This window comes from Pseudomonas sp. IT-P4 (assembly GCF_949767755.1).
Lineage (GTDB): Bacteria > Pseudomonadota > Gammaproteobacteria > Pseudomonadales > Pseudomonadaceae > Aquipseudomonas > Aquipseudomonas monachiensis.
On the sequence record NZ_CATKPX010000025.1, the window covers coordinates 57,672 to 108,890 of the forward strand.

Genomic DNA, 51,219 nt, shown 5'->3' on the forward strand with positions numbered 1-51,219 from the left:
CGATTCTGACAAGGCGGCCAAGCAAAGTCAGATTGACCGAGGGGCCAAGGCTAATACTGCAAGTCTCTCTGGTATTGGTACCTTGAAATCCTTGATGGCCGCCTTTGCAAAGTCCATGACTGACTTGGGAAGCACCACCAGTCCACAGTTTCCGGGTTTTGCTGCCACTTCCTCGGATGTGAAAATCGTCACGGCTACCGCGAGTAATACCGCTGTGGGTGGTAGTTACGCCATTGATGTCCAGAATATGGCGACTTCCTCGAAAGTCACCAGTGCGGCTTTTAAGAATGGCGTGACCAGTTCGATAACGGCTGGCCCTCTCACCATCCAGCAAGGCACCTCGACGTATAACCTCACCATCGATAGTGGGGCTACATTGCAATCGGTGCGGGACTCGATCAACGCCGATGCGTCGCTCAAGGCAGCAGGTATCAGTGCCAACATCGTGACCGACTCTTTCGGTTCGCGCCTGGTGCTGGGGTCGACCACTACCGGCTCAGGTTCTGATATCAGGGTCGGCGGCATTCCGGAGTTGACGATCGGCAGTGAAGTTGTGGGTACCACCGACGCACCGATGACCAAGGATTCCGCTGGTATTATTGGCGCTGCCGCTGTTGATGCCAATTTCACGGTCGACGGCATGGCGTTGACCAGCAAGACTAATACGGTCGATAAAGCCATCTCAGGTTTGACGTTGAATCTGGTCGCGAAAGGTGCCACCAGTGTAACGGTGGCCGCTAACAATGATGGTCTGAAGGCATCAATTCAAAAATTCGTCGATTCCTATAATGCCCTCGCCAACGGTATCTCGAAGTTGACTACACCTTCGGTCGGTGCTGATGGTAATCCGGTTTCCGCGGCATTGACTGGTGACGCGTTGCCTCGTTCAATTCTGTCCACAGTTCGCGGCCCATTAGCGGAAACAGGTGCCGGAAATCAGCTCACGGTGCTCGCTCAGTTGGGGATTACCACCAATCAGAAGACCGGCGCACTGGATTTCGATAGCACCAAATTCACCATCGCGATGAATGACAAAAAGCTGGGCGGTGAAGTCCAGGAGTTGTTCACGGGTAGTAACGGACTGCTGGAGCGGATGACCAAGGCGATTACTCCGTTCACGGAAACCGGTGGCATTCTTGATCAGCGCAGCACCAGCTTGAGCAAGACTTCGGCCAAACTGGCTGCCGATCAGGCGGCCCTTGATCGTCGTATTGAAACGCTGACGGCGGTACTGACCAAAAAGTACAACGACATGGATACTTTGGTAGGTAAGCTCAAAGCAACCGCCAGTAACATCACTTCAATGTTTGACGCGATGGCCGCGCAGCGGAAGAACAGCTGATAGCCCATGAACGCCAAAAGCCCGGCAGCGTCGATCAACGCCCCGGGCTTTTGCGTGTCGTGGTTAAAGTTTTTTGACGCATCGTCGATACACTGGTTATACGATCCACAGATTTCTGATGAGGTACAACATGAATCCAATGTTAGCCCTTCGCCAATACCAGAAGATTGGCGCCCAGGCGCAAACTTCCGAAGCCAGTCCTCATCGCCTCGTACAGATGCTGATGGAAGGCGGACTTGACCGGATCGCTCAAGCCAGGGGCGCGATGGAGCGCAAGGATATTCCCAATCGGGGCATTTTCATCAGCAAGGCTATCGGCATCATCGGTGGCTTGCGTGAAGGGCTGGATTTGGAAAACGCCCTCGACACCGTAGGTGAGCTGGACAATCTGTACACCTACATGATGAAGCGTCTGACCGAAGCCAATGTGAAGGGCGATCCAAAGACTCTCGACGAAGTCGCCGATCTGCTTCGCACCGTCAAGGACGGCTGGGACGGTATTGCCGCGCCGGCTCCTCAGTTTTAAGGAGATCACCATGAGTCTTGTATTGCAGCGAATCGAACAAACCCGAGAAGGTCTGGTAGGCGCTCTGGCCGAGCGTAACTGGGAAGCCATCGGTGAGTTGGACCAGTCTTGCCGTTCCTGCATGGAAGACGTCTTGAGTGAACCTTCGGTGGACGAGGCGGCGTTGCGCGATAACCTTGAAGAGTTGCTGGGTGTCTACAAGCAGCTGCTTGAGGCGGCAACGGGAGAGCGCCAGGCAATAGTCGATGAGATGTCGCAGATCCACCAAGCACAAAACGCAGCAAAGGTTTACCATCTGTTCGGTTAATTAACCCCAAGTTAATCCAGACATGTGCGCCATAAATTTGACTGTGCACGGTTTTTTGACTTAACTAGTGGCTGTTCCAGATTTCAGTCGTCTTCAGGCATATTTGTGCCTGCAAGCGTTTAGCTTGCCCCAGCATTTTGGGCATCGAGTTGACTAGGGAAGTTGCTATTGCATGTGGCGTGAAACCAAAATTCTGCTGATTGATGACGATAGCGTCCGCCGCCGCGACCTGGCGGTGATTTTAAATTTTCTTGGCGAAGAAAATTTACCCTGCGGTAGCCATGACTGGCAGCAGGCTGTCGGCTCTTTGTCGTCAAGTCGTGAAGTGATCTGTGTCCTCATCGGGACGGTCAATGCTCCTGGTGCACTTCTGGGCTTGCTTAAGACACTGTCGACATGGGATGAGTTCCTTCCGGTTTTGTTAATGGGCGATAATTCTTCCATTGACCTGCCGGAAGACCAGCGTCGGCGGGTGCTTTCGACCCTTGAAATGCCGCCCAGCTACAGCAAGTTGCTCGATTCGCTGCACCGTGCCCAGGTCTATCGCGAGATGTACGACCAGGCCCGCGAGCGCGGTCGTCATCGCGAACCCAATCTTTTCCGCAGTCTTGTCGGCACCAGCCGGGCGATTCAACACGTGCGCCAGATGATGCAGCAAGTCGCTGACACCGATGCCAGCGTGCTGATCCTCGGTGAGTCCGGCACCGGCAAGGAAGTGGTTGCGCGCAACCTGCATTACCATTCCAAGCGCCGCGAAGCGCCGTTTGTGCCGGTCAACTGCGGGGCGATCCCTGCCGAGTTGCTGGAAAGCGAATTGTTCGGCCACGAGAAGGGCGCCTTCACCGGGGCGATCACCAGCCGCGCCGGTCGATTCGAACTGGCCAACGGCGGCACCCTGTTCCTCGATGAAATCGGCGACATGCCGCTGCCGATGCAGGTCAAGTTGCTGCGCGTGTTGCAGGAGCGCACCTTCGAGCGCGTGGGCAGCAACAAGACCCAGAGCGTCGACGTGCGCATCATTGCCGCGACCCACAAGAATCTCGAAAGCATGATCGAGATCGGTACCTTCCGCGAAGACCTGTACTACCGCCTGAACGTGTTCCCGATCGAAATGGCGCCGCTGCGTGAGCGCGTCGAAGACATTCCGCTGCTGATGAACGAGCTGATCTCGCGCATGGAGCACGAGAAGCGCGGTTCGATCCGTTTCAACTCGGCGGCGATCATGTCGCTGTGCCGCCATGGCTGGCCGGGCAACGTCCGCGAACTGGCCAACCTGGTGGAGCGCATGGCGATCATGCATCCATACGGCGTGATCGGCGTAGTCGAGTTGCCGAAGAAATTCCGCTACGTCGACGATGAAGATGAGCAAATGGTCGACAGCCTGCGCAGCGATCTGGAGGAGCGCGTGGCCATCAACGGCCATACCCAGGACTTCACCGCCAATGCCATGCTGCCGCCGGAAGGCCTGGACCTGAAGGACTACCTCGGTGGCCTGGAGCAGGGGCTGATCCAGCAAGCGCTGGATGATGCCAACGGTATTGTGGCCCGCGCAGCCGAGCGCCTGCGCATTCGTCGTACCACGCTGGTGGAAAAGATGCGCAAGTACGGCATGAGCCGTCGTGATGGAGACGAACAGGCGGATGATTGACGCCTGTTTTTCAACTCATTCATTTATAAGCAGTTTTTTTTAGGCACGGGTATTGCTACGTCCCTCGCAACGTTCCGTTTCACTGACGGTCAGCCAAGCGAGAGAGCACGATGCCCCAAGCCGCCCAGATGTCTCCTGTCCCTGATGCTTCGCGGCAACCGTCCTCCGCGGAGCAGGCGAGCCGGCTTGGCCTTGAGCAGGCATTCGCGCTGTTCAATCAGATGTCCAGTCAGTTGACCGATTCCTACAGCATGCTTGAAGCCCGGGTCACCGAGCTCAAGGGTGAATTGGCGGTGGTCAGCGCCCAGCGCATGCAGGAGCTCGCAGAAAAAGAACGCCTGGCCAACCGTCTGCAAAACCTCCTCGATCTGTTACCCGGCGGTGTCATCGTCATTGACGCCCAGGGCATCGTGCGCGAAGCCAATCCGGCGGCGTGCGAGTTGCTGGGGCTGCCGCTGGAGGGTGAATTGTGGCGCCACGTCATTGCCCGCTGTTTTGCGCCGCGCGAAGACGATGGTCATGAAGTCTCCCTCAAGGATGGTCGGCGCCTGTCGATCGCCACGCGCTCGCTGGACGCCGAGCCTGGCCAGTTGGTGTTGCTCAACGACCTGACCGAAACCCGCCACCTGCAGGATCAACTGGCCCGTCATGAGCGGCTGTCGTCGCTGGGGCGCATGGTCGCTTCGTTGGCGCATCAGATACGCACGCCGTTGTCCGCCGCGTTGCTGTATGCCAGTCACTTGACCGAGCAGGAGCTACCGGTCGCTACCCAGCAACGCTTTGCCGGGCGTCTCAAGGAGCGCCTGCACGAACTGGAGCACCAGGTGCGCGACATGCTGGTCTTCGCCCGGGGCGAGTTGCCGCTGACCGACCGCGTGACGCCAGGCCAATTGATGCAATCGTTGCAAGCGGCGGCGTTGACCCACGTACAGGATCTGCCGATCCGCTGGCAGTGCGACAGTCATTCGGGGGAGTTGCTGTGCAATCGCGATACCCTGGTCGGCGCGATCCTCAATCTGATCGAGAACGCCATTCAGGCCAGTGCCGGTCAAGTGCGCCTCAAGATTCACCTCTACACCCGCGGCAACAACCTGCGTCTGTGCGTCAGTGACAGTGGCTCCGGTATCGATGTCGCCGTCCTGGCGCGATTGGGCGAGCCCTTTTTTACCACCAAGGCCACCGGCACGGGTCTTGGCCTGACCGTGGTCAAGGCAGTGGCGCGTGCTCATCAGGGACAATTGCAGTTGCGCTCGCGGCTCGGTCGCGGCACCTGCGCGCAGGTGATCCTGCCGTTGTTCAGCAGCGCTCAAGGAGCGGAGTGACACAGATGGGTATCAAGGTTCTGTTGGTCGAAGATGATCGCGCATTGCGCGAGGCGCTGGCCGATACGCTGTTGCTCGCGGGCCACGATTACAAGGCGGTGGGCTCGGCAGAGGAGGCGTTGCTTGCCGTCGGTGGCGAAGCCTTCAGCCTGGTGATCAGCGACGTCAACATGCCGGGCATGGACGGCCACCAGTTGCTGGGCCTGCTGCGAGCGCGGCAGCCGCAGTTGCCGGTGTTGCTGATGACGGCTCACGGTGCGGTCGAGCGTGCGGTCGACGCGATGCGCCAAGGGGCGGCGGACTATCTGGTCAAGCCATTCGAGCCCAAGGCGTTGCTCGATCTGGTGGGGCGTCATGCCCTGGGCAGTCTCGGCCTGGTCGAGGGTGAAGGGCCGATAGCATTCGAGCCGGCGAGCGCGCAGTTGCTCGAATTGGCAGCGCGGGTCGCACGCAGCGATTCCACGGTGTTGATCTCGGGTGAGTCGGGCACGGGCAAGGAAGTGCTGGCGCGCTACATCCATCAGCATTCTCATCGCGCCCGTCAGCCGTTCATTGCGATCAACTGCGCAGCGATCCCGGACAACATGCTCGAAGCGACCTTGTTCGGGCACGAGAAGGGTTCCTTCACCGGCGCCATTGCCGCGCAAGCCGGCAAGTTCGAGCAGGCCGACGGCGGCACCATTCTGCTCGACGAAATTTCCGAAATGCCCCTGGGGCTCCAGGCCAAGCTGCTGCGCGTGCTGCAAGAGCGCGAGGTCGAAAGGGTGGGGGCGCGCAAGCCGATCACCCTGGACATTCGTGTGGTCGCCACCACCAATCGCGACCTGGCGGGTGAAGTGGCAGCAGGGCGTTTTCGCGAAGATCTTTACTATCGCCTGTCGGTGTTTCCCCTGGCCTGGCGCCCATTGCGCGAGCGCACCGCCGACATCCTGCCGCTGGCCGAGCGTCTGCTGGCCCGGCACATCAATAAAATGAAGCATTCGGCTGCCAGGTTGTCCCCCGAAGCCCAGGCGTGCCTGATCGGTTATCCGTGGCCGGGTAACGTGCGTGAGCTGGACAACGCGATTCAGCGTGCGCTGATCTTGCAGCAGGGCGGCTTGATCCAGCCGCAGGATTTCTGCCTGGCCGGGCCGGTGGCTTGTGCGCCACTGCCTGCGTTGGCGCAGGCGCCGGTGTGTTCTGTGGAAGTCGGATCCGAGTCGGCCGGTGCGCTGGGCGATGACCTGCGTCGCCGTGAATTCCAGATGATCATCGATACCCTGCGCGCCGAGCGCGGTCGTCGCAAAGAGGCGGCCGAGCGCCTGGGTATCAGCCCGCGAACCCTGCGCTACAAGCTGGCGCAGATGCGCGATGCCGGCATGGATGTGGAAGCCTTTTTGTTCGCGACCTGAATGTGGGTTTGGTAGTCAGGAGGGCTTTTGTTCAGAGTGGCCATGGAGCTGGCACCCTTGTTGCTAACACCTCACTACCCGCCGAGTGAGTGTCAAAAAATTGCGGGTCGTCAAAGAGAGAAACCATGAGCCAAGGTATTGAATTCAATCGGTTGATGCTGGATATGCGCGCCATGCAAATGGATGCCATGTCTGCGCCGAAATCGACTGCCGTCCCTGAAATGACGGGCAGCAGCTTTTCCGACATGTTCGGTCAGGCTATCAATAAAGTGAACGACACCCAGCAGGCTTCCACGCAGTTGGCCAGTGCGTTCGAAATCGGCAAAAGCGGCGTCGATCTCACGGACGTAATGATTTCCTCGCAGAAGGCCAGTGTGTCGTTCCAGGCGTTGACCCAGGTGCGCAACAAAGTGGTCCAGGCCTACCAAGACATCATGCAGATGCCGGTTTAAAGGACGAGATTGAGTCATGGCAGAAGCAGTCGCCGATAACGTTCCGGCCAAGGCCGCTCCAATAGACGGCAAACCGCCGCTGTTCGGGTTGTCCTTCCTGGAAAACCTCTCCGAGATGACCATGTTGCGTCAGGTGGGCCTGTTGGTCGGCCTGGCGGCAAGCGTGGCGATTGGTTTTGCCGTGGTGTTGTGGTCCCAGCAACCGGACTATCGGCCTCTGTACGGCAGCCTTGCCGGCATGGATGCCAAGCAGGTCATGGATACCCTGGCCTCCGCCGATATCCCGTACACCGTCGAACCCAATTCCGGAGCCTTGCTGGTCAAGGCCGATGACCTGTCCCGTGCGCGGCTCAAGCTCGCGGCCGCTGGTGTCACTCCCAGCGATGGCAACATCGGTTTTGAAATCCTCGACAAGGAACAGGGACTGGGCACCAGCCAGTTCATGGAAGCGACCCGCTACCGTCGCGGCCTCGAAGGCGAACTGGCCCGCACCATCTCCAGCCTGAACAACGTCAAGGGTGCCCGCGTGCACCTGGCGATCCCGAAAAGTTCGGTGTTCGTGCGCGACGAGCGCAAGCCGAGCGCATCGGTTCTGGTTGAACTCTATTCCGGTCGCTCCCTGGAACCCGGCCAGGTCGTAGCCATCATCAACCTGGTGGCAACCAGTGTTCCCGAACTCAGCAAGTCGCAGATCACCGTGGTCGACCAGAAGGGCAACCTGCTTTCCGATCAGGCGGAAAACTCCGAGCTGACCATGGCCGGCAAGCAGTTCGACTACAGCCGTCGCATGGAAAGCATGCTCACCCAGCGCGTGCACAACATCCTGCAGCCGGTGCTGGGCAACGACCGTTACAAGGCCGAAGTCTCGGCTGACGTGGATTTCAGTGCGGTCGAATCGACTTCCGAGCAATTCAACCCGGATCAACCGGCATTGCGCAGCGAACAGTCGGTCAACGAACAGCGTACCGCCAGCAATGGCCCGCAAGGCGTGCCGGGTGCCCTGAGCAACCAGCCGCCAGCGCCGGCCTCCGCGCCGCAGACCACCGGCGGCACTCCGGGGGCAGCAGGCATGGTGCAACCGGGCCAGCCACTGGTTGATGCCAACGGCCAGCAAATCATGGACCCGGCCACCGGTCAGCCGATGCTCGCGCCGTACCCGGCGGACAAGCGTCAACAATCGACCAGGAACTTCGAACTCGATCGCTCCATCAGCCACACCAAGCAGCAGCAGGGCCGGTTGAATCGCCTGTCGGTGTCGGTAGTCGTTGATGATCAGGTCAAGATCAACCCGGCCAACGGCGAAACCACCCGTGCGCCGTGGACCGCCGATGAATTGGCGCGCTTCACTCGCCTGGTGCAGGACGCGGTCGGCTTCGATGCCAGCCGTGGCGACAGTGTCAGCGTGATCAACATGCCGTTCTCCGCCGAGCGCGGTGAGGTGATTGCCGAAATTCCGTTCTACTCCCAGCCGTGGTTCTGGGACATCGTCAAGCAAGTGCTGGGCGTGCTGTTCATTCTGGTGCTGGTGTTCGGTGTGCTGCGTCCGGTGCTCAACAACATCACCGGTGGCGGCAAGGGCAAGCAGCTTGTTGGTTTGGGTAGCGACGTCGAGTTGGGCGGCATGGGCGGCCTGGACGGCGAACTGGCCAACGACCGTGTCAGCCTCGGTGGCCCGACCAGCATCCTGCTGCCGAGTCCGAGCGAAGGCTATGACGCTCAGTTGAACGCAATCAAGAGTCTGGTGGCAGAAGATCCGGGTCGTGTGGCCCAGGTCGTGAAAGAGTGGATTAACGCAGATGAGTGATAACCGAGCCGTTGCCGCCAAACTGTCCAAGGTCGACAAAGCCGCAATCCTGTTGCTGTCCCTGGGCTCCACCGACGCCGCCCAGGTGCTGCGTCACATGGGCCCCAAAGAAGTCCAGCGCGTGGGCGTGGCGATGGCCCAGATGGGGAATGTGCACCGCGAGCAGGTCGAACAGGTGATGAGCGAGTTCGTCGATATCGTCGGCGACCAGACCAGCCTGGGCGTCGGCTCCGACGACTATGTGCGCAAGATGCTCACCCAGGCCCTGGGCGAAGACAAGGCCAACGGCCTGATCGACCGCATCCTGCTCGGTGGCAACACCAGCGGCCTCGACAGCCTGAAATGGATGGAGCCGCGCGCCGTCGCCGACGTGATCCGTTATGAGCACCCGCAGATCCAGGCGATCGTGGTGGCGTATCTCGATCCGGACCAGGCCGGTGAAGTGCTCGGCAACTTCGACCACAAGGTGCGGCTGGACATCATTTTGCGGGTGTCCTCGCTGAACACCGTACAGCCAGCGGCCCTGAAAGAGCTCAACCAGATTCTCGAGAAGCAGTTCTCCGGCAACTCGAATGCCTCGCGCACCACCCTGGGTGGCATCAAGCGCGCGGCGGACATCATGAACTTCCTCGACAGCTCGATCGAAGGCCAGCTCATGGACTCGATCCGCGAAGTCGACGAAGACCTGTCCGGCCAGATCGAAGACCTCATGTTCGTATTCAACAACCTGGCCGACGTCGACGACCGAGGTATCCAGGCACTGTTGCGCGAAGTGTCCTCCGACGTGCTGGTACTGGCCCTCAAAGGGTCGGACGAAGGCGTCAAGGAAAAGATCTTCAAGAACATGTCCAAGCGTGCGGCCGAACTGTTGCGCGACGACCTGGAAGCCAAGGGCCCGGTGCGCGTCAGCGACGTGGAAACCGCGCAGAAGGAAATCCTCACCATTGCCCGCCGTATGGCCGAAGCCGGGGAAATCGTTCTCGGCGGCAAAGGCGGCGAGGAAATGATCTAACACCATGGTCAAGAATGATGATGCACCCACTGACCTGATCCGGGCCAGGGATGTCAGTGGCTTCGAGTCCTGGGCGCTGCCCAGTTTCGACCCGCCGGAACCCGAGCCAGAACCTGCGCCTGAACCCGAACCGCCGGAAATGGAAGAGGTGCCGCTGGAGGAGGTCCAGCCACTGACCCTGGAAGAACTCGAAAGCATTCGCCAGGAGGCCTACAACGAAGGTTTCGCGGTGGGTGAGAAGGAGGGCTTCCACAGCACCACGCTCAAGGTCCGCCAGGAAGCCGAACAGGCGCTGGCACCGAAGCTTGCCGGGCTGGAACAGTTGATGGCGCACTTGTTCGAGCCCATCGCCGGGCAGGACACCCAGATTGAAAAGTCCCTGGTCGAGCTCGTGCAGCACATCACCAGGCAAGTGATCCAGCGCGAACTGGCCATCGACTCGACGCAGATCGAACACGTCATGCGCGAAGCACTCAAGCTCTTGCCGTTGGGCGTGGGCAATGTGCGGCTGTACATCAATCCCCAGGACTTCGCACAGGTCAAAGCCCTGCGCGAGCGTCATGAGGAAACCTGGCGCATCGTCGAGGACGAATCGCTGTTGCCCGGCGGTTGCCGGGTCGAGACCGAACACAGCCGCATCGACGCCACGGTCGAAACCCGTGTCGTGCAGGTGATGGACAAACTGTTCGATCAATTGCACGAGCAGGCCTTGCACCCGGCCGCGCCGGACCTGAGCCTGGAACTGCCGATCGACAGCAAGCCTGCGGCCGCGCCAGAAGCGGATGCACCTGATGCGCCTTGAACGCACCAGCTTCGCCAAGCGCCTGGGCAGTTACGCCGAGGCGACTGAATTGGCCGGCGCGCCGATCCTTGAGGGCCGCTTGTTGCGCATGGTCGGCCTGACCCTCGAAGCCGAAGGTCTGCGCGCCGCCATGGGTAGCCGCTGCATGGTGATCAACGACGACAGCTATCACCCGGTGCAGGTCGAAGCCGAAGTCATGGGCTTCTCCGGCAGCAAAATCTTTCTGATGCCGGTCGGCAGCGTTGCTGGTATTGCACCCGGCGCCCGCGTTGTTCCCCTGTCCGATACCGGTCGCCTGCCCATGGGCATGAGCATGCTCGGGCGGGTGCTCGATGGCGCCGGTCGGGCGCTGGACGGCAAGGGCGGGATGAAGGCCGAGGACTGGGTGCCGATGGATGGCCCGACCATCAACCCGCTCAAGCGCGAACCGATCAGCGAGCCGCTGGACGTGGGCATCCGATGCATCAACGGCATGTTGACGGTGGGGCGCGGCCAGCGTCTCGGGCTGTTCGCCGGTACCGGTGTCGGTAAATCCGTGCTGTTGGGCATGATGACCCGCTTCACCGAGGCCGACATCATCGTCGTCGGGCTGATCGGTGAGCGGGGGCGTGAAGTTAAAGAGTTCATCGAGCACATCCTCGGTGAAGAAGGGCTCAAGCGTTCAGTGGTGGTAGCGTCTCCGGCGGACGATGCGCCGCTGATGCGTCTGCGCGCGGCCATGTACTGCACGCGCATCGCCGAATATTTCCGCGACAAGGGCAAGAACGTCCTGTTGCTCATGGATTCGCTGACCCGTTTCGCCCAGGCCCAGCGGGAAATCGCCCTGGCCATCGGTGAGCCGCCAGCGACCAAGGGCTATCCGCCGTCGGTATTCGCCAAGCTGCCGAAACTGGTGGAACGGGCCGGCAACGCGGAGAAAGGTGGTGGTTCGATCACTGCGTTCTACACCGTGCTGTCCGAAGGCGATGACCAGCAGGACCCGATTGCCGACTCGGCGCGGGGCGTGCTCGACGGGCACATCGTGCTGTCGCGGCGCCTGGCCGAGGAAGGGCATTACCCGGCCATCGATATCGAGGCCTCCATCAGCCGGGTCATGCCGGCGGTGGTGTCGCCGGAGCACATGATGCGCGCGCAGTACTTCAAGCAATTGTGGTCGCGCTATCAGCAGAGTCGCGACCTGATCAGCGTTGGCGCCTACGTCGCCGGTGGTGATCGCGAGACCGACCTGGCGATTTCCCTGCAACCGCAACTGGTCAAATACCTGCGTCAGGGCCTCAACGACAGCATCAGCCTGGGCGAAAGCGAAGCGTATCTGGCCTCGATCTTCGCGCCCGCGGCAGGTGGTTAAGCGGTCATGGCCCTGAGTCGGGCGGGACGGCTGGCGCCGGTGGTGGAAATGGCCGAAAAGACCGAGAAAACCGCGGTCCAGCGCCTGGGGCACTTTCAAGGGCAGGTTCGCCTGGCACAAAGCAAGCTCGCCGACCTCGAAGCCTTCCGTCTCGACTATCAGGAACAATGGATCGTGCGCGGCAGCGGCGGCGTCTCGGGCCAATGGTTACTGGGTTATCAGGGCTTTCTCGCGCAACTGGGCACGGCCATCGACCAGCAGCGGCAAAGCCTGGCCTGGCATCAGAACAACCTGAACAAGGCGCGGGAGACCTGGCAGCAGGCGTTTGCCCGGGTCGAAGGCTTGCGCAAATTGGTCGAACGCTATGCCGATGAGGCGCGACGGCTGGAGGACAAGCGCGAGCAGAAGCTGCTGGATGAGTTGTCCCAGCGCTTGCCGCGTCAGGATCCGTATTAGAAGATCGCAGCCTGCGGCAGCTCCTACAGGGGATTGCATTCTCATGTAGGAGCTGCCGCAGGCTGCGATCTTTTGATCTTGCTCCTATTCCCACCAAGTGCTAAACCTTCTACACGTACGTTCTCCAAAGACAAGGAAGCCATTGAATGCCAGTCGTTGCCGAAGTGTCCCCTGATGGGCAAAAGTTGACGATATCAGTCAAAGGACGATTCGATTTCGCCAAGCATCAGGAATTTCGTCAGTCCTACGAAGATAAACAGCTATCGGCGGTCGTGGTCGACCTGAAGGATGCCACCTACCTCGACAGCTCGGCCCTGGGCATGCTGCTTTTGCTGCGCGATCACGCCGGTGGCGACGACTCCGATGTGCGCGTCGTCAACAGCAGTACCGACGTGCGCAAAATCCTCGCCATCTCCAACTTCGACAAACTGTTCGACATCAGTTGATTGCCATGCAGCCACTGGAACCGCTGACAATCCTGATTGCCGAGGACAGCGCCGCCGATCGCCTGCTGCTGTCGAGCATCCTGCGCCGCCAGGGGCACGACGTGCTGACGGCGGCCAACGGCGCCGAAGCGGTCGAGGTGTTTGGCCAACAACAACCGCACATGGTGTTGATGGATGCAATGATGCCGGTCCTGGACGGCTTCGAGGCGGCCCGGCAGATCAAGGCCCTGGCCGGGGAAACCCTGGTGCCGATCATCTTCCTCACGTCGTTGTCCGAAAGCGAAGCCCTGGCCCGTTGCCTGGAAGTCGGCGGTGACGACTTTCTGGCCAAGCCCTACAACCAGGTGATTCTCGCTGCCAAGATCAAGGCGATGGATCGCTTGCGGCGCTTGCAGGACACCGTGCTGCAACAGCGTGACCAGATCGCCCGGCACCACGACTACCTGCTCAACGAACAGCGCGTGGCCAAGGCCGTTTTCGACAAGGTGGCGCACTCCGGCTGCCTGAATGCAGCGCCGAATATCCGTTATCTGCAATCGCCCTATGCGCTGTTCAACGGCGACCTGTTGCTGGCCGCGTTCACCCCGGCCGGAGACATGCACGTGCTGCTGGGCGACTTCACCGGCCACGGTCTGCCGGCGGCGGTGGGCGCCATGCCCCTGGCCGAAGTTTTCTACGGGATGACCGCCAAGGGCTACGGCCTGGCGGAAACCCTGCGCGAGATGAATGCCAAGCTCAAGCGCATCCTGCCGGTGGACATGTTCTGCTGTGCCACCTTGCTGTGCCTGAGTTTTCAGCGCCGTTCGGTGGAAGTCTGGAACGGCGGCATGCCCGACGGTTACCTGCATCGCGTTGCCAGTGGCGAGCGAACGCCTCTGCCGGCGCGGCACCTGCCTTTGGGGGTGCTGAGCCCGGACTCCTTCGACGAGCGAACCGACGTGTATCCCATGGCCATCGGGGACCGGGTATTTCTCCTGTCCGATGGCGTGATCGATACCTGCGACGCCAATGATCAGTTGTTTGGCGTGCAGCGATTGCAGTGGGTGTTTGCCGCCAATCGCCAGCCGGATGCACTGTTCGAAGAGATCGAGCAGGCGCTGCGTCATTTCGGCGGAGAAGCACGCGATGATGTCAGCATGGTAGAAATCAGCCTGCTGGAGAAGGCGCAGATCACGCCGCCGGCGTTGGTCTACTCCGACAGCGGCCAGTCCTGCCCGCTGGACTGGTCGGTGAGTTTCGAGTTTCGCGCCGCCACGCTCAAGCGTTTCAATCCGTTGCCCTATCTGTTGCAACTGTTGCTTGAGGTGCATGGTCTTCGGGCTCAGAGCGGTGCGCTCTACAGTGTGCTGGCGGAGCTCTATTCCAATGCGCTGGAGCATGGCGTGCTGGGGCTGGATTCGAGCCTCAAGCGCGATGCCTCGGGATTTGCGCGGTATTATCAAGAGCGTAATACCCGGCTGGACGAACTGCAGGATGGCTATGTACGGTTACATTTGCAGGTGACGCCAACGGACGACGGCGGTTGCCTGGCCATTCACATCGAAGACAGCGGCAAGGGTTTCGATGTCGAGCGGGTGATGGCAAGACCTTTGGAAGACGTCCGCCTGTCGGGGCGAGGGGTCAGTCTGATCCGCCAGTTGGGGCGTAATGCCCGCTGGAGCGACAATGGTCGAAGTGCACGCGTGGAGTTTATCTGGGAGGCTCTGGCATAATCCGCGCATTCTTGATCAAGGAGTGAGCAAGTGGACGACACACATGTGGATCGCGACGTGCTGAGTGCATTGCAGGAAGTGATGGAAGGGGGCTATCCGGATCTGCTGGATATCTTTCTTGCGGACTCCGAAGAGCGCCTGAAAGTCTTGAGAACAGCTGACAGTGCCGCACGGCTCGTAGAAACCGCCCATAGCTTCAAGGGCAGCAGCAGCAATATGGGCGCCTTCCGGCTGACAGAGCTCTGCCATCAACTTGAACAGCGGGCTAAAGATTTGCCATGGGCCGCCGTTCAGGAACTGGTCGGCGAAATCGACCGCGAATTCGCCGGTATCCGGCCGCTGTACGAAGCTGAACGACAGCGTTGCCCGGCGAAAATCTGAGCATCCGCTGCATTGGGTCTTCTTCAAGTGAAACTGGCTCGACCTTTGCAGTCAACTCATCCAACTGTACTTACGAGCCCCGTGCAGCGGAGACCGTTTCATGCCCGTTACCCCCGATATTCTGCTTCCGGCCTCCAGGCAAGCCAAGACTCAGGCTGGCTCCGCCAATCCTGCGGCGCTGACCGCTGAGCCCGGGGGCAAGGCCGCAAGCTTCGCTCATGTCTATGCCAGCCAGGCCCAGGGCAAGCCCAATGCATTGGCGGATGCTCCGGTCAAGCCGGGTCGCGACACAACCTGCGATGTTGCCGGAAAAAAAGACGCCAATGACGACAAGTCTGCCGTCGAGGAACCGGTGGTTGCCGGTGGCGGCAAATCCTTGCCTGCCGACCATTCGGCGCAGACTGACGACAAGACCGCCGGCGATGATGCGTCAGATGCCGCCCCGGCTCCTGTCGTCGATGCCGCACCGCTCGATCCGGCGCTTGATCCTTCATTGCAATCCGTCGTACAGGCACCGGTGGCCTTCGCCGTGGTCGACGCTGTGCAACCTGTCGTTGACGCGCCGGTAGCCGCCACTGCTACGGCTACGGCGGCTCCAGTGCTGGCCACTGCCGACGGTGATTTCGATCCCTCGACCGATCCCCTAGACGCCTTGCCGGCGGTGCGCCTGGCGATGGAGCAGGGTGGTCACGTATCGGCCTCCAGCCAGGCGCAGCCCAAGGCTGCACCGACACAGGCGCAAGCCCAGGCTGACGTTGAGCAGACGTCGGCGCAAAACTTTGCCGCCGGCATGGCGACCATGCTGGATGTTCAGGGCGACAAGAGCAGCACCGGCCAGGGCGACGACAAGGCTTTCAGCGGCTTGATCGATGACGGCCTGAAGGATCTCAAGTCCGCCAGCAGCGACACCCGTGTCGATGATTTCGCCAACCGTCTGGCAGCGCTGACCCAGGCCGCCACACCGAAGACCGCCAATGCCTTGCCGGTGAACCAGCCGATCGCCATGCACCAGAGCGGCTGGACCGAAGAGGTGGTGAACCGGGTCATGTACCTGTCCAGCGCCAATCTCAAGGCGGCGGACATCCAGTTGCAGCCCGCTGAACTCGGACGTCTGGACATCCGGGTGAACATGGTTCCCGATCAACAGACCCAGGTCACCTTCATGAGTGCGCATCCGGGAGTGCGTGAGGCGCTGGATGGCCAGGTCCATCGCTTGCGCGACATGTTCGCGCAGCAGGGCATGGGCCAGGTCGATGTCAACGTTTCGGACCAGTCCCGTGGTTCGCAGCAAGGGCAGGAACAGGCCGGGCAAAGCCAGAGCGGACGAACCAGTGCCAGCGGCGGTCGCCTCGACTCGATGGATGACGACATCACCCCGAGCGTCGCTGAAGTAGCGGCCAATACCACCAGCGTGATCGGCTCCAGCGCGGTCGATTACTACGCCTGATCAGGCCATACACCAAACCCTGTGGGAGCGGGCTTGCTCGCGAATGCGGTCAGTCATTCAAAATCTCTGTCGACTGACACTGCCCCTTCGCGAGCAAGCCCGCTCCCACAGTGGTTTTGCGCCGTCTTCAAATTGTGCCCAGTCCACCCATCCCCCCTCCCAGCCGTTCTGGCATAACACTTGCTCTTGCCTTGCCGTGCGACTGTGAAAACCCGAATAGTGACGGATTATTGGCATGGCGAAGAGCGACGCAGCAGTAGTAAAAGACCCCGTAACCAAAGGCAAACTCAAGCTGATCATCGTGATCGTGGTGGCCCTGCTGCTGGCGATCGGTTTGTCCGTGGGGGCGACCTGGTACTTCATGCACAGCGCCCAGAGCAAGCCTGCCGCCGCAGTGGAGCAGGCTCCCGCCGGCAAGCAGCCAGCGATTTTCGAATCGATGGCGCCGGCTTTCGTGGCCAACTTCAACCAGAACGGTCGCCAGCGCTACATGCAAGTGAGCATCACCATGCTCGGTCGTAACCAGGCGGATCTGGATGCGCTCAAGGTCCACATGCCGGTGATCCGCAATAACCTGGTGATGCTGTTCTCCGGGCAGGACTTCGCGACCCTAGCTTCGCCGGTCGGCCAGGAAATGCTGCGACAGAAAGCCACCGCCAGTGTCCAGGAAGTGGCGCAGAAAGAGCTCGGCAAAGTGGTGATCGAACAGTTGCTTTTCACTAATTTCGTACTGCAGTAGGAACACGACATGGCCGTGCAGGACCTGCTGTCCCAGGATGAGATCGACGCGCTGTTGCATGGCGTCGACGATGGTCTGGTACAGACCGAAAACGCTGCCGAACCCGGCGCCGTCAAAAGCTATGACCTGACCAGCCAGGATCGCATCGTCCGTGGACGCATGCCGACCCTGGAAATGATCAACGAGCGTTTCGCCCGCTATACCCGCATCAGCATGTTCAATATGCTGCGGCGCTCGGCGGACGTGGCGGTCGGCGGCGTGCAGGTGATGAAGTTCGGCGAATACGTGCACTCGCTGTACGTGCCGACCAGTCTCAACCTGGTCAAGATCAAACCCCTGCGCGGCACTGCGTTGTTCATCCTCGACGCCAAACTGGTGTTCAAGCTGGTGGACAACTTCTTCGGTGGCGACGGCCGGCACGCCAAGATCGAAGGGCGTGAGTTCACGCCGACCGAACTGCGCGTGGTACGCATGGTGCTGGAACAGGCGTTCGTCGACTTGAAGGAAGCCTGGCAGGCGATCATGGAAGTCAACTTCGAGTACATCAACTCGGAAGTGAACCCGGCCATGGCCAACATCGTCGGCCCGAGCGAAGCCATTGTGGTGTCGACCTTCCACATCGAACTCGATGGCGGTGGCGGCGACCTGCACGTGACCATGCCGTACTCGATGATCGAACCGGTGCGCGAAATGCTCGATGCCGGCTTCCAGTCGGACCTCGACGACCAGGACGAGCGCTGGGTCAACGCCCTGCGCCAGGACGTGCTGGACGTCGACGTGCCGATCGGTGCGACGGTGGCTCGTCGTCAGTTGCGCCTGCGCGACATCCTGCACATGCAGCCGGGGGATGTGATCCCGGTCGACATGCCGGAAGAAATGATCATGCGCGCCAACGGCGTGCCGGCCTTCAAGGTCAAGATGGGCTCGCACAAGGGCAACCTGGCGTTGCAAGTGATCGAGCCGATCGAGCGCCGTTGACCGGCGCTTGTACCCGTTTGCGACTAACCGAATTCTGATTTTTTGCTCGCCGAGGACACAGACAAATGAACACGCAAGACGACCAGGCCCTGGCCGATGAGTGGGCAGCAGCCCTGGAAGAAACCGGTGATGCCGGGCAGGCCGATATCGACGCCCTGCTGGCCGCCGACTCCGGCAATTCCGCATCCGGCCGCCTGCCAATGGAAGAGTTCGGCAGCGTGCCGAAAAACAACGAGCCGGTCACTCTCGACGGCCCGAACCTGGATGTGATCCTCGATATCCCGGTGTCGATTTCCATGGAAGTGGGCAGCACCGACATCAACATCCGTAACCTGCTTCAACTGAACCAGGGGTCGGTGATCGAGCTTGATCGCCTGGCCGGCGAGCCGCTGGACGTACTGGTCAATGGCACGCTCATCGCCCACGGCGAAGTGGTGGTGGTCAACGAGAAGTTCGGCATCCGCCTGACGGACGTGATCAGCCCAAGCGAACGCATCAAGAAGCTGCGCTGAGTGAAAAAGGTTCTCGGGTTTGTATTGGCGATGCCGTTCAGCGTGCTGGCGGCCGAACCTGTCGCAACGGCGACCACGGCCGCTGCGCCGGCGGTGAGCAGCGGTGTGGCCGGCCAGTTGACGCAGTTGGTGTTCGGCTTGCTGCTGGTGCTGGGGTTGATCTTCTTCCTTGCCTGGTTGCTGCGTCGGGTCCAGCAGGCCGGCCCGGCCGGCAAGGGGCAGGTCATCGAGATTGTCGGCTCCCGCGCGCTGGGGCCTCGCGATCGCCTGATGCTGGTGCAGGTCGGCAACGAGCAGATCCTGTTGGGCCTGAGCCCCGGCAACATCACTGCGCTGCACGTCCTCAAGGAGCCGGTGCAAGTGCCGAGCACCGAGAAGCCGACGCCGGAATTTGCCCAGCGCCTGTTGGAAATGCTGGGTAAAGATCACAAGGATAAGAAGTAATGGGTGCGCTGCGCATCGTCTTGACGCTGACCCTGATGCTGGCCGCGCCGCTGGCATTCGCCGCCGATCCGCTGTCGATCCCGGCAATCACCCTGGGCACCAATGCGCAGGGTGCGCAGGAATACTCGGTCAGCCTGCAAATCCTGCTGATCATGACCGCGCTGAGTTTTATCCCGGCGTTTGTCATGCTGATGACCAGTTTCACCCGGATCATCATTGTCTTCTCGATCCTGCGCCAGGCCCTGGGCCTGCAGCAGACACCGTCGAACCAGATCCTCACCGGCATGGCGCTGTTCCTGACCCTGTTCATCATGGCGCCGGTGTTCGACCGGGTGAATCAGGATGCCCTGCAGCCGTACCTGGCGGAAAAGCTGACGGCCCAGGATGCGGTCGCCAAGGCGCAGGTGCCGATCAAGAACTTCATGCTCGCCCAGACTCGCACCAGCGATCTGGAGCTGTTCATGCGCCTGTCCAAGCGCACTGACATCGCGACGCCGGATCAGGCGCCGTTGACCATCCTGGTGCCCGCTTTCGTGACCTCCGAGCTGAAAACGGCATTCCAGATCGGCTTCATGATCTTCATCCCGTTCCTGATCATCGACCTGGTCGTGGCCAGTGTGTTGATGGCCATGGGGATGATGATGCTGTCGCCGCTGATCATTTCCCTGCCGTTCAAGATCATGTTGTTCGTGCTGGTCGATGGCTGGGCGTTGATCATCGGCACGCTGGCCAGCAGCTTCGGTGGTGTCTCGCCATGACCCCGGAAGTAGCGGTCGATATCTTCCGGGAAGCGCTGTGGCTGACCACCATGATGGTGGCGGTGCTGGTGATTCCGAGTCTGCTGATCGGCCTGCTGGTGGCGATGTTCCAGGCCGCCACCCAGATCAACGAACAGACCCTGAGCTTCCTGCCGCGCCTGCTGGTGATGCTGGTGACGCTGATCGTGGCTGGCCCGTGGCTGGTGCAGACTTTCATGGATTACATCCTGCAGCTGTACGGCAGTATTCCTCAGGTCATCGGCTAAACCATGTCACTGCTAGCGCTGACCGATACCCAGATCAGCACCTGGGTGGCGACATTCATGTTGCCGCTGTTTCGCGTCGGCTCCTTGCTGATGGTCATGCCGGTGTTCGGCACAACCCTGCTGCCTCGGCGCATCCGTCTGTATTTCGCGCTGGCCATTACCGTGGTCATCGTGCCGGGCCTGCCGCCGATGCCGCCGGTCAACCCTCTGGATTTAAGCGGGCTGTTGCTGATTGCCGAGCAGATTCTCATCGGTGCCGTGATGGGGTTTTCCTTGCAGCTGTTCTTCCAGGCATTTGTGGTTGCCGGGCAAATCGTCGCCATCCAGATGGGCATGGGCTTCGCCTCCATGATCGACCCGGCCAACGGCGTATCGACGGCGGTGATCGGGCAGTTTTTCACGATGCTGGTGACGCTGCTGTTCCTGTCCATGAACGGTCATCTGGTGGTGTTCGAGATCCTCACCGAGAGTTTCACCACGTTGCCGGTGGGAGGTGGCCTGATGGTCAATCACTACTGGGAGCTGGCCGGCAAGCTCGGCTGGGTGCTCGGTGCGGCGTTATTGCTGGTGCTGCCGGCGATCACCGCGTTGCTGGTGGTCAACATCGCGTTTGGCGTCATGACCCGGGCGGCGCCGCAACTCAATATTTTCTCTGTCGGCTTCCCGCTGATCCTGGTACTTGGGCTGTTCATTGTCTGGGTCGGTCTGGCGGACATTCTCAACCAGTATCAACCGCTGGCCACCGAGGCCTTGCAGTTGTTACGTGAAATGGCGCGGGCGAGCTGAGCCATGGCCGAGAGCGAAAGCGGTCAGGACAAAACAGAAGACCCCACGGAGAAGCGCAAACAGGACTCCCGTGAAAAGGGTGAGATAGCGCGGTCCAAGGAACTCAACACCCTGGCGATCATGCTGGTCGGTGCCTCGGCGCTGCTGATTTTTGGCGGCGCCATGGCGCAGGACATGATGGAGCTGATGCGCATCAACTTCTCGCTGCCGCGGGAAGTAATCCTGGATCAGCGCTCCATGGCCACCTATCTGATGCGCTCGGGGCAAATTGCCCTGTGGTCGATCCAGCCGGTGATGATCACCTTGGTACTGGCCGCCATCATCGGTCCGATTTCCCTGGGGGGCTGGCTGTTCGCGGCGAGTTCCATGGCGCCCAAGTTCAGCCGCTTGAACCCCGGCCCCGGCCTCAAACGCATGTTCTCCACCAAGTCGCTGGTCGAACTGCTCAAGGCCCTGGCCAAGTTCATCATCATCCTGTTCGTGGCGCTGGCGGTACTGTCGTCGGACATCGACGACCTGCTGCGCATCGCCCATGAGCCCCTGGACATGGCGATCATTCACAGCCTGCAAGTCGTGGGCTGGAGCACCCTGTGGATGGCGTGCGGGCTGATCCTGATCGCGGTGGTGGACGTGCCGGTGCAGCTCTGGGAGAGCCACAAGAAACTGCTGATGACCAAGCAGGAAGTGCGTGACGAGCACAAGGACCAGGAGGGGCGGCCGGAGGTCAAGCAGCGGATTCGACAGCTGCAACGCGAGATGTCCCAGCGACGGATGATGGCCGCCATTCCCGAGGCCGACGTGGTCATCACCAACCCGACCCACTACGCGGTGGCCCTCAAATACGACCCGGAAAAGGGTAATGCGCCGGTGTTGCTGGCCAAGGGTAGCGACTTCCTGGCCCTGAAGATCCGCGAGATCGCGGCGGCCAATGAGATTTTGCTGCTGGAATCGCCGGCGCTGGCGCGGTCGATTTACTACTCCACCGAGCTTGAGCAGGAGATTCCGGGTGGGTTGTATCTGGCGGTTGCGCAGGTGTTGGCTTACGTTTATCAGATTCGACAGTACCGGGCGGGCAAGGGCAAGCGCCCGGATCCGCTCAAGGATGATCTGCCGATTCCCCCAGATCTTCGCCGCGATTCCTGACAGTCCAAGCCAGCCAGCACACACAAAACCTGTGGGAACGAGCGTGCTCGCGAAGAGGCCATCCCAGCCAATAGAGATGTCGACTGACACACCGCCTTCGCGAGCAGGCTCGCTCCCACATGAATTGTGCCTGACTTGAATCCTTAACTAGCCCTGCGGATCGATGTTTTCCAGTGCGCGATTCACCGCCAACTCGTCAAGCATGATCATCTGCGAAATCGCCAGCATCGTATTGCGCTGAGAACCTTTCAGGCAGTCAGCAAAGTCATCGGCCACGACCCTGGCCGACGCCAGCGATTCGCAGGCATGCGCCAACAGCCTTTCTGTATCGATACCGGGCGCAATGACGAACATCGTGCTGGGTTTTCGCACGGTGGCGTTTATACGGGCGGTCAGGTTGATGTACTCATCGAGGGCGCGGTCGGCGGCTTCGTGGAGTTTTTGTGGATCGATTGAGGTGTCTGGGGAAGCGTCTTCGGTTCCCGGCGGGTTGGGCGTTACTTTGAACATAGATGGAGCTCCATATGTATTGGAAGAACCATCACCTTCGCTACCAAACGAAGGTGGCGGCCATACGCAGGTTGGTAGACCGGCCCACATGGAAAACCGGCGCGCCCGAGGGCGCCCTGCGCACAGCCACCATGAAAACAAGTGCCGATTAGGCACTTGGACAAGGTGACGCTGTGCGCCATGTGTGAGCGGCGGGCTACCAAACCCGATCACTGTTTTTCAGCGACCGTCAAACGATAGAGTCCGACCCTCAGGCGCACAAGTCGGCGGATTCTGATGCAGTCGTAGGCTGCGACGCAAGCGTGTGTAGGCTCTGTAAGTGTCTGGAGATGTTGATTAAAAACAGACGTTTAAAATCAAAAGATCGCAGCCTTCGGCAGCTCCTGCACATATCGAAATAATTTTTAGGGAGCTGCCGAAGGTCGCGATTTTTTGATATTGAAGAGACCCTTTTAAGGTTGTTACAAAGAATTCCACTCGTCTCTGATTATTTTTGCTTTGGTTGGGTGAACTCCCATTAATTCACCGTTAATACCTCTGTTGTGTGCGATATTAGCGGCCTCTACAAAAGCGATTCCTCTCGTTAAGCCTTGTGCGTTCATAAGTTGAGTTTGGATGTCTGCTGCGGCGTTATATATGTTGTAACTATCTATTTTTAGGTCTGTTTGTTGGTGTGTGAGCTTCCTAGGAAGCTGTTGAAGATCTGTTGCTGAAGTTTTTGAGTAGCTTAGTTCCTGTAGGCTTGGATTCTGTTTGTAGCTTTTGCCAGGTGCATCACCTATTCGCACGTATACTCTGCTGCCATTACCGACCACGTGTCGTGTCTGGGTTGGTGCTCCAAGGTAATTGATCGTTTTCGTGAGTTCTGTCCAGCGACCGTCGGACATAACTGTGTTTTCAGTTTTTACAATGTTATGTGAAAAAACCGTCTCTGGGCCGCTCATGTAGCCAAGTTTAACTCTCTTAAGTCCCCTGTTCTGTGCGCTTGTTTGCCATTTTTTAATGGCGGCCAATATTTTTGTTGAAAAAGACCCATTTGGATCACTCCTGTTTATCGGATCTCCCAAACAATATGCATATGAGTTCAATCCACCTTTCCTGAACGGGCTTAAACTATCTGGGCTATTAAACCTCATCAAAACCGGATTGAAGGCTCGATACCCATTACCCAACAAATAACACCCGGTCACCGGTTCAGGCCGCTCACCATTGAAGCCCAGCAGACTGCTCAAACCACTTTCAGCACGGCGATGGCCATATGGGGTGTAAGCGATAGCTTGTCTTTGAATGTCAGTGTTGAGCAGATTCAGTACCGAGCGCTGCTGATCGCTGGCCAGCAGCGTGGTGTCGAGCACATCACTCTGGCGTCGATGTTGCGCCAGTAGCAGGTCCTCGTGCTGGACAATGGAGTACCTGATTGCCCCCTGTATTTCCGTGGCCAGGCGGCTTTTGCAGTAAAAACGCTGGTGAGCGGGTGCATCCGGTTGAAGCTGACTGATCAGGCGATCCAGGGGGTCGTAGCTGTAGCGGCAACGCAGGATGGGTTGTATGGATTCCATGGAAGTCGCTCCAGATTCTCAAAGGGAGGGCGATTGAGTATCGGTCGATCAGCCGCAGGTGGGTACTAGCAGAACTGATAGGTTCGGCAATCTTTGCGAAGGGTGAGCAGTCCGGAGCGCCGCAATCCCTGTGGGAGCGAGCTTGCTCGCGATAGCGGTGGGTCAGCCACCAGGTATGTTTGTTGTGCCGACGTCATCGCGAGCAAGCTCGCTCCCACAGGGTTCTCCATTGTTTTGAAATCTAGCCTTTTTTTGAAACTCCCGAGGCCGACGTGGTCATCACCAACCCGACCCACTACGCGGTGGCCCTCAAGTACGACCCGGAAAAGGGTAATGCGCCGGTATTGCTGGCCAAGGGCAGTGACTTCCTGGCCCTGAAGATTCGCGAGATCGCGGCGGCCAACGAGATTTTGCTGCTGGAATCGCCGGCGCTGGCGCGGTCGATCTATTGCTCCACCGAGCTTGAGCAGGAAATTCCGGGTGGGCTCTACCTGGCGGTTGCACAGGTGTTGGCTTACGTTTATCAGATTCGACAGTACCGGGCGGGCAAGGGCAAGCGACCTGATCCGCTTAAGGATGATTTGCCGATTCCGCCGGATTTGCGGCGGAATAATTAACCATCGGGCAATTCCTGGTTGCTCTTGTTGTCGTGCGACTTGGCGTGCGAAATGTATGTCTGGATTTCGGGTTCATGCTTGTTGAGATTACAAGTCTTTGTAGTTTTGACGTGCATGCTGTCGAATATATTCTGCTCTTTTGATAATCGTTTCGCCTGCACTTTGACTCATTATGTCTTTGTATTCCTGGGATGCGGGGCTGTTGGATTGATGGTGAAAGAAGGATATGGAATCATCAAAAAAATCGGTGCGTAGCACTTCTTGGCCTGCATTGTTGGTTGTTGTTATGGGGGTGCTGGGAGAGGGGATGCCAGAGTCGTCGAATGAAATTCCTTCTTTTTGATGACGGAAATATCGTTTGCTGGCTTCCGACTTGGATGTGTGGAGTGTTAAAGGATTTATATCGCCAGATATTTTTCCATTTTGCTCTAGTGTGGTGCTTTCTTTTAATAGCGTTATTGTCTTCTGAATTTCAATTTCTTTAAGTTTTTCAGCTTTGATTTGGGTTTTAAGTTTCATTTTTGGGTGTTGGTGGCCTGGTATTTTCGACATTGTGTTTTTTGTTTTTTTAGATATTGCGTTGAATACATGGTGCCAGGCCGTTTTCTTAAAAAATTGTACGAACGGAGTGTGTCCTAGCGGGTCGCTCAGGTTAACGGGGTCTCCCCAGCAATATGCATATGAGTTCAATCCTCCGCTACCAAAAGGACTCAAACTATCCGGACTATTAAATCTCATCAACACCGGATTAAACCCCCGATACCCATTCCCCAATAAATAATGCCCAGTCACTGGGTCCGGTCGTTCGCCGTTAAAGCCCATAAGACTCGTCAACCCGCTTTCGGCCTGGCGATGTCCGTAAGGCGAGTAGGCGATGGGGTGTTGCTGTTGATCGGCTGTGAGGGTGTGCAGCACCGAGCGTTGCAGGTCAGTCGCCAGCAGCGTGCTTTCAACGGCACCGCCCTGGTTTTTGCATTGCGCCAGCAGGAGGTCGTTATTCTGAAAGACACTGAATCCGATCGCCCCCTGTATTTCGGTGGCCAAACGGCTTTTGCAGTAAAAACGCTGGTGAGCGGGTGCATCCGGTTGAAGTTGGCTGATCAGCCGATCAAGCGGGTCATAGCTGTAGCGGCAACGCAGGATGGGTTGTGTGGATTCCATGGAGGTCGCTCCAGATTCTCAAAGGGAGGGCGATTGAGTATCGGTCGATCAGTCGCAGGTGGGTACTAGCAGAACTGATAGGTTCGGCAGTCTTTGCGAAGGGTGAGCAGTCCGGAGCGCCGCAATTCCTGTGGGAGCGAGCTTTCTCGCGATAGCGGTGGGTCAGCCACCAAGTATGTTTGTTGTGCCGACGTCATCGCGAGCAAGCTCGCTCCCACGGGGATTTCCGTTGTTTTGAAATTTAGCCTTTTCCTGAAGCTGTACTGGATGCCCCACACCCTCAATGCCCCTTCCCGGCAAAAGTTGGAAAGCTTCTTGCAGTAGCCGCTCTGCGCCTGCTTCAGGCGTCAAAAGTTTGCTTTAAAGGAACGGGGAAAACCGGTGGATCGCTCTCAGTTAATCAACAGTGCCCGCACAAACGTTGCCGACCTCAGTCGGGGCAATCTGGGCGTGCCGCTGTTGTTGCTGGTCATGCTGGCGATGATGATGTTGCCGGTGCCGCCGTTCCTGCTGGACGTGTTCTTCACCTTCAACATAGCCCTGTCCATCGTCGTGCTGCTGGTGTGCGTCTACGCCTTGCGGCCGCTGGATTTCGCGGTGTTTCCGACCATTCTGCTGGTGGCGACACTGTTGCGCCTGGCGTTGAACGTGGCCTCCACGCGGGTGGTGATGCTCCACGGTCAGGACGGCCATGCCGCCGCCGGTAAGGTGATCCAGGCCTTTGGTGAGGTGGTGATCGGCGGTAACTACGTGGTCGGTATCGTGGTCTTCGCGATCCTGATGATCATCAACTTCGTCGTGGTGACCAAGGGTGCCGGGCGGATTTCCGAGGTGAGCGCGCGTTTCACCCTCGATGCGATGCCCGGCAAACAAATGGCGATCGATGCCGACCTCAATGCCGGTTTGATCGACCAGAACCAGGCCAAGCTGCGTCGGATGGAAGTGGCCCAGGAAGCCGAGTTCTACGGTTCCATGGACGGTGCCAGCAAATTTGTCCGTGGTGACGCCATCGCCGGCCTGTTGATCCTGTTCATCAACCTGATCGGCGGCATGGCGGTCGGTATCTTCCAGCACGGCATGACCTTCGGCGACGCCGGCAAGGTGTATGCGCTGCTGACCATTGGTGACGGTTTGGTGGCGCAATTGCCATCACTGTTGTTATCGACAGCAGCGGCGATCATGGTGACCCGTGCTTCCGGTTCGGAAGACATGGGCAAGCAAATCAATCGCCAGATGTTCGCCTCGCCCAAGGCGCTGGCGGTGGCAGCGGGCTTGATGGCGGTCATGGGCCTGGTGCCCGGCATGCCGCATTTCTCGTTCCTGAGCATGGCGGCGCTGGCGGCCGGTGGCGCTTACCTGTTCTGGAAAAAGCAGAACGTCGCCAAGGTGCAGGCCCTGCAAGAGGTCAAGCGCCAGCAGGAGTTGCTGCCGTCGCCGGCCCGCGCCCAGGAAACCAAGGAGCTTGGCTGGGATGACGTGACGCCGATCGATATGATCGGCCTGGAGGTGGGTTATCGCCTGATTCCGTTGGTGGACCGCAACCAGGGCGGCCAGTTGCTGGCGCGAATCAAGGGCGTACGCAAGAAACTGTCCCAGGATCTGGGCTTCCTGATGCCCACGGTGCATATCCGCGACAACCTCGACCTGGCCCCAAGTGCCTATCGCCTGACCCTCATGGGGGTGATCCTGGCCGAAGCGGAGATTTACCCGGATCGCGAACTGGCGATCAACCCGGGGCAGGTCTACGGCACGCTCAACGGCATTACCGCCAAAGATCCGGCTTTCGGCCTGGAGGCGGTCTGGATCGAAATCAGCCAGCGCGCCCAGGCGCAATCCCTCGGTTATACGGTGGTCGATGCCAGTACAGTAGTGGCTACCCACTTGAACCAGATACTCTACAAGCATTCCAGTGAACTGATCGGTCACGAAGAAGTGCAGCAACTCATGCAATTGTTGGCCAAAAGCTCGCCGAAGCTGGCCGAGGAGCTGGTGCCGGGCGTGGTTTCGCTGTCGCAGCTGCTCAAGGTGCTGCAAGCGCTGCTGGCCGAACAAGTGCCGGTGCGCGACATCCGCAGCATTGCCGAGGCGATCGCCAACAATGCCGCCAAGAGTCAAGATACCGCCGCGCTGGTGGCTGCCGTGCGGGTTGGCGTATCCCGCGCAATCGTCCAAAGCATTGTAGGCACTGAGTCGGAGCTGCCAGTCATCACGCTGGAGCCCAGGTTGGAACAAATATTGCTCAATAGTCTGCAGAAGGCAGGACAAGGTTCGGAAGAGGGCGTTCTGCTGGAGCCAAGCATGGCTGAGAAGCTGCAACGTTCGTTGATTGACGCGGCGCAGCGTCAGGAGATGCAAGGTCAGCCGGTGATTCTGCTGGTGGCCGGTCCGGTTCGCGCGATGCTCTCGCGATTTGGCCGGCTCGCAGTCCCGGGTTTGCATGTGTTGGCTTACCAGGAAATCCCTGACAACAAGCAAGTGACCATCGTTGCGACAGTAGGGCCCAACGGCTGAGGTAGTGGTTTATGCAAGTTAAGCGTTTTTTCGCCGCCGATATGCGTCAGGCCATGAAGCTGGTTCGCGATGAGCTGGGCGCTGATGCGGCCATTATTGGCAACCGCCGGATCGCCGGGGGTGTCGAGCTGACGGCTGCGCTGGATTACAAGCTGTCGGCGCTGGCGCCGCGGGTTCCGAACATGGAACTCGAAGACGAGCTGCGCAAGACTCAGTCGCGGATCGTCACCGCCCAGGCCGAATTGAGTCTGCGTGGCGATGGTGAGAGCGACAATGCGACCAATCGCCAATTGTTCGCCGGCTTGCCGTTGACCGCCGCCGAGCCGCTGATCGAACCGACCTACGCCGAACCTCGTCGTCCTGTACCGGCCGCTGCGCCAGCGTCCGCTGGCGTGGACCCGCGGGCGTTCGACTCGATGCGTTTCGAACTCAACAGCCTGCGCGAACTCATGGAAGTACAACTCGGCTCCCTGGCCTGGAATCAGCTGCAAGGCAGCCGTCCGGACCAGGCCAACCTCTGGCGTCGCCTGCAACGCATCGGCCTGTCCGGCCCGCTGTCGCGTGACCTTTTGGCGATGATCACCGAAATCGAAGAACCCCGTCAGGCCTGGCGCATGTTGCTCGCGCACCTGGCGCGCATGATCGTTACCCCGGAAGTCGAGCCGCTGGAAGAGGGCGGTGTGATTGCCATGGTCGGCCCTGCCGGCATGGGCAAGACCACCACCCTGGCCAAGCTGGCTGCCCGTTACGTGCTCAAGTACGGCGCGCAGAACATCGCGCTGGTGAGCATGGACAGCTTCCGCATCGGTGCCCAGGAGCAGCTCAAGACCCTGGGGCGCATTCTCAATGTGTCGGTGACCCACGTCGATCCGGGCCAGTCCCTGGTGCAGGCGCTGGAGCCATTGCTGCGCAAGCGCGTGGTGCTCATCGATACCGCGGGCCTTCAGGCCAGTGATCCGGCCCTGCGCATGCAGCTCGAAAGCCTGGCCGGTCGCGGCATCCGCTCGAAAAATTATCTGGTCCTGGCAACCACCAGCCAGAAACAGGTTCTAACGGCCGCTTATCACAGTTACAAGCGTTGTGGGCTCGCAGGCTGCATCCTGACTAAACTGGATGAAACGGCAAGTCTGGGCGAGGTGTTGAGCCTTGCCATCAGTCATGAACTGCCGGTGGCTTACCTGACCGATGGCCCGCGGATCCCGGATGATTTGCATCTGCCGCGTCGTCACCAGTTGGTCAGCCGCGCCGTGAGCGTACAAATGCAGGAAGAACCCAGCGAAGAAGCCATGGCTGACATGTTCGCTGACATCTACCACAGTCCGACCAAGCAGGTTGGCTGAGGTAAAAATGAACAGTTTTTGTACCTACATCGATGGTCTGCCATGCATTGTTCCGTTTGTGAACGCGCAGCCAGTAATGTGGCCTCCGTCTATGCAAGACAAGGTAAAGAAATAACATGGGCAGCATGCATCCCGTACAGGTGATCGCGGTGACCGGCGGCAAAGGTGGCGTCGGGAAAACTAATGTGTCAGTGAACTTGTCCCTGGCTTTGGCCGAGCTTGGCCGGCGCGTCATGCTGTTGGACGCCGACCTTGGACTGGCGAACGTCGACGTTCTGCTGGGCCTGACACCCAAACGTACCCTGGCCGACGTGATCGAAGGCCGCTGCGAACTGCGCGATGTACTGCTGCAGGGACCCGGCGGCATCCGTATCGTTCCGGCCGCATCCGGTACTCAGAGCATGGTGCATCTGAGCCCCGCGCAACACGCCGGCCTGATCCAGGCCTTCAGTGATATTGGCGACAACCTCGACGTACTGGTGATCGACACCGCTGCGGGCATTGGTGACTCGGTAGTCAGTTTCGTCCGCGCAGCCCAGGAAGTGCTGCTGGTGGTGTGCGACGAGCCGACCTCGATCACCGATGCCTACGCCTTGATCAAGTTGCTGAACCGCGATTACGGCATGAACCGCTTCCGCGTCCTGGCCAACATGGCCCAGAGCCCGCAGGAAGGACGCAACCTGTTCGCCAAGTTGACCAAGGTCACGGATCGCTTCCTCGACGTCGCCCTACAATACGTCGGTGCGGTGCCTTACGACGAAAGCGTGCGCAAGGCCGTGCAGAAGCAGCGCGCCGTCTACGAGGCCTTCCCGCGTTCCAAGTGCTCGCTGGCGTTCAAGGCCATCGCGCAGAAGGTCGATACCTGGCCGTTGCCGGCCAACCCGCGCGGGCACCTGGAGTTTTTCGTCGAGCGGCTCGTGCAGCAGACAGCAGGACCTGTTCTATGACAGCCAGCGGCTACAACCTCTATAAGAAGTCGGCACGCGATGCGCAGTACGAGCTGATCGAGCGTTACGCGCCGCTGGTTAAACGCATTGCCTACCACTTGCTGGCGCGTTTGCCGGCCAGTGTCCAGGTCGAAGACCTGATCCAGGCCGGGATGATCGGCCTGCTTGAAGTGTCGACCAAATATGACGCCAGCAAAGGCGCCAGTTTCGAGACGTACGCGGGCATTCGAATCCGCGGCGCCATGCTCGATGAAGTGCGCAAGGGGGACTGGGCGCCACGTTCGGTTCACCGCAATACGCGCATGGTCAGCGATGCCATTCGCTCGATTGAAGCGAAAACCGGCCGTGACGCTAAAGATCACGAAGTTGCGGCCGAACTCCAATTGAGTCTCGACGATTACTACGGGATTTTGAACGACACCCTGGGCAGCCGGCTGTTCAGTTTCGACGATCTGTTGCAGGACGGCGAACACGAAGGGCTGCACGAGGATGGCGCGAGTGCTCATCTCGAGCCGTCACGCGACCTGGAGGATGAACGCTTCCAGGTGGCGCTGGCGGATGCGATTGCCAATTTGCCGGAGCGTGAGCGACTGGTGTTGGCGCTGTACTACGACGAAGAGTTGAACCTCAAGGAAATCGGTGAGGTCCTGGGGGTCAGCGAATCGCGGGTCAGCCAGTTACACAGCCAGTGCGCGGCCCGTTTGCGGGGGCGTTTGGGGGAGTGGCGAGCGCGCTGAAGGCAGTGTGGGGACACTGCGAACGAGGCTGGTGTGGTGTTGAACTGCGCCGGTCGCGATCTGTTGTGCTCCAGACAGTCATTGAGTGCTTTGCCGGATTGATTGAAATGGCGCGTCCAGGTGCTGGGCGCGTTTAAGACTGCTTGGAGGTCGAATTGGACAAGAACATGAAAATCCTCATCGTTGATGACTTCTCAACGATGCGGCGGATCATCAAGAACCTGCTGCGTGACCTTGGGTTCACCAACACCGTCGAGGCCGACGATGGCACTACCGCCATTCCGGTGCTCAACAGCGGAAGCATCGACTTTCTGGTAACGGACTGGAACATGCCTGGCATGACCGGTATCGATCTGCTGCGTCACGTGCGTGCCGATGAAAAGCTCAAGCACCTGCCGGTGCTGATGGTGACCGCTGAAGCCAAGCGCGAGCAGATCATCGAAGCGGCCCAGGCCGGCGTTAACGGCTATGTGGTCAAGCCCTTCACGGCCCAGGCGTTGAAAGAAAAAATCGAGAAGATTTTCGAACGCATCGGTTGATGAGTGCGCCACGGGGGAGCTATGGGCAATAACGAAACTTCATTGGGCGATTTTGAATCGACCCTGAAAAAACACGCCGTCGAATTGGTCGAGAGCCTTGAGAAAGGCAAGTTCGGCGACGCGGTGCAATTGATCCATGAGCTCAACCAGACCCGTGACCGCGGCCTGTATCAGGAAGTGGGCAAGCTCACTCGCGAGCTGCATAGCGCGATCGTCAATTTCCAGATTGACCCGCACATGCCGCAAGCCGAAGAAGTGTCGCAGATCACCGACGCCACCGAGCGCCTGGGGTATGTGGTCAAGCTGACCGAGGCGGCGGCCAACCGCACCATGGATCTGGTGGAAAATGCCACGCCGCTGGTCAATGGCCTGGCCGATGAAGCCAAGGTGTTGAGCGCGGACTGGGGGCGCTTCATGCGTCGCGAAGTCGGCGCCGAAGAGTTTCGTGAACTGGCCCGGCGGGTCGACGGCTTCCTGACGCGCAGCGGCACGGACAATCGCGCGGTGTCGGGCAACCTCAACGACATCCTGCTCGCCCAGGATTACCAGGACCTCACAGGCCAGGTGATCAAGCGTGTGACCCAGTTGGTCACCGAAGTCGAAAGCAACCTGCTCAAGCTCGTGCTGATGGCCAGCCAGGTGGACCGCTTTGCGGGCATCGAACATGACCGTGAAGCGATGCTTGCTGAAAAAGATCCACAAAAACATCTCTCTCAGGGTGAAGGTCCGCAGATTCATGCCGATAAAAGAGAAGACGTTGTGTCCGGTCAGGACGATGTGGACGATTTGTTATCCAGCCTGGGATTTTAGAGTTTTAGAATTTTAGGTTTTTTGGGTTTTTAGACCTGTAGGAGCACCCCCTTAATGAGCTTCGGCGCCGATGAAGAGATCCTTCAGGATTTCCTGGTTGAGGCCGGCGAGATTCTAGAGCAACTGTCCGAGCAACTGGTCGAGCTGGAAAGCCGTCCGGATGATGCGGATCTGCTCAATGCAATTTTTCGCGGTTTTCACACTGTAAAAGGGGGCGCCGGCTTCCTCCAGCTCAACGAACTGGTGGAGTGCTGCCACATCGCCGAGAACGTGTTCGACATCCTGCGCAAGGGTGAGCGTCGCGTCGACTCGGAACTGATGGACGTGGTTCTCGAAGCCCTGGACGCGGTGAACAGCATGTTCAGCGAAGTCCGCGAACGCAGCCCGATCACGGCCGCGACACCGCAACTGCTCGCGGCGCTGGCCCGGCTGGCCGAGCCGCAATCGGCTGACGAAGTGGCGCCTGCGCCCGTCGCCGAGGTGATTGAAGAACCGGTGGCCGAATCCGGTTCCGACGACATCACCGACACCGAATTCGAACAACTGCTGGACTCGCTGAACGCCGTCAAGGCCCAGGCCGAGGCCCCGACGGTTGCTCCAGCGCCCGCCGGCAATGCCGCTGGCAGCGACGAAATCACCGATGCCGAGTTCGAGTCGTTGCTCGATCAACTGCACGGTAAAGGCCAGTTCGCCGTTGACGCGGTTGTCCCGGCGACCGCTGCGCCAGAAGTGCCGAAAGCGGCTGGCGACAGTTCCGATATTACTGACGACGAATTCGAAGCACTGCTCGACCAGCTGCACGGCAAGGGTAACTTTGCTGTCGAGGCTTTGGAGTCGGCCATTGCTTCGGTGCCTGCACCTGCGGCACCAAGCGCGGTGGCGGCCGGCAGCGATCTGATTTCCGATCACGAGTTCGAAGCGCTGCTCGACGAATTGCACGGCAAAGGCAAGTTCACTGAAGTGGGCGCAACGGCTGGAACGGCAACCGGCGCCAACGCCTCGGTTGTGGCACCTGCCGCCAAGGCAGCCGCGCCGAAACCCGTGGTCAGGGCTCCTGAGCCAAAAGCCGAAACACCGGCCCCTGTGGCCGCCGCCGCACCGGCTGCTGCCCGCGCCCCGGCCGCGCCTGCTGCGGAAAAACCGGCGAGCGAAGCCGAGACCACCGTGCGTGTCGATACCGCGCGTCTCGACGAGATCATGAACATGGTCGGCGAGTTGGTGCTGGTGCGTAACCGCCTGGTCCGCCTGGGTCTCAACAGCGGCGACGAAGCCATGTCCAAGGCCGTGTCGAACCTCGACGTGGTCACCGCCGACCTGCAAACCGCGGTCATGAAGACCCGGATGCAACCGATCAAGAAAGTCTTCGGACGCTTCCCGCGCCTGGTCCGCGACCTGGCTCGCCAGCTCAAGAAAGAGATCAACCTGGAACTGGTCGGTGAAGAAACCGACCTCGACAAGAACCTCGTCGAGGCCCTGGCCGATCCGTTGGTCCACTTGGTGCGCAACGCAGTTGACCACGGCATCGAATCTCCGGAAGAGCGCGAAGCCTCGGGCAAGGCCCGTGGCGGCAAGGTCATCCTGGCGGCCGAGCAGGAGGGCGATCACATCCTGCTGTCGATCTCCGATGACGGCAAAGGCATGGACCCGAATGTCCTGCGCTCCATCGCGGTTAAACGCGGTGTGATGGACAAGGATGCCGCCGATCGCCTGAGCGACACCGAATGCTACAACCTGATCTTCGCCCCGGGTTTCTCGACCAAGACCGAGATCTCCGACGTGTCGGGTCGCGGCGTGGGCATGGACGTGGTGAAAACCAAGATTTCCCAGCTCAACGGCTCGATCAACATCTACTCGGCCAAGGGCCAGGGTTCGAAGATCGTCATCAAGGTGCCGCTGACCCTGGCGATCATGCCGACGCTGATGGTGATGCTCGGCAACCAGGCGTTCGCGTTCCCGCTGGTGAACGTCAACGAGATCTTCCACCTCGACCTGTCGACCACCAACGTCGTGGACGGCCAGGAAGTGGTGATCGTGCGGGACAAGGCGCTGCCATTGTTCTATCTCAAACGCTGGCTGGTCAGCTCCGCCGCTCACGAAGAGCAGCGCGAGGGCCATGTGGTGATCCTTTCGGTGGGCACGCAGCGGATCGGCTTTGTCGTCGATCAACTGGTGGGCCAGGAAGAAGTGGTCATCAAGCCATTGGGCAAAATGCTCCAGGGAACTCCGGGCATGTCCGGCGCCACCATCACCGGTGACGGCCGCATCGCGCTGATTCTCGATGTTCCGAGCATGCTCAAGCGTTACGCCACACGGCGTATTTGATTCTGGTGGAGCGGGGCGCCTGGCCTCGCTCCATCTAATGGAGTGTTTATGGCAGTCAAAGTCCTGGTGGTGGACGATTCGGGGTTTTTCCGCCGCCGCGTCTCGGAAATTCTTTCAGCGGATTCCAATATCCAGGTCGTCGGCACGGCGACCAACGGCAAAGAGGCGATTGATCAGGCGCTGGCCCTCAAGCCCGACGTGATCACCATGGACTACGAGATGCCGATGATGGACGGCATCACTGCCGTGCGGCACATCATGCAACGCTGCCCGACCCCGGTCCTGATGTTCTCCTCGCTGACCCACGAAGGCGCCCGGGTCACCCTCGATGCGCTGGATGCCGGCGCGGTGGACTTCCTGCCGAAGAATTTCGAAGACATCTCGCGCAACCCCGAGAAGGTCAAGCAGCTGCTGTGCGAAAAGATCCTGAGCATCTCGCGCAGCAATCGTCGCGTCAGCACTTACAGCGCTCCGGCGCCTGTGGCCGCACCCGCTCCAACACCCGCGTCTTCCAGTATCGGCAGTTACGGCAGCAGCGCGCCCGTGCGTCCGGCGCCAGCACCGATCCCTGCGCGGACCCATGGGGCCACGGCGTCGTCGCCCGTGCCGAAACGCAAAGCCTACAAACTGGTGGCCATCGGTACGTCCACTGGCGGCCCGGTCGCGCTGCAGCGGGTCTTGACCCAATTGCCGGCCAACTTCCCGGCCCCGATCGTGCTGGTCCAACACATGCCGGCCGCCTTCACCAAGGCCTTCGCCGAGCGCCTGGACAAGCTCTGCCGCATCAGCGTCAAGGAAGCCGAGGATGGCGATATCCTGCGTCCGGGCCTGGCGCTACTGGCGCCGGGTGGCAAGCAGATGATGATCGACGGCCGTGGCGCGGTGAAAATCCTCCCGGGTGACGAACGTCTCAACTACAAGCCGTGCGTGGACATCACCTTCGGTTCGGCAGCCAGGACCTACGGTGACAAAGTTCTGGCGGTGGTCCTGACCGGCATGGGCGCCGACGGCCGCGAAGGCGCGCGCCTGCTCAAGCAGGGCGGCAGTTCGATCTGGGCGCAGGACGAAGCCAGTTGCGTGATCTACGGCATGCCGATGGCCATCGTCAAAGCTGAACTCGCCGACGCGGTGTACAGCCTCGACGACATTGGCAAGCACCTGGTCGAGGCCTGTATCTGATGGATGTTCTAAGCCTGATTGGCATCATCATGGCCTTTGTCGCCATCATCGGCGGCAACTACCTTGAAGGCGGTCACCTCGGCGCCCTGGCCAACGGTCCGGCAGCGCTGATCGTGCTCGGCGGCACCATTGGCGCCGCGCTGCTGCAATCGCCGATGAGCGCCTTCAAGCGCGCCATGCAGATCCTCGCCTGGATCCTGTTCCCGCCCCGTGTCGACCTGGCCGGTGGCATCGACCGCGTGGTGAACTGGAGCCTGACCGCCCGCAAGGAAGGCCTGCTGGGCCTCGAAGGCATTGCTGACGCCGAGCCCGACAACTACGCACGCAAAGGTCTGCAACTGCTGGTTGACGGCGCCGAGCCGGAAGCGATCCGCAGCATTCTGGAAGTGGATTTCTACACCCAGGAAAGCCGCGACATCGAAGCGGCCAAAGTCTTCGAAAGCATGGGCGGTTACGCGCCGACCATCGGCATCATCGGTGCGGTGATGGGCCTGATTCATGTCATGGGCAACCTCGCTGATCCATCGCAACTGGGCAGCGGTATTGCCGTGGCGTTCGTCGCCACCATCTACGGCGTGGCCAGTGCCAACCTGGTGCTGCTGCCGATCGCCGCCAAACTCAAATCCATTGCGCTGCGCCAGTCGCGTTATCGCGAAATGCTGCTGGAAGGGCTCCTGTCGATCGCCGAAGGTGAAAACCCACGCTCCATTGAGTTGAAGCTTCAGGGCTTCATGGATTAAGGGAATAAACTCATGGCCCGTCGTCGGCATCAGGAAGAACACGTTAACCACGAGCGCTGGCTGGTGTCCTATGCGGATTTCATCACCTTGCTGTTCGCCTTTTTCGTGGTGATGTACTCGATCTCGTCGATCAATGAAGGCAAGTACAAGGTCATTTCCGAGGCGCTGATCGGGGTCTTTACCGATTCCGATCGTTCGCTCAAGCCCATCCCGATCGGTGACGAGCGGCCGAAGACCGTGACCCCGGCCAAGCCGCTGGTCAAGGACAGTGACCAGGTCGATGCCGGCGTCTCCGGCGCCAGCGATCCGCTCAAGAGCATTGCCGACGACATCAGTGCGGCGTTCGGTGACCTGATCAGCTCCAACCAGATGACCGTGCGCGGCAACGAGTTGTGGGTCGAGATCGAACTCAATTCCAGCCTGTTGTTCGGCAGCGGTGACGCCATGCCCAGCGACATCGCGTTCAACATCATCGACAAGGTCGCGGCGATCCTGAAACCGTTCGACAACCCGATCCATGTCGAAGGTTTCACCGACGATCAACCGATCCGCACCGCGCAGTACCCGACCAACTGGGAGCTGTCCTCGGCCCGCTCGGCGAGCATCGTGCGCATGCTGGCGATGCAGGGAGTGAACCCCGGTCGCCTGGCTTCGGTGGGTTACGGCGAGTTTCAGCCGGTGGCCAACAACGCCACCGCTGAAGGCCGCGCCCGCAATCGTCGCGTGGTGCTGGTGGTATCGCGCAACCTCGATGTTCGCCGCAGCCTGACCGGCACCGGAACCGCCCATGCGCAACCGGATGCCGCATTGAAGCGTGCTGGCACACAAACTGCACCGACCCCGGTCAAGTCGCCGGTACGAGAGAACGCCGTCAATTCTCCGTCACCCGCATTAACACGTTGAGCTATTTCTCGGTCGATCCGTTCGGCCGGGAGGAACAATCCGAATGAGAGTCTGGGCAGTCGCCAATCAAAAGGGTGGTGTCGGTAAAACCACTTCCTCCATCGCTTTAGCCGGTTTACTGGCGGAGGCGGGCAAGCGCGTGGTCGTGGTCGATCTCGACCCCCACGGCTCGATGACCAGCTACTTCGGCTACGATCCCGACGCCCTGGAGCACAGCAGCTACGACCTGTTCCTGCACAAGGGCAACGTGCCCCAAGGCCTGCCGGGTCAACTGCTGCTGTCGACCAGTGACGAACGCATCTCCCTGTTGCCCTCCAGCACCGCGCTGGCCACCCTTGAGCGCCAGTCGCCGGGGCAGAGCGGTTTGGGCCTGGTGATTGCCAAGAGCCTGACGCAATTGTGGCAGGACTTCGATTACGCCGTGATCGACAGCCCGCCCTTGCTTGGCGTGCTGATGGTCAATGCCTTGGCGGCGAGCCAGCAGCTGGTGATCCCGGTGCAGACCGAACACCTGGCGGTCAAGGGCCTGGAGCGCATGGTCAACACCCTGGCGATGATCAACCGTTCGCGCAAACAGGCGTTGCCCTTCACCATCGTGCCGACCCTGTTTGACCGACGCACCCAGGCGTCCCTCGGAACCTTGCGCGTGCTGCGCGACAAATTCCCCGAGGAAATCTGGCAAGGCTACATCCCGGTGGACACGCGCCTGCGCGATGCCAGCCGCGCCGGTCTGACGCCTTCGCGGTTCGACGGCAAGAGCCGTGGCGTTCTCGCTTACCGCGCGTTGCTCAAGCATCTGCTGGCGGCGCAACTTGTCGCGCAGGTGGCGTGACATGAGCCCAATTCCCGTAGGAGCTGCCGCAGGCTGCGATCTTTTGATCTTGCTTGGCGGAGCCCTTGATATCGCTAAAAGATCGCAGCCTGCGGCAGCTCCTACAGGGGGATGCCGATGAATCGGCCATTGAAGCTCACATCGCGCCCGCAACTGGCGTTGCAGTCGTACCTGGACAGCCTGCTGCAAGACGCGACCGAGGACATGGCGCCTGAGATTGAGGCGCTGGCCGAAGTTGTCGAAGCGGTGAAAGTCATCGAAGAGCAAGCCGTGCTGGACGAGTTCCAGGCTGCGGTGCTCGAGGAGCAGGTCCGGGATGCACAGAAGACCGCAGTGGCTGCCGCGCCGGTTGTCGCGCCTTTGGCAAAGACTCCCGTAGCCGTGGCCGAAGCCCCGGAACCCGTTCTGGCGCCGGTTTCGACCCTTGCGCCACTGTTGCAAACCCTGGTGGTTCCCGTCATTGAGGAGCCTGCGGCGCTGGTGCCGCCAGTCGTTGAAGTGCACCTGCCGCCGAGCAATACGCCGCCACCGGTGGAAACCGATGGTCGGCCGTCCTGGGCTGCCGAACCCTTCGAATGCCTGTTGTTCGATGTTGCCGGCTTGACCCTGGCGGTGCCGCTGGTGTGCCTGGGGTCGATTTACTCCCTGGCCGGCCACGAGTTGACGCCGTTGTTCGGCCAGCCGGAGTGGTTCCTGGGCATCCTGCCGAGCCAGGCCGGCAACCTCAAGGTGCTCGATACCGCGCGTTGGGTCATGCCCGACCGTTATCGCGACGATTTCAAGCAGGGCCTGCAATACGTGATTTCGGTGCAAGGCTACGAGTGGGGGCTGGCGGTGCATCAGGTCAGCCGTTCGTTGCGCCTGAACCCGAATGAAATCAAATGGAGAAGTCACCGAGGTCAGCGGCCATGGCTCGCCGGCACGGTGATTGAACACATGTGCGCCTTGCTCGATGTCGCCTCGTTGGCCGAGTTGATCGCAAGTGGCGGCGCCAGGCACATGTCCGGCAGCAAGCCGGGCCACAAACCGACATCAGTCAAATAAACAAAACAGGCGATGTCACTCTGATGATGTTGCACAGAACACACACCGCCAGGGCGGTTTCTTGAGGGGTCAGGGTATGAATGACAAGGCAACGGCGGCAAAGGGTTCCGAAGATCCGATCCTGCAATGGGTCACCTTCAAGCTGGACAACGAGACCTACGGCATCAACGTGATGCGTGTCCAGGAAGTCCTGCGCTACACCGAAATCGCCCCGGTCCCGGGTGCCCCGAGCTACGTGCTGGGCATCATCAACCTGCGCGGCAACGTCGTCACCGTGATCGACACCCGCCAGCGCTTCGGCCTGATGAATGCCGAGATCAGCGACAACACCCGTATCGTCATCATCGAAGCCGACAAGCAGGTGGTCGGGATCATGGTCGACAGCGTGGCCGAAGTTGTTTACCTGCGTCAGTCGGAAATCGAAACCGCGCCGAACGTGGGTAACGAAGAGTCCGCCAAGTTCATTCAAGGCGTGTGCAACAAGAACAACGAATTACTCATCCTGGTCGAGCTCGACAAGATGATGAGCGAAGAAGAATGGTCGGAACTGGAGAGTATCTGATTGATTCTCGAGGTGGCGGTCATTGTCCTGTTTCTGTTCTGGGCAGGCACGCTGGCAATGTTCCTGGCGTACATTCGCGGTCAGAAGCAGATCGTCGCGCAACAGGCCAAGGTTGATGCGCTGCGCGATCAGCGCATCAAGGACCTGGCCAAGCGCGTCGACGACTACCAGAACGGCAACGTGCGCATGGGCGAAGACCTGCATGAACTGCGGGCGATCGTGGCGCCCTTGCCGGACAAACTCGCTCAGCTGGAACAACGCGACCCCACAAGCCTGTCGTTTGCCCAGGCGGCGCGACTGGTCGGGATGGGCGCCAGCGTCAACGAACTGACCCAGTCCTGCGGCTTGACCCAGGCTGAAGCGGAGTTGATGAGCAAGCTGCACAAGAACTGAGTGTTGCGATCAGGCTGAAATCGCTTTCGTCGGAACGCCGCCCGGAGCAAGCCCGCTCCCACACTGGATCAATGTCGTACACAAAATTTGTGTTCACAGAAGACCAAATGTGGGAGCGGGCTTGCTCGCGAAGGCGTCTTAGAATACGCAGCAATCTTCCCCGCGATCCGACTCATTCCTCTCTATCTTCAGACAGGGATTACGCTGTCGTAGTCTCCTGCCTATAACATTCTCAGATCCCACCGTCTTGTGATCGCAAACAGCGATCAGTAGTTTGATCTGCTCAAACATACACAGTGCCAGGAAGGCTTATGATCGACATTTTGCGTGGTACACCGCTGTGGGTTTATGCGGTGTTTTTTATTCTGAGCTACTACGGTGTCAGCGCCTGTTTCAGGAGCCATGTATCGAAAAGGTCATTGCAGATATCGCCCGTGATATTCGTGGCGTTGTCCCTCGCATCGCTCAATCCCTCCCAGGAAATTGCAATCCAGCTTTCAGTCTATACATTGGGATTGCTTGCGGGGTGGTTGCTGGCACTGCGTTTTTTCTCGTACAACAATGTGCAGTGCGAGGGGCAACATCTGGTTCTACCCGGTACGATCAAGGTACTGATTGTGTATTGGGGCTTTTTTGCCTGGCGTTATTACGAAGGTTACCAGGCGGCCATGTACCCGGAACTGGCCAATGAAATGTCGGCGGTCGCGGGGGCGGCGCTGGGGGCAGGGCTCATCAATGGTTTGATTGTTGGTCGCAGTTTCAGGCTATTGCGTTTTTTCAGGTTTGAACACGTGACGCCTCGGAGTTGATGAGCAAGTTGCGCAAGAACTGAGTTTTACAGTTTCTTGAGATTGCTATCGCGAGCAAGCTCGCTCCCACAGTAGTTGTATCTCGTACACAAAATACGTGTTCACTGAAGATCAAATGTGGGAGCGAGCTTGCTCGCGATGGCGGCCTTGAAAACTCAGTAGTCTTCCCCGCGTTCGGTAACATCCTTCTCCACCATCAGCGCATCCGGTTCCTGCCCCGCCGGAAACCTCCCCTTCAAATTCCACGCAAACGCAATGATCTCGGCAATCGTCAGATAGAGTTCCTGCGGAATGCTGTCCCCCAACTCCATCCTCGCCAGCAGCCTCACCAGCTCTGCGTTTTCGTAGATCGGCACTTCGCAGTCGCGGGCAATGCGCAGGATTTCTTCCGCCAGCGCTTCGTCGCCCTTGGCGGTGAGGGTGGGGGCGTGGGTGCCGTCGTATTTGAGGGCGATGGCCTGGCGTGGGGCGTTGGGGTTTTTCATGCGGTTTCGTCGACCCAGCGTTGTTCGAGGCGGGTTTGCGGGCCTTGGGGCGGCGTGCCGAGGTGGCAATCGAGGTCGCCGACGTTCAGGCCGGCGGACAGCAAGCGGTCACGCAGCCCGCTCAGGTTGCTTTCGATCAGGCTGGCGGTGTAAGGCCGCTCTGCCCAGAGCTGGCTGGAGAGGCTGCCCTTGATCAGTTGCGCCTGGATTTGCAGCGGCCCTAAAGGCTCCATGGCGAAGGCCAGTTCCACACGCCACAGCTGTTGTTTGGGGTCGCGTTCTTCGCGACGTTCCTTGGGCTGTTCTTTTTCGGGTGAGTCTTCACGCTGGAACTTGACCTGCAAGGGCACGATGTCCTGCATGTTGCGCATCGGGATTTCCAGTTGCCAGGTGCTCATCAGCCGTCCGTCGGCAGTTACACCGGTTTGTTCCAGGCTCGACAGTTGATGGCTTTGCAGGCGTGAAACCGCGGCGGCGGCCAGGCGCAGCAGGTGTTCGAGGTCGTTTTCGCCGTCGGCGCCTTGCAACTGGCGTTCGGGCAGCGGGAAGCCGGTCGGCGACGGCTTGGCACTGACCTGGCCGAGCATGCCCAAAGCATTGCGGACAAAATTCGGCATGGCCTGGGCCAGGGTGTTGGCGGCGATGACCGCGCCGAGGCTGGTGTTGGCCGGCAAGCCCTGACTCAATTGCGCAACCAGTTTGAGCAGGTCGCCTTTCATGTCCGGCGCGAGCGTCGGGTTTTGCCCGGTGAGCAGTTTGCTTTCGAGAAACACACCGCTGCTGGCCAGGGCCTGGGCGAGGCCCTTGGGGGTGCTCAGCTGTTGAACATCCGGCAGGCCAGCGAGCAACCGGGCAGCGGCGCTGCGCAATTCAACGGATGTCTGGTCCGAGGGCGCAAGGTTCTGCAGCAGCTTGAGCAAGCCATCCAGCGAGCCCTGGCGGCTTTGCTGGTCGACCAGTTGCCGGGTCACCGCCAGTTGTTCCTGTCGGTTGCCCAGGGGCACGAATTTCACGGTCTGGGCGTCTTGCACCTGCGCGCTCAACAAGGTGCCAATGCGCAAGGGCCGGGGGCTGTCGATGCTCAGGGTGCTGCCGTTCAGTGCGGTATTAAGCAGGCCCACCATCGAGCGAAACACCGTGGGCTGGCCGGGCACCTGGGGCAGCACTTGCGAGGTCAGCACCTTGCCCTGCAGCAGGGTGCCAACGGGCAGTTGCGCGGTGTCGAGGCGGGTGAGGGTGGTGACGTTGGAGGCAATGGCCTGTTGTACCGTCACGGCCAGATTGCCGGCCGAGGGCTGGCTGACGACCAGCGTGGTGCCCTGGGCCAGCGGTTGATTACTGGTGGTCTGGACCGTGGTCTGGCGGCCGCTGTCGAGGGTGACCTTGAGCAGCATCTGGAAAGTCTGGTCCGCCTGCTTGAGCGACAACACTTCGGCCTGGGCGGTTTGACCGACGCTGATCAGCCCCTCCACTGGCGTCAGCAACTTGAGCAACTCACCGCTGACCACCTGCGGGCGCGAAGTCGCCGGGAGGGTTTGCGGTAGCGGGAGGATGTTCATTTCGCCTGTCATACGCGGTCACAACCTGAGGAAAATGCACTCTTTAGAGTAAGGCATGGCATGTATAATGCCGCGCCGTTGTATCCAAAAATGGCGAAAACTTTGCAATTGTTTGACGCAGCTCTCTAGAACAAGACGTCATTGCATCTATGCTGCATCTCTTTAACGGCCGCGCCAGAGCCGACTTGAACCGTATAAGGCCCGTGATCCCTTGACCAGTCCTGTCCTGCAAACCGTTGCCCTTGCCTGTGAGCGAGACCTTCGGCTGCTCTTCGAAAATCTCGATTTGAGACTGGCCAGTGGCGAAATGATGCAAATCAGCGGCCCCAACGGCAGTGGCAAGACCAGCCTGTTGCGCCTGCTCTCGGGGCTGATGCAGCCGACCGCCGGTCAGGTGCTGCTCAACGGCCAGCCGCTGAACGAACAACGCGGTGAGCTGGCGCGCAACCTGCTGTGGATCGGCCACGCTGCCGGGATCAAGGATTTGCTGACGCCGGAAGAGAACCTGAGCTGGCTGTGCGCCTTGCATCATCCGGCGACCCACGAGGCGATCTGGCAGGCGCTGGCCGCGGTCGGCCTGCGTGGTTTCGAGGATGTGCCTTGTCACACCCTGTCTGCCGGTCAGCAGCGACGCGTCGCCCTGGCGCGCCTTTACCTGGACAGTCCGCCGCTGTGGATCCTCGATGAACCCTTTACCGCCCTCGACAAGCAGGGCGTGGCACAGCTTGAATCTCATCTGGCCGGCCACTGCGAACGCGGCGGCATGGTGGTGTTGACCACCCACCACACGCTGAGCCGGATGCCGGCCGGTTATCGCGACATCGATCTGGGGAGCTGGGCCGTATGAGTGTTTTCGGCCTGCTGGTCGCCCGTGAGGCCCGTCTGTTGTTCCGCCGCCCGGCGGAACTGGCCAATCCACTGGTGTTCTTCGCCATTGTCGTTTCGCTGTTCCCGCTGGCGGTCGGACCTGAGTCTCAATTGTTGCAAACCTTGTCTCCGGGACTGGTCTGGGTCGCGGCGCTTTTATCGGTTTTGCTCTCGCTGGACGGGCTTTTCCGCAGTGATTTCGAGGATGGATCCCTCGAACAGTGGGTCCTTTCGCCGCACCCCCTGGCTCTTCTGGTTTTGGCCAAGGTGCTGGCACACTGGGCTTTTTCCGGCCTGGCACTGGTTTTGCTCGCGCCTTTGCTGGCGCTGATGCTCGGTTTGCCTGCCGCCTGTCTGCCAGTGTTGCTGCTTTCGTTGCTGCTCGGTACACCGGTACTGAGCCTGCTCGGTGCAGTGGGCGCGGCGCTGACGGTGGGCTTGAAACGCGGTGGCCTGCTGCTGGCACTGCTGATTCTGCCGTTGTACATCCCGGTGTTGATCCTCGGCAGTGGCGCCTTGCAGGCTGCCTTGCAGGGAATGCCGGCGACCGGTTATCTCCTGTGGCTTGGCAGCCTGACCGCCCTGGCGATAACCCTGACACCTTTTGCAATAGCTGCTGGCCTGAAGATCAGCGTCGGCGAATAATAACGAGGCCTGGTCATTTTTTGATCACTTCTTTTGACGGAAGGCAGGCCCTGGCTCTTCACAGTAAAGAGCAACCGTGATGGAAACAGTATGAACTGGACGTGGTTTCACAAGCTTGGCTCGCCCAAATGGTTTTACGGCATCAGCGGCAAACTGCTGCCCTGGCTGAGCGTTGCGGCGTTGCTGCTGATCGGCGTTGGCGTGGTCTGGGGCCTGGCTTTTGCGCCGCCGGACTACCAGCAGGGCAACAGCTTCCGCATCATCTATATTCACGTCCCGGCCGCCATGCTGGCGCAGTCCATCTATGTGATGCTGGCGGTGTGCGGCATCGTCAGCCTCGTGTGGAAGATGAAACTGGCCGACGTCGCCCTGCAATGCGCGGCGCCCATCGGTGCGTGGATGACCGCCGTGGCGCTGGTCACCGGGGCGATCTGGGGCAAGCCGACCTGGGGCTCGTGGTGGGTCTGGGATGCACGCCTGACGTCCATGCTTATCCTGCTGTTCCTGTACTTCGGTCTCATTGCGCTGGGCAACGCGATCAGCAATCGTGACAGCGCGGCCAAGGCTTGCGCGGTGCTGGCGATCGTCGGCGTGATCAACATCCCGATCATCAAATACTCGGTGGAGTGGTGGAACACCCTGCACCAGGGCGCGACCTTCACCCTCACCGAAAAACCGGCGATGCCCGCCGAGATGTGGCTGCCATTGCTGCTGACGGCGTTGGGTTTCTACTGTTTCTTCGGCGCGGTCCTGCTGCTGCGCATGCGTCTTGAAGTGCTCAAGCGCGAAGCCCGCGCCAGTTGGGTCAAAGCCGAAGTGGAAAACAGCCTGGAGGTCGCTCGATGAGTTTTGCTTCATTCGGCGACTTCATCGCCATGGGTCATCATGGCCTGTATGTCTGGTCAGCCTATGGCATCTGCCTGGCGGTACTGACCCTCAACGTGGCGGCGCCGATCCTGGCCCGCAAGCGGTATCTGCAACAAGAGGCGCGTCGTCTGCGCCGGGAGAACGGCAAGTGAATCCGCTGCGCAAAAAGCGTCTTATCATCATTCTCGCGATCCTGGTCGGGGTCGGCGCTGCCGTCGGCCTGGCCCTGAGTGCCCTGCAGCAGAACATCAACCTGTTTTACACGCCGACCCAGATCGCCAACGGCGAAGCCCCGCAGGACACGCGTATCCGTGCCGGCGGCATGGTCGAGGCCGGTTCCTTGCAGCGCTCCGGCGACTCGCTGGACGTGAAGTTCGTGGTCACCGACTTCAACAAATCCGTGACCATCACTTATCGCGGCATCCTGCCGGACCTGTTCCGCGAAGGGCAGGGCATCGTCGCCTTGGGCAAGCTCAATGCCGATGGCGTGGTGGTGGCCGATGAGGTGCTGGCCAAGCACGATGAGAAGTACATGCCGCCAGAAGTGACCAAGGCCCTGAAAGACAGCGGCCAGTCGGCACCCACTCCCGTGAAAGAGGGCTAACTGATGACAGCTGGAATCTTCATTCCCGAGTTGGGCCACCTGGCCATGATCCTGGCGCTGTGTTTCGCGCTGGTTCAGGCCGTGGTGCCATTGGTCGGTGCCTGGCGCGGTGACCGCTTCTGGATGAGCCTGGCCCAGCCGGCCGCGTGGGGGCAGTTTGCATTCTTGCTGTTCGCCTTCGGTTGCCTGACCTACGCCTTCATGGTCGACGACTTCTCCGTGGTTTATGTGGCCAACAACTCCAACAGCGCCTTGCCGTGGTACTACAAGTTCAGCGCCGTGTGGGGTGCCCACGAAGGCTCCCTGTTGTTGTGGGCCTTGATTCTCGGCGGCTGGACCTTCGCGGTGTCGGTGTTTTCCCGGCAGTTGCCGCAGGTCATGCTGGCCCGCGTGCTGGCGGTGATGGGCATGATCAGCACCGGTTTCCTGCTGTTCCTGATCATGACCTCGAACCCGTTCAAGCGCATCCTGCCGCAAATGCCCACTGACGGCGCCGACCTCAACCCGCTGCTGCAAGACATCGGCCTGATCGTTCACCCGCCGATGCTGTACATGGGCTACGTCGGTTTCTCGGTGGCCTTCGCCTTCGCCATCGCCGCGCTGATGGGCGGTCGCCTGGATGCCGCGTGGGCGCGCTGGTCGCGTCCGTGGACCATCGTGGCCTGGGCGTTCCTCGGTATCGGCATCACCCTCGGTTCGTGGTGGGCGTACTACGAACTCGGCTGGGGCGGCTGGTGGTTCTGGGACCCGGTGGAAAACGCCTCGTTCATGCCATGGCTGGTGGGCACCGCGCTGATCCACTCGTTGGCGGTCACGGAAAAACGTGGCGTGTTCAAGAGCTGGACCGTGTTGCTGGCCATCGCCGCATTCTCCTTGAGTCTGCTGGGTACCTTCCTCGTGCGTTCCGGCGTGCTGACATCGGTGCACGCCTTTGCCTCCGATCCGGAGCGCGGGGTGTTCATCCTGATTTTCCTGCTGTTCGTGGTCGGTGGTTCGCTGACGCTGTTCGCCCTGCGCGCGCCGGTGGTCAAGAGCCAGGTGGGCTTCAACCTCTGGTCCCGGGAAACCCTGTTGCTGGGCAACAACCTGGTACTGGTGGTGGCCGCGTCGATGATCCTGCTCGGCACCTTGTACCCGCTGATTCTCGATGCCATGACCGGCGCCAAGCTGTCGGTCGGCCCGCCGTACTTCAACGCGCTGTTCATTCCGTTGATGGCATTGCTGATGGTGGTGATGGCGGTCGGCGTGATCGTGCGCTGGAAAGACACCCCGGTGAAATGGCTGGTGAGCATGCTCACCCCGGTCCTGCTCGGCAGCGCTGCGCTGGCGGTAGTGGCCGGCGTCGCCTATGGCGATTTCAACTGGGCCGTGCTCGCGACCTTCATGCTAGCCGCCTGGGTGTTGCTGGCCGGCGTGCGTGACATCTTCGACAAGACTCGCCACAAAGGCCTGATCAAAGGTTTGCCGACCCTGACCCGCAGCTACTGGGGCATGCAGGTCGCGCACCTGGGTATTGCCGTGTGTGCGCTGGGTGTCGTGCTGTCGAGCCAGAACAGTGCCGAGCGCGACCTGCGCCTGGCGCCGGGCGAATCCATGGACCTGGGCGGCTATCAGTTCGTCTTCGAAGGCGCCAAACACTTCGAAGGCCCGAACTTCACTTCCGACAAGGGCACCGTGCGGGTGATCAAGGGCGGCAAGGAAATCAGCGTGCTGCACCCGGAAAAACGCCTTTATACCGTGCAGAATTCGGTGATGACCGAAGCGGGCATCGACGCCGGTTTCACCCGCGACCTTTATGTCGCCCTCGGTGAACCACTGGGTAACGGTGCCTGGGCCGTGCGCGTGCACGTCAAGCCGTTCGTGCGCTGGATCTGGTTCGGCGGCTTGCTGACCGGCTTCGGCGGGTTGCTGGCGGCGCTGGATCGGCGTTATCGGGTCAAGGTCAAAAGCCGCGTGCGCGAAGCACTGGGCATGTCGGGAGCCACTGCATGAAGCGTTGGTTGATGTTGTTGCCACTGGCGATTTTTCTGGTGGTCGCTGTATTCCTTTACCGTGGGTTGTACCTGGATCCGGCCGAGCTGCCTTCGGCCATGATCAACAAGCCGTTCCCGGAGTTTTCCCTGCCGTCGGTGCAGGGCGACAAGACCCTGACCCGCGCTGACATTCTGGGTAAGCCGGCGCTGGTCAACGTCTGGGGCACCTGGTGTATTTCCTGCCGGGTCGAGCACCCGGTGTTGAACAAGCTGGCCCAGCAGGGCGTGGTGATCTACGGCATCAACTACAAGGACGTCAATGCCGACGCCTTGAAGTGGCTGAAAGACTTTCACAACCCATATGCGCTGGACATTCGTGACGATCAAGGCTCGCTGGGCCTGAACCTCGGCGTGTACGGCGCACCGGAAACCTTCTTCATCGATGCCAAGGGCATCATCCGTGACAAGTTCGTCGGCGTGATCGACGAGCAGGTCTGGCGTGAAAAACTGGCGGGCAAGTACCAGGCGCTGGTCGACGAGGCCAAGCCATGAAGCGCTGGATCGCTGCCGTTGTCCTGGGCCTGAGCCTGGCGGGTGTGGCCCACGCGGCCATCGACACCTACGAGTTCGCCAAGGAAGGTGACCGCGAACGCTTTCGCGAGCTGACCAAGGAGCTGCGTTGCCCCAAGTGTCAGAACCAGGACATCGCCGACTCCAACGCACCGATTGCCGCCGACCTGCGCAAAGAGATTTTCCGCATGCTCGGCGAGGGCAAGGACAACCAGCAGATCATCGACTTCATGGTCGATCGCTACGGTGATTTCGTCCGCTACAAGCCTGCACTGAACGCCAAGACCGCCTTGCTCTGGTTCGGCCCCGCCGGCCTGCTGCTGGGCGGTGTCGTGATCATCGCGGTGATCGTCCGCCGTCGTCGCGTGCAACGCGCCGGCACCCCGGGCTCGCTTTCTGCCGAGGAGCGCTCGCGCCTCGACCACCTGTTGGATAAAACCAAGAATGATTGATTTCTGGCTCGCTGCAGGTCTGCTGCTTCTGGTTGCCCTGAGTTTTCTGTTGATCCCGGTGCTGCGCAGCCGTCGCGCCCAGCGCGAAGAGGATCGTACCGCCCTGAACGTCGCGCTGTATCAGGAGCGTGTGGCTGAGTTGCAGACTCAGCAGGAAGAGGGCGTGCTCGATGCGGCGCAAATGGACGCCGGTCGCGCCGAAGCCGCCCGTGAATTGCTGGCGGACACCGAAGGCGCTGACGCGCCGCGGGTGTCGCGTCTGGGCAAACCCTTGCCCTTGCTGGCGGCCATTCTGGTGCCGGTGCTGGGCCTGGGCCTGTATCTGCATTTCGGTGCCAGCGACAAGGTCGAGCTGACCCGCGAATTTTCCCAGGCACCCCAGTCGATGGAAGAGATGACCCAGCGCCTGGAGCGTGCGGTCGCCGCTCAGCCGGATTCCGCTGAAGGCATGTACTTCCTCGGTCGTACCTACATGGCTCAGGATCGCCCGGCGGATGCGGCGAAGATGTTCGAACGTACCGTCAACCTGGCCGGTCGCCAGCCCGAGTTGCTCGGTCAATGGGCCCAGGCCCAGTACTTCGCCGATGGCAAGAAGTGGTCGGACAAGGTCCAGGCCCTGACCGACGAAGCGCTCAAGGCCGACCCGAAAGAAGTCACCAGCCTTGGCCTGCTGGGCATTGCCGCGTTCGAAAGCGAGCGTTATCAGGACGCCATCGATTACTGGAATCGGCTGTTGGCGCAGTTGCCGCCGGAAGATAAATCCCGCGAAGCGCTGCAAGGCGGGATTACCCGGGCCACGGAGAAGCTGGTGGCCAGTGGCGGCAAGGTTGCGCAAGCACCGGCAGCGAAGACCGCGGCGTTGCTCAAGGTCAGCGTCGACCTGGCAGCGGACCTCAAATCCAAGGTCCAGCCCGGCGACAGCGTGTTCATCTTCGCCCGTGCGATCTCCGGTCCTCCGGCCCCGCTGGCGGTCAAGCGCATGACCGTGGCCGACCTGCCGGTGACCGTCGAACTGGGCGATGCCGATGCAATGATGCCGCAATTGAAACTGTCGAACTTCCCTGAAGTCCAACTGGTTGCGCGCATTTCCCGTGCCGGCAAACCGACCGCCGGCGAATGGATAGGTCGCAGCCAACCCCTGGCCAGCAGCACCACCGCGCCGCAAACACTGACCATCGACAGCCCGGATAAATAACAGGAAACGCCACCATGACCGCCATTGCTCGTATTGCCCTGCTCAGCGCTGTTTTGGGGTTAAGCGCTTGTGCGGTCCAGCCACCAACGGAACATCAGGCACCAACACCGTTCCCGCCGTCGCAGCCGAGCCCCACGCCATCGACGTCGCCCGTACCGAGCAAGCCGACCGTCCCGGCCAAACCCTCCAAGCCGTTGCCGCGCACCTCTGCCAGCTTCGCGCCACCACCGGGGGGCAATAGCCATTGGGATCCGAAGCTTGGGGTGTATGTGCTGGATGACCAGCCCAATACCTTTTATCGCCAGCGTACCTATTACCGCTGGGATAGCGGCTGGAGTAGGTCGATCAGTCCGAACGGGCCGTGGGAAGATACTGACATCCACGGTGTACCGGGTGGCCTGGGACGGAAATTCGGGCAGTAATGCAAAAAAAGGCGACCTTCGGGGGCGCCTTTTTTGTGGGCGT

Annotated in this window: 54 protein-coding genes and 1 pseudogene (1 of these 55 cut by a window edge); 50 read left to right on the forward strand and 5 right to left on the reverse strand. The window is 60.2% G+C overall.

The genetic code is table 11. The annotated features are described in order from the left end of the window. From fliD to flhB, 24 genes are all read left to right on the forward strand, one after another. Positions 1-1,342 carry the 3' portion of a flagellar filament capping protein FliD gene (gene fliD, locus ACM6IT_RS10100; RefSeq protein ID WP_414913092.1) on the forward strand. The gene continues 74 nt to the left of window position 1, outside the view, so only the last 1,342 of its 1,416 coding nucleotides appear in the window; the start codon falls outside the window, past its left edge; the stop codon is at positions 1,340-1,342. 130 nt (positions 1,343-1,472) lie between these two features. Beyond that, positions 1,473-1,868: a flagellar export chaperone FliS gene (gene fliS / locus ACM6IT_RS10105; RefSeq protein WP_414917914.1), complete on the forward strand. Its 396-nt coding sequence runs from the start codon at positions 1,473-1,475 to the stop codon at positions 1,866-1,868. Between the two features lie 10 nt (positions 1,869-1,878). Continuing rightward, positions 1,879-2,175 (forward strand): flagellar protein FliT, encoded by a 297-nt coding sequence (gene fliT / locus ACM6IT_RS10110; protein WP_414913094.1) that lies wholly within the window; start codon positions 1,879-1,881, stop codon positions 2,173-2,175. A gap of 172 nt (positions 2,176-2,347) precedes the next feature. Beyond that, the gene (locus ACM6IT_RS10115; protein WP_046037712.1) at positions 2,348-3,823 is read left to right on the forward strand and encodes a sigma-54 dependent transcriptional regulator; all 1,476 of its coding nucleotides are present in this window, start codon (positions 2,348-2,350) and stop codon (positions 3,821-3,823) included. Positions 3,824-3,933: 110 nt separating this feature from the next. Next, the gene (locus ACM6IT_RS10120) at positions 3,934-5,145 is read left to right on the forward strand and encodes a sensor histidine kinase (protein WP_414917915.1); all 1,212 of its coding nucleotides are present in this window, start codon (positions 3,934-3,936) and stop codon (positions 5,143-5,145) included. Positions 5,146-5,150: 5 nt separating this feature from the next. Next, a complete protein-coding gene (locus tag ACM6IT_RS10125) occupies positions 5,151-6,536 on the forward strand; it encodes a sigma-54-dependent transcriptional regulator (protein WP_414913096.1) in 1,386 nt (461 codons plus the stop codon). Positions 6,537-6,661: 125 nt separating this feature from the next. Beyond that, the gene (gene fliE, locus ACM6IT_RS10130; RefSeq protein WP_008052868.1) at positions 6,662-6,988 is read left to right on the forward strand and encodes a flagellar hook-basal body complex protein FliE; all 327 of its coding nucleotides are present in this window, start codon (positions 6,662-6,664) and stop codon (positions 6,986-6,988) included. Between the two features lie 16 nt (positions 6,989-7,004). Then, positions 7,005-8,792 (forward strand): flagellar basal-body MS-ring/collar protein FliF, encoded by a 1,788-nt coding sequence (gene fliF / locus ACM6IT_RS10135; RefSeq protein WP_414917916.1) that lies wholly within the window; start codon positions 7,005-7,007, stop codon positions 8,790-8,792. Continuing rightward, the gene (gene fliG, locus ACM6IT_RS10140; protein ID WP_007983391.1) at positions 8,785-9,804 is read left to right on the forward strand and encodes a flagellar motor switch protein FliG; all 1,020 of its coding nucleotides are present in this window, start codon (positions 8,785-8,787) and stop codon (positions 9,802-9,804) included. The genes fliF and fliG overlap by 8 nt, the downstream gene beginning before the upstream one ends. A gap of 4 nt (positions 9,805-9,808) precedes the next feature. Beyond that, positions 9,809-10,606, forward strand: a complete 798-nt coding sequence (fliH, locus tag ACM6IT_RS10145; RefSeq protein ID WP_056721572.1) for a flagellar assembly protein FliH — start codon at positions 9,809-9,811, stop codon at positions 10,604-10,606. Continuing rightward, a complete protein-coding gene (fliI, locus tag ACM6IT_RS10150) occupies positions 10,596-11,954 on the forward strand; it encodes a flagellar protein export ATPase FliI (protein WP_056721574.1) in 1,359 nt (452 codons plus the stop codon). The genes fliH and fliI overlap by 11 nt, the downstream gene beginning before the upstream one ends. A gap of 6 nt (positions 11,955-11,960) precedes the next feature. Further along, positions 11,961-12,410 (forward strand): flagellar export protein FliJ, encoded by a 450-nt coding sequence (fliJ, locus tag ACM6IT_RS10155; protein WP_414917917.1) that lies wholly within the window; start codon positions 11,961-11,963, stop codon positions 12,408-12,410. A gap of 146 nt (positions 12,411-12,556) precedes the next feature. Then, positions 12,557-12,856, forward strand: coding sequence for an STAS domain-containing protein (locus tag ACM6IT_RS10160; RefSeq protein ID WP_414917918.1), 300 nt, complete (start codon positions 12,557-12,559; stop codon positions 12,854-12,856). 5 nt (positions 12,857-12,861) lie between these two features. Next, positions 12,862-14,568 carry a fused response regulator/phosphatase gene (locus tag ACM6IT_RS10165; RefSeq protein ID WP_056721581.1) on the forward strand — a complete coding sequence of 569 codons (1,707 nt, stop codon included), beginning with the start codon at positions 12,862-12,864 and terminating at the stop codon, positions 14,566-14,568. A 30-nt stretch (positions 14,569-14,598) separates the two neighbouring features. Further along, positions 14,599-14,949 (forward strand): Hpt domain-containing protein, encoded by a 351-nt coding sequence (locus tag ACM6IT_RS10170; RefSeq protein WP_056721582.1) that lies wholly within the window; start codon positions 14,599-14,601, stop codon positions 14,947-14,949. A 100-nt stretch (positions 14,950-15,049) separates the two neighbouring features. Then, positions 15,050-16,396: a flagellar hook-length control protein FliK gene (locus tag ACM6IT_RS10175; RefSeq protein ID WP_414917919.1), complete on the forward strand. Its 1,347-nt coding sequence runs from the start codon at positions 15,050-15,052 to the stop codon at positions 16,394-16,396. Positions 16,397-16,631: 235 nt separating this feature from the next. Further along, positions 16,632-17,135 carry a flagellar basal body-associated protein FliL gene (gene fliL / locus ACM6IT_RS10180; RefSeq protein WP_414917920.1) on the forward strand — a complete coding sequence of 168 codons (504 nt, stop codon included), beginning with the start codon at positions 16,632-16,634 and terminating at the stop codon, positions 17,133-17,135. Positions 17,136-17,144: 9 nt separating this feature from the next. Next, a complete protein-coding gene (gene fliM, locus ACM6IT_RS10185) occupies positions 17,145-18,113 on the forward strand; it encodes a flagellar motor switch protein FliM (protein WP_008052878.1) in 969 nt (322 codons plus the stop codon). A gap of 65 nt (positions 18,114-18,178) precedes the next feature. Further along, positions 18,179-18,625, forward strand: coding sequence for a flagellar motor switch protein FliN (gene fliN / locus ACM6IT_RS10190; protein ID WP_056721589.1), 447 nt, complete (start codon positions 18,179-18,181; stop codon positions 18,623-18,625). Between the two features lie 30 nt (positions 18,626-18,655). After that, positions 18,656-19,069: a flagellar biosynthetic protein FliO gene (fliO, locus tag ACM6IT_RS10195; RefSeq protein ID WP_409078514.1), complete on the forward strand. Its 414-nt coding sequence runs from the start codon at positions 18,656-18,658 to the stop codon at positions 19,067-19,069. After that, positions 19,069-19,827, forward strand: coding sequence for a flagellar type III secretion system pore protein FliP (gene fliP, locus ACM6IT_RS10200; RefSeq protein ID WP_008052881.1), 759 nt, complete (start codon positions 19,069-19,071; stop codon positions 19,825-19,827). Before fliO ends, fliP begins: the two co-directional genes overlap by 1 nt. After that, on the forward strand, positions 19,824-20,093 hold the full coding sequence (gene fliQ, locus ACM6IT_RS10205) for a flagellar biosynthesis protein FliQ (RefSeq protein ID WP_056721593.1): 270 nt from the start codon (positions 19,824-19,826) through the stop codon (positions 20,091-20,093). Before fliP ends, fliQ begins: the two co-directional genes overlap by 4 nt. A gap of 3 nt (positions 20,094-20,096) precedes the next feature. Beyond that, positions 20,097-20,879 (forward strand): flagellar biosynthetic protein FliR, encoded by a 783-nt coding sequence (gene fliR / locus ACM6IT_RS10210; protein ID WP_056721595.1) that lies wholly within the window; start codon positions 20,097-20,099, stop codon positions 20,877-20,879. A 3-nt stretch (positions 20,880-20,882) separates the two neighbouring features. After that, positions 20,883-22,022 carry a flagellar biosynthesis protein FlhB gene (gene flhB, locus ACM6IT_RS10215; protein WP_056721597.1) on the forward strand — a complete coding sequence of 380 codons (1,140 nt, stop codon included), beginning with the start codon at positions 20,883-20,885 and terminating at the stop codon, positions 22,020-22,022. A gap of 147 nt (positions 22,023-22,169) precedes the next feature. Here flhB and ACM6IT_RS10220 read toward each other — a convergent pair whose 3' ends face one another. Next, the gene (locus ACM6IT_RS10220) at positions 22,170-22,532 is read right to left on the reverse strand and encodes a DUF6124 family protein (RefSeq protein ID WP_414917921.1); all 363 of its coding nucleotides are present in this window, start codon (positions 22,530-22,532) and stop codon (positions 22,170-22,172) included. Between the two features lie 461 nt (positions 22,533-22,993). After that, entirely contained in the window at positions 22,994-24,091 is a 1,098-nt protein-coding gene (locus ACM6IT_RS10225) for an RHS repeat-associated core domain-containing protein (RefSeq protein ID WP_414917922.1), read from the reverse strand. Positions 24,092-24,351: 260 nt separating this feature from the next. Between ACM6IT_RS10225 and ACM6IT_RS10230 the strand changes: the two are divergent. Continuing rightward, positions 24,352-24,708 (forward strand): annotated as a pseudogene (locus ACM6IT_RS10230) (EscU/YscU/HrcU family type III secretion system export apparatus switch protein); the annotation flags it as partial. An 87-nt stretch (positions 24,709-24,795) separates the two neighbouring features. On the opposite strand, the gene ACM6IT_RS10235 reads toward ACM6IT_RS10230, so the two are convergent. Beyond that, the gene (locus ACM6IT_RS10235; protein ID WP_414917923.1) at positions 24,796-25,869 is read right to left on the reverse strand and encodes an RHS repeat-associated core domain-containing protein; all 1,074 of its coding nucleotides are present in this window, start codon (positions 25,867-25,869) and stop codon (positions 24,796-24,798) included. Between the two features lie 381 nt (positions 25,870-26,250). Between ACM6IT_RS10235 and flhA the strand changes: the two genes are divergently transcribed. The 15 genes from flhA to ACM6IT_RS10310 all read left to right on the forward strand — a co-directional run bounded on the left by flhA (position 26,251) and on the right by ACM6IT_RS10310 (position 41,537). Continuing rightward, on the forward strand, positions 26,251-28,380 hold the full coding sequence (flhA, locus tag ACM6IT_RS10240) for a flagellar biosynthesis protein FlhA (protein WP_414913101.1): 2,130 nt from the start codon (positions 26,251-26,253) through the stop codon (positions 28,378-28,380). Positions 28,381-28,391: 11 nt separating this feature from the next. Continuing rightward, positions 28,392-29,720, forward strand: coding sequence for a flagellar biosynthesis protein FlhF (gene flhF / locus ACM6IT_RS10245; protein WP_414917924.1), 1,329 nt, complete (start codon positions 28,392-28,394; stop codon positions 29,718-29,720). Positions 29,721-29,836: 116 nt separating this feature from the next. Further along, positions 29,837-30,667, forward strand: a complete 831-nt coding sequence (fleN, locus tag ACM6IT_RS10250; protein WP_008001746.1) for a flagellar synthesis regulator FleN — start codon at positions 29,837-29,839, stop codon at positions 30,665-30,667. After that, a complete protein-coding gene (gene fliA / locus ACM6IT_RS10255) occupies positions 30,664-31,404 on the forward strand; it encodes an RNA polymerase sigma factor FliA (protein WP_414917925.1) in 741 nt (246 codons plus the stop codon). The genes fleN and fliA overlap by 4 nt, the downstream gene beginning before the upstream one ends. A 167-nt stretch (positions 31,405-31,571) precedes the next feature. Further along, the gene (locus tag ACM6IT_RS10260) at positions 31,572-31,943 is read left to right on the forward strand and encodes a chemotaxis response regulator CheY (protein ID WP_003183998.1); all 372 of its coding nucleotides are present in this window, start codon (positions 31,572-31,574) and stop codon (positions 31,941-31,943) included. Positions 31,944-31,964: 21 nt separating this feature from the next. Beyond that, positions 31,965-32,753: a protein phosphatase CheZ gene (locus ACM6IT_RS10265; RefSeq protein WP_056721603.1), complete on the forward strand. Its 789-nt coding sequence runs from the start codon at positions 31,965-31,967 to the stop codon at positions 32,751-32,753. A gap of 54 nt (positions 32,754-32,807) precedes the next feature. After that, positions 32,808-35,075, forward strand: a complete 2,268-nt coding sequence (locus ACM6IT_RS10270; protein WP_414913102.1) for a chemotaxis protein CheA — start codon at positions 32,808-32,810, stop codon at positions 35,073-35,075. 48 nt (positions 35,076-35,123) lie between these two features. Further along, entirely contained in the window at positions 35,124-36,254 is a 1,131-nt protein-coding gene (locus tag ACM6IT_RS10275) for a protein-glutamate methylesterase/protein-glutamine glutaminase (RefSeq protein ID WP_414917926.1), read from the forward strand. Further along, positions 36,254-36,994 carry a flagellar motor protein gene (locus ACM6IT_RS10280; RefSeq protein WP_057715870.1) on the forward strand — a complete coding sequence of 247 codons (741 nt, stop codon included), beginning with the start codon at positions 36,254-36,256 and terminating at the stop codon, positions 36,992-36,994. Before ACM6IT_RS10275 ends, ACM6IT_RS10280 begins: the two co-directional genes overlap by 1 nt. Before the next feature lie 12 nt (positions 36,995-37,006). Next, positions 37,007-37,897 (forward strand): flagellar motor protein MotD, encoded by an 891-nt coding sequence (gene motD, locus ACM6IT_RS10285; RefSeq protein ID WP_056721611.1) that lies wholly within the window; start codon positions 37,007-37,009, stop codon positions 37,895-37,897. 43 nt (positions 37,898-37,940) lie between these two features. Then, the gene (locus ACM6IT_RS10290; protein ID WP_414917927.1) at positions 37,941-38,729 is read left to right on the forward strand and encodes a ParA family protein; all 789 of its coding nucleotides are present in this window, start codon (positions 37,941-37,943) and stop codon (positions 38,727-38,729) included. Positions 38,730-38,846: 117 nt separating this feature from the next. Next, positions 38,847-39,773 (forward strand): CheW domain-containing protein, encoded by a 927-nt coding sequence (locus tag ACM6IT_RS10295; RefSeq protein ID WP_414913104.1) that lies wholly within the window; start codon positions 38,847-38,849, stop codon positions 39,771-39,773. A 76-nt stretch (positions 39,774-39,849) separates the two neighbouring features. Next, positions 39,850-40,335, forward strand: a complete 486-nt coding sequence (locus ACM6IT_RS10300) for a chemotaxis protein CheW (protein ID WP_007980742.1) — start codon at positions 39,850-39,852, stop codon at positions 40,333-40,335. Further along, positions 40,336-40,728, forward strand: a complete 393-nt coding sequence (locus tag ACM6IT_RS10305) for a DUF2802 domain-containing protein (protein WP_056721615.1) — start codon at positions 40,336-40,338, stop codon at positions 40,726-40,728. It begins immediately after the preceding gene. Between the two features lie 311 nt (positions 40,729-41,039). Then, positions 41,040-41,537: a DUF6622 family protein gene (locus ACM6IT_RS10310; protein ID WP_414913105.1), complete on the forward strand. Its 498-nt coding sequence runs from the start codon at positions 41,040-41,042 to the stop codon at positions 41,535-41,537. Between the two features lie 155 nt (positions 41,538-41,692). Here ACM6IT_RS10310 and ACM6IT_RS10315 read toward each other — a convergent pair whose 3' ends face one another. Then, positions 41,693-42,022 (reverse strand): EscU/YscU/HrcU family type III secretion system export apparatus switch protein, encoded by a 330-nt coding sequence (locus ACM6IT_RS10315; protein ID WP_414917928.1) that lies wholly within the window; start codon positions 42,020-42,022, stop codon positions 41,693-41,695. Then, positions 42,019-43,593 carry a flagellar hook-length control protein FliK gene (locus ACM6IT_RS10320; RefSeq protein ID WP_414917929.1) on the reverse strand — a complete coding sequence of 525 codons (1,575 nt, stop codon included), beginning with the start codon at positions 43,591-43,593 and terminating at the stop codon, positions 42,019-42,021. The genes ACM6IT_RS10315 and ACM6IT_RS10320 overlap by 4 nt, the downstream gene beginning before the upstream one ends. A 199-nt stretch (positions 43,594-43,792) precedes the next feature. On the opposite strand from ACM6IT_RS10320, the gene ccmA reads away from it, so the two are divergent. From ccmA to ACM6IT_RS10370, 10 genes are all read left to right on the forward strand, one after another. Beyond that, positions 43,793-44,428 carry a cytochrome c biogenesis heme-transporting ATPase CcmA gene (gene ccmA, locus ACM6IT_RS10325; RefSeq protein ID WP_046037681.1) on the forward strand — a complete coding sequence of 212 codons (636 nt, stop codon included), beginning with the start codon at positions 43,793-43,795 and terminating at the stop codon, positions 44,426-44,428. After that, positions 44,425-45,093 carry a heme exporter protein CcmB gene (gene ccmB, locus ACM6IT_RS10330; protein ID WP_007980754.1) on the forward strand — a complete coding sequence of 223 codons (669 nt, stop codon included), beginning with the start codon at positions 44,425-44,427 and terminating at the stop codon, positions 45,091-45,093. Before ccmA ends, ccmB begins: the two co-directional genes overlap by 4 nt. A gap of 90 nt (positions 45,094-45,183) precedes the next feature. Then, positions 45,184-45,939, forward strand: a complete 756-nt coding sequence (locus tag ACM6IT_RS10335) for a heme ABC transporter permease (protein ID WP_056721625.1) — start codon at positions 45,184-45,186, stop codon at positions 45,937-45,939. Continuing rightward, positions 45,936-46,112 (forward strand): heme exporter protein CcmD, encoded by a 177-nt coding sequence (ccmD, locus tag ACM6IT_RS10340; RefSeq protein ID WP_060541438.1) that lies wholly within the window; start codon positions 45,936-45,938, stop codon positions 46,110-46,112. The genes ACM6IT_RS10335 and ccmD overlap by 4 nt, the downstream gene beginning before the upstream one ends. Then, a complete protein-coding gene (gene ccmE, locus ACM6IT_RS10345; protein WP_056721628.1) occupies positions 46,109-46,564 on the forward strand; it encodes a cytochrome c maturation protein CcmE in 456 nt (151 codons plus the stop codon). The genes ccmD and ccmE overlap by 4 nt, the downstream gene beginning before the upstream one ends. A 3-nt stretch (positions 46,565-46,567) precedes the next feature. Then, positions 46,568-48,556, forward strand: a complete 1,989-nt coding sequence (locus tag ACM6IT_RS10350; protein WP_414917930.1) for a heme lyase CcmF/NrfE family subunit — start codon at positions 46,568-46,570, stop codon at positions 48,554-48,556. Continuing rightward, on the forward strand, positions 48,553-49,089 hold the full coding sequence (locus ACM6IT_RS10355) for a DsbE family thiol:disulfide interchange protein (RefSeq protein WP_414917931.1): 537 nt from the start codon (positions 48,553-48,555) through the stop codon (positions 49,087-49,089). The genes ACM6IT_RS10350 and ACM6IT_RS10355 overlap by 4 nt, the downstream gene beginning before the upstream one ends. Beyond that, the gene (locus tag ACM6IT_RS10360; RefSeq protein ID WP_409078493.1) at positions 49,086-49,559 is read left to right on the forward strand and encodes a cytochrome c-type biogenesis protein; all 474 of its coding nucleotides are present in this window, start codon (positions 49,086-49,088) and stop codon (positions 49,557-49,559) included. Before ACM6IT_RS10355 ends, ACM6IT_RS10360 begins: the two co-directional genes overlap by 4 nt. Continuing rightward, positions 49,552-50,754, forward strand: a complete 1,203-nt coding sequence (gene ccmI / locus ACM6IT_RS10365) for a c-type cytochrome biogenesis protein CcmI (protein WP_056721635.1) — start codon at positions 49,552-49,554, stop codon at positions 50,752-50,754. The genes ACM6IT_RS10360 and ccmI overlap by 8 nt, the downstream gene beginning before the upstream one ends. Before the next feature lie 14 nt (positions 50,755-50,768). After that, complete coding sequence (locus tag ACM6IT_RS10370) at positions 50,769-51,176, forward strand: hypothetical protein (RefSeq protein WP_082562888.1); 408 nt, start codon at positions 50,769-50,771, stop codon at positions 51,174-51,176. The last annotated feature ends 43 nt before the right edge of the window (positions 51,177-51,219 follow it).

Excerpts from the sequence above, each read along its gene's own strand:
- ACM6IT_RS10115 (WP_046037712.1), top strand. The coding sequence starts at position 2,348 with ATGTGGCGTGAAACCAAAATTCTGCTGATTGATGACGATAGCGTCCGC.
- ACM6IT_RS10300 (WP_007980742.1), top strand. The coding sequence starts at position 39,850 with ATGAATGACAAGGCAACGGCGGCAAAGGGTTCCGAAGATCCGATCCTG.
- fleN (WP_008001746.1), top strand. The coding sequence starts at position 29,837 with ATGGGCAGCATGCATCCCGTACAGGTGATCGCGGTGACCGGCGGCAAA.
- ACM6IT_RS10370 (WP_082562888.1), top strand. The coding sequence starts at position 50,769 with ATGACCGCCATTGCTCGTATTGCCCTGCTCAGCGCTGTTTTGGGGTTA.
- ACM6IT_RS10270 (WP_414913102.1), top strand. The coding sequence starts at position 32,808 with ATGAGCTTCGGCGCCGATGAAGAGATCCTTCAGGATTTCCTGGTTGAG.
- ACM6IT_RS10290 (WP_414917927.1), top strand. The coding sequence starts at position 37,941 with ATGAGAGTCTGGGCAGTCGCCAATCAAAAGGGTGGTGTCGGTAAAACC.
- ccmI (WP_056721635.1), top strand. The coding sequence starts at position 49,552 with ATGATTGATTTCTGGCTCGCTGCAGGTCTGCTGCTTCTGGTTGCCCTG.
- fliE (WP_008052868.1), top strand. The coding sequence starts at position 6,662 with ATGAGCCAAGGTATTGAATTCAATCGGTTGATGCTGGATATGCGCGCC.
- motD (WP_056721611.1), top strand. The coding sequence starts at position 37,007 with ATGGCCCGTCGTCGGCATCAGGAAGAACACGTTAACCACGAGCGCTGG.
- ACM6IT_RS10275 (WP_414917926.1), top strand. The coding sequence starts at position 35,124 with ATGGCAGTCAAAGTCCTGGTGGTGGACGATTCGGGGTTTTTCCGCCGC.
- ACM6IT_RS10265 (WP_056721603.1), top strand. The coding sequence starts at position 31,965 with ATGGGCAATAACGAAACTTCATTGGGCGATTTTGAATCGACCCTGAAA.
- ACM6IT_RS10315 (WP_414917928.1), bottom strand. The coding sequence starts at position 42,022 with ATGAAAAACCCCAACGCCCCACGCCAGGCCATCGCCCTCAAATACGAC.
- ACM6IT_RS10235 (WP_414917923.1), bottom strand. The coding sequence starts at position 25,869 with ATGGAATCCACACAACCCATCCTGCGTTGCCGCTACAGCTATGACCCG.
- ACM6IT_RS10175 (WP_414917919.1), top strand. The coding sequence starts at position 15,050 with ATGCCCGTTACCCCCGATATTCTGCTTCCGGCCTCCAGGCAAGCCAAG.
- fliQ (WP_056721593.1), top strand. The coding sequence starts at position 19,824 with ATGACCCCGGAAGTAGCGGTCGATATCTTCCGGGAAGCGCTGTGGCTG.
- fliO (WP_409078514.1), top strand. The coding sequence starts at position 18,656 with ATGCCGTTCAGCGTGCTGGCGGCCGAACCTGTCGCAACGGCGACCACG.
- fliJ (WP_414917917.1), top strand. The coding sequence starts at position 11,961 with ATGGCCCTGAGTCGGGCGGGACGGCTGGCGCCGGTGGTGGAAATGGCC.
- fliS (WP_414917914.1), top strand. The coding sequence starts at position 1,473 with ATGAATCCAATGTTAGCCCTTCGCCAATACCAGAAGATTGGCGCCCAG.
- ACM6IT_RS10125 (WP_414913096.1), top strand. The coding sequence starts at position 5,151 with ATGGGTATCAAGGTTCTGTTGGTCGAAGATGATCGCGCATTGCGCGAG.
- fliG (WP_007983391.1), top strand. The coding sequence starts at position 8,785 with ATGAGTGATAACCGAGCCGTTGCCGCCAAACTGTCCAAGGTCGACAAA.
- ACM6IT_RS10160 (WP_414917918.1), top strand. The coding sequence starts at position 12,557 with ATGCCAGTCGTTGCCGAAGTGTCCCCTGATGGGCAAAAGTTGACGATA.
- ACM6IT_RS10220 (WP_414917921.1), bottom strand. The coding sequence starts at position 22,532 with ATGTTCAAAGTAACGCCCAACCCGCCGGGAACCGAAGACGCTTCCCCA.
- ACM6IT_RS10260 (WP_003183998.1), top strand. The coding sequence starts at position 31,572 with ATGAAAATCCTCATCGTTGATGACTTCTCAACGATGCGGCGGATCATC.
- ACM6IT_RS10120 (WP_414917915.1), top strand. The coding sequence starts at position 3,934 with ATGCCCCAAGCCGCCCAGATGTCTCCTGTCCCTGATGCTTCGCGGCAA.
- fliA (WP_414917925.1), top strand. The coding sequence starts at position 30,664 with ATGACAGCCAGCGGCTACAACCTCTATAAGAAGTCGGCACGCGATGCG.
- fliP (WP_008052881.1), top strand. The coding sequence starts at position 19,069 with ATGGGTGCGCTGCGCATCGTCTTGACGCTGACCCTGATGCTGGCCGCG.
- ccmB (WP_007980754.1), top strand. The coding sequence starts at position 44,425 with ATGAGTGTTTTCGGCCTGCTGGTCGCCCGTGAGGCCCGTCTGTTGTTC.
- fliI (WP_056721574.1), top strand. The coding sequence starts at position 10,596 with ATGCGCCTTGAACGCACCAGCTTCGCCAAGCGCCTGGGCAGTTACGCC.
- flhF (WP_414917924.1), top strand. The coding sequence starts at position 28,392 with ATGCAAGTTAAGCGTTTTTTCGCCGCCGATATGCGTCAGGCCATGAAG.
- ACM6IT_RS10335 (WP_056721625.1), top strand. The coding sequence starts at position 45,184 with ATGAACTGGACGTGGTTTCACAAGCTTGGCTCGCCCAAATGGTTTTAC.
- ACM6IT_RS10165 (WP_056721581.1), top strand. The coding sequence starts at position 12,862 with ATGCAGCCACTGGAACCGCTGACAATCCTGATTGCCGAGGACAGCGCC.
- ACM6IT_RS10350 (WP_414917930.1), top strand. The coding sequence starts at position 46,568 with ATGACAGCTGGAATCTTCATTCCCGAGTTGGGCCACCTGGCCATGATC.
- fliM (WP_008052878.1), top strand. The coding sequence starts at position 17,145 with ATGGCCGTGCAGGACCTGCTGTCCCAGGATGAGATCGACGCGCTGTTG.
- flhB (WP_056721597.1), top strand. The coding sequence starts at position 20,883 with ATGGCCGAGAGCGAAAGCGGTCAGGACAAAACAGAAGACCCCACGGAG.
- fliR (WP_056721595.1), top strand. The coding sequence starts at position 20,097 with ATGTCACTGCTAGCGCTGACCGATACCCAGATCAGCACCTGGGTGGCG.
- fliF (WP_414917916.1), top strand. The coding sequence starts at position 7,005 with ATGGCAGAAGCAGTCGCCGATAACGTTCCGGCCAAGGCCGCTCCAATA.
- fliL (WP_414917920.1), top strand. The coding sequence starts at position 16,632 with ATGGCGAAGAGCGACGCAGCAGTAGTAAAAGACCCCGTAACCAAAGGC.
- fliN (WP_056721589.1), top strand. The coding sequence starts at position 18,179 with ATGAACACGCAAGACGACCAGGCCCTGGCCGATGAGTGGGCAGCAGCC.
- fliT (WP_414913094.1), top strand. The coding sequence starts at position 1,879 with ATGAGTCTTGTATTGCAGCGAATCGAACAAACCCGAGAAGGTCTGGTA.
- ACM6IT_RS10310 (WP_414913105.1), top strand. The coding sequence starts at position 41,040 with ATGATCGACATTTTGCGTGGTACACCGCTGTGGGTTTATGCGGTGTTT.
- ACM6IT_RS10295 (WP_414913104.1), top strand. The coding sequence starts at position 38,847 with ATGAATCGGCCATTGAAGCTCACATCGCGCCCGCAACTGGCGTTGCAG.
- ccmD (WP_060541438.1), top strand. The coding sequence starts at position 45,936 with ATGAGTTTTGCTTCATTCGGCGACTTCATCGCCATGGGTCATCATGGC.
- ACM6IT_RS10360 (WP_409078493.1), top strand. The coding sequence starts at position 49,086 with ATGAAGCGCTGGATCGCTGCCGTTGTCCTGGGCCTGAGCCTGGCGGGT.
- ACM6IT_RS10355 (WP_414917931.1), top strand. The coding sequence starts at position 48,553 with ATGAAGCGTTGGTTGATGTTGTTGCCACTGGCGATTTTTCTGGTGGTC.
- fliH (WP_056721572.1), top strand. The coding sequence starts at position 9,809 with ATGGTCAAGAATGATGATGCACCCACTGACCTGATCCGGGCCAGGGAT.
- ACM6IT_RS10225 (WP_414917922.1), bottom strand. The coding sequence starts at position 24,091 with ATGGAATCCATACAACCCATCCTGCGTTGCCGCTACAGCTACGACCCC.
- ACM6IT_RS10280 (WP_057715870.1), top strand. The coding sequence starts at position 36,254 with ATGGATGTTCTAAGCCTGATTGGCATCATCATGGCCTTTGTCGCCATC.
- ACM6IT_RS10320 (WP_414917929.1), bottom strand. The coding sequence starts at position 43,593 with ATGACAGGCGAAATGAACATCCTCCCGCTACCGCAAACCCTCCCGGCG.